Annotated in this window: 45 protein-coding genes (1 of these 45 cut by a window edge); 17 read left to right on the plus strand and 28 right to left on the minus strand. The window is 73.2% G+C overall.

Going from position 1 to position 57,671, the window contains the following annotated elements:
- Positions 1-538: 538 nt before the first annotated feature.
- The gene (locus ACGFRB_RS18950; protein ID WP_393244318.1) at positions 539-1,318 is read left to right on the plus strand and encodes a DUF6227 family protein; all 780 of its coding nucleotides are present in this window, start codon (positions 539-541) and stop codon (positions 1,316-1,318) included.
- A 244-nt stretch (positions 1,319-1,562) separates the two neighbouring features.
- Here the strand turns inward: ACGFRB_RS18950 and ACGFRB_RS18955 are convergent, their stop codons facing one another.
- A complete protein-coding gene (locus ACGFRB_RS18955) occupies positions 1,563-3,233 on the minus strand; it encodes an MFS transporter (RefSeq protein ID WP_393244320.1) in 1,671 nt (556 codons plus the stop codon).
- Positions 3,234-3,295: 62 nt separating this feature from the next.
- Here ACGFRB_RS18955 and ACGFRB_RS18960 point away from each other — a divergent pair, with 62 nt between their 5' ends.
- Complete coding sequence (locus ACGFRB_RS18960) at positions 3,296-4,252, plus strand: helix-turn-helix transcriptional regulator (protein ID WP_393244322.1); 957 nt, start codon at positions 3,296-3,298, stop codon at positions 4,250-4,252.
- Between the two features lie 128 nt (positions 4,253-4,380).
- On the opposite strand, the gene ACGFRB_RS18965 is transcribed toward ACGFRB_RS18960, so the two are convergent.
- Positions 4,381-5,382 (minus strand): sigma-70 family RNA polymerase sigma factor, encoded by a 1,002-nt coding sequence (locus ACGFRB_RS18965; protein WP_363002945.1) that lies wholly within the window; start codon positions 5,380-5,382, stop codon positions 4,381-4,383.
- 164 nt (positions 5,383-5,546) lie between these two features.
- Between ACGFRB_RS18965 and ACGFRB_RS18970 the strand changes: the two genes are divergently transcribed.
- The gene (locus ACGFRB_RS18970) at positions 5,547-6,071 is read left to right on the plus strand and encodes a GNAT family N-acetyltransferase (protein WP_393244324.1); all 525 of its coding nucleotides are present in this window, start codon (positions 5,547-5,549) and stop codon (positions 6,069-6,071) included.
- 79 nt (positions 6,072-6,150) lie between these two features.
- Here the strand turns inward: ACGFRB_RS18970 and ACGFRB_RS18975 are convergent, their stop codons facing one another.
- Complete coding sequence (locus tag ACGFRB_RS18975) at positions 6,151-6,912, minus strand: dioxygenase (protein WP_393244623.1); 762 nt, start codon at positions 6,910-6,912, stop codon at positions 6,151-6,153.
- Positions 6,913-7,152: 240 nt separating this feature from the next.
- Here ACGFRB_RS18975 and ACGFRB_RS18980 point away from each other — a divergent pair, with 240 nt between their 5' ends.
- Both ACGFRB_RS18980 and ACGFRB_RS18985 read left to right on the plus strand, forming a co-directional pair.
- Entirely contained in the window at positions 7,153-7,641 is a 489-nt protein-coding gene (locus ACGFRB_RS18980) for a MarR family transcriptional regulator (protein ID WP_363002941.1), read from the plus strand.
- 312 nt (positions 7,642-7,953) lie between these two features.
- Complete coding sequence (locus ACGFRB_RS18985) at positions 7,954-9,228, plus strand: M6 family metalloprotease domain-containing protein (RefSeq protein ID WP_393244326.1); 1,275 nt, start codon at positions 7,954-7,956, stop codon at positions 9,226-9,228.
- A gap of 73 nt (positions 9,229-9,301) precedes the next feature.
- Here the strand turns inward: ACGFRB_RS18985 and ACGFRB_RS18990 are convergent, their stop codons facing one another.
- The 6 genes from ACGFRB_RS18990 to ACGFRB_RS19015 form a co-directional block, all read right to left on the minus strand.
- Complete coding sequence (locus ACGFRB_RS18990) at positions 9,302-10,171, minus strand: TetR family transcriptional regulator (protein WP_393244328.1); 870 nt, start codon at positions 10,169-10,171, stop codon at positions 9,302-9,304.
- A gap of 123 nt (positions 10,172-10,294) precedes the next feature.
- Complete coding sequence (locus tag ACGFRB_RS18995; RefSeq protein ID WP_393244330.1) at positions 10,295-10,960, minus strand: ScbR family autoregulator-binding transcription factor; 666 nt, start codon at positions 10,958-10,960, stop codon at positions 10,295-10,297.
- 98 nt (positions 10,961-11,058) lie between these two features.
- Complete coding sequence (locus ACGFRB_RS19000; RefSeq protein ID WP_393244332.1) at positions 11,059-16,422, minus strand: DNA repair ATPase; 5,364 nt, start codon at positions 16,420-16,422, stop codon at positions 11,059-11,061.
- Positions 16,423-16,588: 166 nt separating this feature from the next.
- Positions 16,589-18,760 (minus strand): flotillin family protein, encoded by a 2,172-nt coding sequence (locus ACGFRB_RS19005; protein ID WP_393244334.1) that lies wholly within the window; start codon positions 18,758-18,760, stop codon positions 16,589-16,591.
- 450 nt (positions 18,761-19,210) lie between these two features.
- Complete coding sequence (locus tag ACGFRB_RS19010) at positions 19,211-20,275, minus strand: PucR family transcriptional regulator (protein WP_393244336.1); 1,065 nt, start codon at positions 20,273-20,275, stop codon at positions 19,211-19,213.
- Between the two features lie 234 nt (positions 20,276-20,509).
- Positions 20,510-20,719, minus strand: coding sequence for a DUF397 domain-containing protein (locus ACGFRB_RS19015; protein WP_393244338.1), 210 nt, complete (start codon positions 20,717-20,719; stop codon positions 20,510-20,512).
- Between the two features lie 245 nt (positions 20,720-20,964).
- On the opposite strand from ACGFRB_RS19015, the gene ACGFRB_RS19020 reads away from it, so the two are divergent.
- Positions 20,965-21,501, plus strand: a complete 537-nt coding sequence (locus ACGFRB_RS19020) for a GNAT family N-acetyltransferase (protein WP_393244340.1) — start codon at positions 20,965-20,967, stop codon at positions 21,499-21,501.
- Between the two features lie 298 nt (positions 21,502-21,799).
- Positions 21,800-22,390, plus strand: a complete 591-nt coding sequence (locus ACGFRB_RS19025) for a TetR/AcrR family transcriptional regulator (protein WP_393244625.1) — start codon at positions 21,800-21,802, stop codon at positions 22,388-22,390.
- A 169-nt stretch (positions 22,391-22,559) separates the two neighbouring features.
- Here the strand turns inward: ACGFRB_RS19025 and ACGFRB_RS19030 are convergent, their stop codons facing one another.
- On the minus strand, positions 22,560-23,159 hold the full coding sequence (locus tag ACGFRB_RS19030; RefSeq protein WP_393244342.1) for a hypothetical protein: 600 nt from the start codon (positions 23,157-23,159) through the stop codon (positions 22,560-22,562).
- Between the two features lie 133 nt (positions 23,160-23,292).
- On the minus strand, positions 23,293-24,129 hold the full coding sequence (locus ACGFRB_RS19035) for an alpha/beta fold hydrolase (protein WP_393244344.1): 837 nt from the start codon (positions 24,127-24,129) through the stop codon (positions 23,293-23,295).
- Between the two features lie 407 nt (positions 24,130-24,536).
- Between ACGFRB_RS19035 and ACGFRB_RS19040 the strand changes: the two genes are divergently transcribed.
- The 5 genes from ACGFRB_RS19040 to ACGFRB_RS19060 all read left to right on the plus strand — a co-directional run bounded on the left by ACGFRB_RS19040 (position 24,537) and on the right by ACGFRB_RS19060 (position 32,077).
- Positions 24,537-27,605 carry an AAA family ATPase gene (locus ACGFRB_RS19040; RefSeq protein ID WP_393244346.1) on the plus strand — a complete coding sequence of 1,023 codons (3,069 nt, stop codon included), beginning with the start codon at positions 24,537-24,539 and terminating at the stop codon, positions 27,603-27,605.
- Between the two features lie 142 nt (positions 27,606-27,747).
- On the plus strand, positions 27,748-29,115 hold the full coding sequence (locus tag ACGFRB_RS19045) for an extracellular solute-binding protein (protein ID WP_393244348.1): 1,368 nt from the start codon (positions 27,748-27,750) through the stop codon (positions 29,113-29,115).
- Positions 29,102-30,091, plus strand: a complete 990-nt coding sequence (locus ACGFRB_RS19050; RefSeq protein ID WP_393244350.1) for a carbohydrate ABC transporter permease — start codon at positions 29,102-29,104, stop codon at positions 30,089-30,091. Before ACGFRB_RS19045 ends, ACGFRB_RS19050 begins: the two co-directional genes overlap by 14 nt.
- 38 nt (positions 30,092-30,129) lie before the next feature.
- Complete coding sequence (locus ACGFRB_RS19055) at positions 30,130-30,918, plus strand: carbohydrate ABC transporter permease (RefSeq protein WP_393244352.1); 789 nt, start codon at positions 30,130-30,132, stop codon at positions 30,916-30,918.
- A 148-nt stretch (positions 30,919-31,066) separates the two neighbouring features.
- Positions 31,067-32,077 carry a helix-turn-helix domain-containing protein gene (locus ACGFRB_RS19060; RefSeq protein ID WP_393244354.1) on the plus strand — a complete coding sequence of 337 codons (1,011 nt, stop codon included), beginning with the start codon at positions 31,067-31,069 and terminating at the stop codon, positions 32,075-32,077.
- On the opposite strand, the gene ACGFRB_RS19065 is transcribed toward ACGFRB_RS19060, so the two are convergent.
- The 12 genes from ACGFRB_RS19065 to ACGFRB_RS19120 all read right to left on the minus strand — a co-directional run bounded on the left by ACGFRB_RS19065 (position 32,074) and on the right by ACGFRB_RS19120 (position 44,960).
- Positions 32,074-33,714 (minus strand): MFS transporter, encoded by a 1,641-nt coding sequence (locus tag ACGFRB_RS19065; RefSeq protein WP_393244355.1) that lies wholly within the window; start codon positions 33,712-33,714, stop codon positions 32,074-32,076. The genes ACGFRB_RS19060 and ACGFRB_RS19065 overlap by 4 nt on opposite strands.
- Positions 33,715-33,767: 53 nt before the next feature.
- On the minus strand, positions 33,768-34,550 hold the full coding sequence (locus ACGFRB_RS19070; RefSeq protein WP_393244357.1) for a YoaK family protein: 783 nt from the start codon (positions 34,548-34,550) through the stop codon (positions 33,768-33,770).
- A complete protein-coding gene (locus tag ACGFRB_RS19075) occupies positions 34,531-35,118 on the minus strand; it encodes a DoxX family protein (protein WP_393244627.1) in 588 nt (195 codons plus the stop codon). The genes ACGFRB_RS19070 and ACGFRB_RS19075 overlap by 20 nt, the downstream gene beginning before the upstream one ends.
- A 196-nt stretch (positions 35,119-35,314) precedes the next feature.
- Positions 35,315-35,977 (minus strand): hydrolase, encoded by a 663-nt coding sequence (locus ACGFRB_RS19080; RefSeq protein WP_361229803.1) that lies wholly within the window; start codon positions 35,975-35,977, stop codon positions 35,315-35,317.
- Positions 35,978-36,430: 453 nt separating this feature from the next.
- Positions 36,431-37,606, minus strand: a complete 1,176-nt coding sequence (locus ACGFRB_RS19085; RefSeq protein WP_393244359.1) for a transaldolase family protein — start codon at positions 37,604-37,606, stop codon at positions 36,431-36,433.
- 3 nt (positions 37,607-37,609) lie between these two features.
- Positions 37,610-38,620: a ketoacyl-ACP synthase III family protein gene (locus ACGFRB_RS19090; RefSeq protein ID WP_363002904.1), complete on the minus strand. Its 1,011-nt coding sequence runs from the start codon at positions 38,618-38,620 to the stop codon at positions 37,610-37,612.
- A 127-nt stretch (positions 38,621-38,747) separates the two neighbouring features.
- Positions 38,748-39,839 (minus strand): VOC family protein, encoded by a 1,092-nt coding sequence (locus tag ACGFRB_RS19095; RefSeq protein ID WP_393244361.1) that lies wholly within the window; start codon positions 39,837-39,839, stop codon positions 38,748-38,750.
- A 163-nt stretch (positions 39,840-40,002) separates the two neighbouring features.
- Positions 40,003-40,788: an SDR family oxidoreductase gene (locus ACGFRB_RS19100; protein WP_393244363.1), complete on the minus strand. Its 786-nt coding sequence runs from the start codon at positions 40,786-40,788 to the stop codon at positions 40,003-40,005.
- Between the two features lie 314 nt (positions 40,789-41,102).
- Positions 41,103-42,200, minus strand: a complete 1,098-nt coding sequence (locus ACGFRB_RS19105) for an alcohol dehydrogenase catalytic domain-containing protein (protein WP_363002898.1) — start codon at positions 42,198-42,200, stop codon at positions 41,103-41,105.
- Positions 42,201-42,212: 12 nt separating this feature from the next.
- Entirely contained in the window at positions 42,213-42,635 is a 423-nt protein-coding gene (locus ACGFRB_RS19110) for a hypothetical protein (RefSeq protein WP_393244364.1), read from the minus strand.
- Positions 42,636-42,751: 116 nt separating this feature from the next.
- The gene (locus ACGFRB_RS19115) at positions 42,752-43,708 is read right to left on the minus strand and encodes a cupin domain-containing protein (RefSeq protein WP_393244366.1); all 957 of its coding nucleotides are present in this window, start codon (positions 43,706-43,708) and stop codon (positions 42,752-42,754) included.
- Entirely contained in the window at positions 43,701-44,960 is a 1,260-nt protein-coding gene (locus ACGFRB_RS19120; protein ID WP_393244368.1) for a sedoheptulose 7-phosphate cyclase, read from the minus strand. The genes ACGFRB_RS19115 and ACGFRB_RS19120 overlap by 8 nt, the downstream gene beginning before the upstream one ends.
- Positions 44,961-45,164: 204 nt before the next feature.
- Between ACGFRB_RS19120 and ACGFRB_RS19125 the strand changes: the two genes are divergently transcribed.
- The 4 genes from ACGFRB_RS19125 (at position 45,165) to ACGFRB_RS19140 (ending at position 50,222) form a co-directional block, all read left to right on the plus strand.
- The gene (locus ACGFRB_RS19125) at positions 45,165-46,076 is read left to right on the plus strand and encodes an NADP-dependent oxidoreductase (RefSeq protein WP_393244370.1); all 912 of its coding nucleotides are present in this window, start codon (positions 45,165-45,167) and stop codon (positions 46,074-46,076) included.
- 239 nt (positions 46,077-46,315) lie between these two features.
- A complete protein-coding gene (locus ACGFRB_RS19130) occupies positions 46,316-47,596 on the plus strand; it encodes an MFS transporter (RefSeq protein WP_393244372.1) in 1,281 nt (426 codons plus the stop codon).
- Positions 47,597-47,620: 24 nt separating this feature from the next.
- Positions 47,621-49,270, plus strand: coding sequence for an FAD-binding oxidoreductase (locus ACGFRB_RS19135; RefSeq protein ID WP_393244374.1), 1,650 nt, complete (start codon positions 47,621-47,623; stop codon positions 49,268-49,270).
- Positions 49,271-49,439: 169 nt separating this feature from the next.
- A complete protein-coding gene (locus tag ACGFRB_RS19140) occupies positions 49,440-50,222 on the plus strand; it encodes an alpha/beta fold hydrolase (protein ID WP_393244376.1) in 783 nt (260 codons plus the stop codon).
- A 154-nt stretch (positions 50,223-50,376) separates the two neighbouring features.
- Here ACGFRB_RS19140 and ACGFRB_RS19145 read toward each other — a convergent pair whose 3' ends face one another.
- The 5 genes from ACGFRB_RS19145 to ACGFRB_RS19165 form a co-directional block, all read right to left on the minus strand.
- A complete protein-coding gene (locus tag ACGFRB_RS19145; protein ID WP_363002882.1) occupies positions 50,377-50,826 on the minus strand; it encodes a MarR family transcriptional regulator in 450 nt (149 codons plus the stop codon).
- A gap of 234 nt (positions 50,827-51,060) precedes the next feature.
- The gene (locus ACGFRB_RS19150) at positions 51,061-52,275 is read right to left on the minus strand and encodes an acyltransferase (protein ID WP_363002880.1); all 1,215 of its coding nucleotides are present in this window, start codon (positions 52,273-52,275) and stop codon (positions 51,061-51,063) included.
- A gap of 124 nt (positions 52,276-52,399) precedes the next feature.
- Complete coding sequence (locus ACGFRB_RS19155) at positions 52,400-53,797, minus strand: sugar porter family MFS transporter (RefSeq protein WP_393244629.1); 1,398 nt, start codon at positions 53,795-53,797, stop codon at positions 52,400-52,402.
- 273 nt (positions 53,798-54,070) lie between these two features.
- On the minus strand, positions 54,071-55,279 hold the full coding sequence (locus ACGFRB_RS19160) for a sulfotransferase family protein (RefSeq protein ID WP_393244378.1): 1,209 nt from the start codon (positions 55,277-55,279) through the stop codon (positions 54,071-54,073).
- Positions 55,280-55,587: 308 nt separating this feature from the next.
- Positions 55,588-56,220, minus strand: coding sequence for a TetR family transcriptional regulator (locus tag ACGFRB_RS19165; protein WP_393244380.1), 633 nt, complete (start codon positions 56,218-56,220; stop codon positions 55,588-55,590).
- A gap of 215 nt (positions 56,221-56,435) precedes the next feature.
- Between ACGFRB_RS19165 and ACGFRB_RS19170 the strand changes: the two genes are divergently transcribed.
- Positions 56,436-57,671: the 5' portion of an IS701 family transposase gene (locus ACGFRB_RS19170; protein WP_393244382.1), read on the plus strand. Its footprint extends 138 nt past the window's final position; only the first 1,236 of its 1,374 coding nucleotides appear in the window; the start codon lies at positions 56,436-56,438; its stop codon lies beyond the right edge, outside the window.

Here is a 57,671-nt window from a genome sequence, read left to right on the forward strand (position 1 = left end):
GGTCGCAGGGACGGCGCACGACGGCATCACACGCGCCGTGCGCGCCCTCCCGACCCCCTCCACGGAGGGGCGCGGCTTCACCCACACGGCCCGACACACCTGAACTGCCCGTGATACGGCGGCAGTCGGCGCACTGCGAGGGTCTCGCGGCGGGCGCGCACAGGGCCGTTCGCGCTCTTCTCCGCGCCCCGCCCGCCCTCGCCACCAGGGAGTGGGCGCGAGCGGTGCCCCGCACCGCGTATCGCGAGCTGGGCGGTGATGCGGCGGCCGGTTCCCGGGCCGGGGCCGGATCGCGCGAGACGGCGGAACGATGGGTTCCGTCCGGGCGACACGCCGTCGACACGCGCGGCACGCTGTCCGGCGACTAGCCGCGGAAGCCGACTGGGGGTATACCAAGGGAAGTTGAAGAAGACGCACGGGGGGCGCGGGAACTCATCGTGTGCCCCCCTCGTTTTTCCGAACGCCGGACACGATGTCAGCCCCAAGGGCTACGTTGAGCAAGCACCAAGTGACATGCGGCGACGGCCTGGAGACCCTCTTGAACGATCCGAAGGATCCTTCCCCCGATCCGTACGAGACGACCGAGACCCAGCTTGAGCGACTCCTCGGCCGGGCGCTCAACTCCTTCGATCTGCCCGACTCCGTGATCGAGCGCCTGGAGACGGCCCTGGCCCACTCCAGCGCGCTGTACTCCTCGCACCACAGCGCGACGCTGCACCGCACGACGTACCGCCACACCTACCTGCTCCCCGACGGCTCGGCGCTCGGACTGTGGGAGCTGGTGCACAACTGCGGCCGGGACGGCGCCGAGCAGCACGAGCTGTACACGGAGGAGGCCGAGGTGCGGCTCGCCGCGTCCCGGCTTCCGGACGGCCCGTCGCCGCACTGGTCGGTGGAGCACTCCGACGGCGCGCCGGCGGACGAGGACGACGATCTCGAGTCGCTGAACTCGCTGTTCACCCACCCGATACAGGCTCAGCCGCGCATGTACGTGCCGGACAACTCCGACGACCACGCCCGCCGGGTGCTGCGTCGCGCGGAGAACGCGGACCGGCCGGGCGAGGCGACCGCGCGCCGGCTGCGGCTCGCGTTCGCGCACCACATCACCCAGGCTCTCGGGCGCCAGTGTCCCGTGGAGGGCGGCCGGGACGCCGGCTTCACCCTCTACGAGCACCAGTTCCTGCTGCTCGACGGCAGCGAGGTCAGCCTGTGGGAGGTCGAGCACACGGCGACCCCCGACGGCCGGCACATGTGCGAGGTGTACGAGAGCGAGCGCGCCGCCCGCGAGGCCATGGAGTCCCGCGCCCGGGTCCGCTGACACCCCGCACTCCGGCTCGTCCCGCCCCCGCCCCACGTGGCGCGGGGGCGGGGCGGGCCGGAGTGGGCGTCCGGGGCGCAGGGTGCCCGCGGTGCAGGGGGTGCCCGGGGCACGTGGGGCGCATGGGGCGCACAAGAGGCCCGGGAACGAGTGAGGGGCGGCGCGCCCTTGATGGCAACACCGTCCCTCGACTTCCCCTGGGCCTCTCAGCCGTTCCCGGCCAGGACGCCGGACCCGCTCCCGCTCAGGAGACCAGCACCGGCGCCTTCGGCTCCTCGGCGCTCGCCGCACCCGGCTCCGTGCCCGGCTCCGCACCCGGCTCGTCCTCGCCGCCCTCCAGGTGCTGCTGCGGCTTGGCCGGCAGCGCGAACATCACCAGGAAGATGGCGGCGAGCACCGCCACCGTCCAGCCCAGCGAGTTCCGAAACGCCCCGACGAACGCGTCGCCCGTCTCCGCCGGCACCGCCGCCAGCCGCTTCTCGTCGATCGACCCGAAGAACACCACCGACACCAGACCGAGGCCGAGCGCGTTGCCCATCTGCCCGGTGGTGTTGATCAGGCCGGAGGCCGAACCGGCGTGCTCGCGCGGCACCCCCGACAGCACCGCGTCCGTCAGCGGAGCCACGATCAGGCCCATGCCGAGACCCATCACCACCAGCGGCGGGATCATCTGCCAGGGCTGGATGCCGGTGCCGTAGCGGCCCGCCTCGAACAGGTAGAGCAGGATGCCCGCCGCCATGGTCAGCGCACCCGTCTGCAGCACCTTGCGGCCGAAGCGCGGCACCAGCTGCTGCACCGACAGACCCGCCGCCGTGGACACGGCCACCGAGAACGGCACCCCGGTCAGGCCCGCCTTCAGCGGGCTCCAGCCCAGACCGATCTGCATGTAGAGGGTCCACACCAGGAAGAAGATGCCCATCACGACACCGAACGTCAGCTGCACCGCGATGCCCGCCGCGAACGACGGGACCCGGAACAGCGACAGCTCGACGAGCGGCGAGCCGTCCTTGCGCGCCTTGTACTTCTCGTACGCGACCAGCACACCGAACACGACCAGGCTGCCCGCCATCATCAGATGACCCCACAGCGGCCAGCCCAGCTCGCGGCCGCGGGTCAGCGGGTAGATCAGCATCAGCAGCGCGCCCGTCACCAGGACCACGCCCACCAGGTCCAGGCGGAGCGCCTTCGGGGCCTTGGACTCGGCGATGAAACGGCGGCCCAGGATCAGGGCCGCGACGCCGACCGGCAGGTTGATGAGGAAGATCGGACGCCACTCCAGGCCCGCGATGTTCCACTGGGTCAGCAGCGCGCCGAGCAGCGGACCGGACACCGCGCCCAGGCCGATGATCGCGCCGAACAGGCCGAAGACCTTGCCGCGCTCGTGCGCCGGGAACGTGACGTGCACGATCGACAGCACCTGCGGCACCATCATCGCCGCTGCCGCGCCCTGGAGCAGGCGCGAGCCGACCAGCATCTCCTGGTTCGCGGCGACACCGCACAGCGCGGACGCCAGGGTGAAGCCGGCGGTGCCGGCGAGGAAGAGCCGCTTGCGGCCGTAGATATCGCCGAGTCGGCCGCCGGTGATCAGGCCCGCGGCGAACGCGAGCGCGTAACCGGCGGTGATCCACTGAATCGCGCCGAAGGTCGCGCCCAGGTCGCGCTCGATGCTCGGGATCGCGATGTTGACGATCGTGGCGTCGACCAGGTCCATGAACGCGGCCGTCATGACGATCGCGAGGGCTATCCAGCGGCGGCGATCGGCGGGATCGACCGGATCGGCAGGATCGGCAGGGCCAACGGAGCCGGCCAGGTCGACGGGAGCGGTGGCAGAAGCGGTGGCAGGTGCGGGAGCGCCGCCAGGGGCGGTGGCGGTGGTCGCGGGGTCCGGCGCCTGAACGGCGGCGTGTGAACTCATACGAAGAAACCTAGAGGCCATATAGGTCAGCTCGTGTCCTCGTTCGACCGCATCCTGGACCCATGACGGACACTCCGGCACGACTCCTCAACCTGCTGTCCCTCCTCCAGACCCCGCGCGAGTGGCCCGGCAGCGAACTGGCCGACCGGCTCGACGTCTCCCCGCGCACCATCCGGCGGGACATCGACCGGCTCCGCGACCTCGGCTACCCGGTCGAAGCGACCAAAGGCGCACTCGGCGGATACCGGCTCGTCGCCGGCACCGCCCTGCCCCCGCTCCTCCTCGACGACGAGGAAGCCGTCGCCATCGCCGTCGGACTGCGCGCGGGCGCCGGACACGCCATCGAAGGCGTCGAAGAGGCGTCCGTCCGCGCCCTCGCCAAGCTGGAACAGGTCCTCCCGTCCCGGCTCCGGCACCGCGTCTCCACCCTCCAGAACGCCACGATCCCGCTCACCCGCGGCGACGGCGCCACCGTCGCGCCCCAGACCCTCACCACCCTCGCCGGCGCCGTGACCGGTCAGGAACGGCTGCGGTTCGGCTACCAGGCGGGCGACGGCGCCGAGACGAAACGGCTCGTGGAACCGTCCCGGCTGGTGTCCACCGGATACCGCTGGTACCTCGTCGCCTACGACCTCGGGCGCGAGGACTGGCGGACCTTCCGCGTCGACCGGATCAGCGACCCCTTCGCCACGGGCGCGCGCTTCACGCCGCGCGAGCTGCCCGCGGGGGACGCGGCGGCGTACATGACGCGCTCCATGTCCCGGGCCAAGCCGGAACTGGACCTGGACGTCACCTTCGACGCGCCGGTGGAGGTGGTGGCGGGGCGGCTGCCGTCGCATCTGGCGCCGGTGGCCGAGGGCGAAGGACGGTGCAGGGTGCGGGTGCGGACCGTGGACTCGGCGGAGTGGCTGGTGGTGCGGTTGGCGCTGGTGGGGGTGGGGTTCCGGGTGCATGGGCCGGAGTCGTTGGTGGCGCATGCGAGGGATGTGGCGGGGCGGCTGGGGGCGGCGGTGGGGTAGCGGTGCGCTGCGCGGGCGCGTGGCACGGGGGCGCGGTTGCGCGGGGCTGCGGGGATACGGGGATACGGGGATACGGGGCTGAAGTAAAGGGCTCCGCCCCTCTCCCGAGGGATGGAGCCCTTTCCGACTCAGGCCACCGCGTCGAAGCCCGTGTCCGTCGCCATCTTCTTCAGTTCCAGCAGCGCGTGCTTCTCGATCTGGCGGATGCGCTCACGGGTCAGACCGTGTTCCTTGCCGACCTCCGTGAGGGTGCGCTCGCGGCCGTCCTCGATGCCGTAACGCATCCGGATGATGGAGGCGGTGCGGTGGTCGAGCTTGCCGATGAGGTCCTCCAGTTCCTCGCTGCGGAGCAGCGTGAGGACGGACTGCTCCGGCGAGACCGCCGAGGTGTCCTCCAGGAGGTCGCCGAACTGCGTCTCGCCCTCGTCGTCCACGGACATGTTGAGGGAGACCGGGTCGCGCGCCCAGTCGAGGACGTCGATGACCCGCTCCGGGGTGGAATCCAGCTCGGCGGCGATCTCGGCGGGCTCGGGCTCGCGGCCGTGCTCGCGGTTGAACTCGCGCTGGACACGGCGGATCCGGCCCAGCTCCTCCACCAGGTGGACGGGCAGCCGGATGGTGCGGGACTGGTCGGCTATGGAGCGGGTGATGGCCTGGCGGATCCACCAGGTGGCGTAAGTGGAGAACTTGAAGCCCTTGGCGTAGTCGAACTTCTCGACCGCGCGCACCAGGCCCGCGTTCCCCTCCTGGATCAGGTCGAGCAGCGGCAGGCCGCTGCGCGGGTAGCGGCGGGCGACGGCGACGACCAGCCGGAGGTTGGACTTGATGAAGAGATCCTTGGCGCGCTCACCCTCGGCGACCAGGGCTTCCAGTTCCTCCCGGGAGGCTCCACCCGCCTTGGTCTCGGCCTCGCCGTCGAGGATCTGCCGGGCGTAGACGCCCGCCTCGATGGCCTGGGAGAGGTCGACCTCCTTGGCGGCGTCGAGCAGGGGCGTACGCGCGATCTCGTCGAGGTACATGCCGACCAGGTCGCGGTCGGCGATCTCCCCGCCCACGACGCGAACGCTGCTGGCCCGGCTTGCTCCGCTCTTGGCGGAGGTCTGGCGACGGGCGACGGCACGGGTTGCCATGCGTGCTCCCTTGCTGAGTAGGTCGCGACACCCTTTCGGGTGCCCTGCATCCGACGGAAACAACGACTGGAATCAGGACAGAATTCCCACGCGGCACAGGATTTTCGTGATCATGCAGTATCCTGCGCGGCCATCGCGTCGCCGAACGGCTGGAGGAGCGGGTCATGCGGTCGAAGGATGTGCAGGTCAGAGCAGGCGCAGAGGATGATCTCGGCGCTCTGACGGATCTCTACAACCACTATGTGCGTGAGACCGCGGTCACATTCGACACGGAGCCCTTCACTCCGGAGCAGCGGCTTCCTTGGCTCCGCTCCCGTCTCGAAGACGGCCCGCACCACCTTCTGGTTGCCCAGGACCGCCAGACCGGCGAGATCCTGGGCTACGCGACCAGCGGCCCCTTCCGAGCGAAGGCGGCGTACGACACCTCGGTGGAGGTGAGCGTGTATCTCTCCCCCACCGCGAGCGGACGTGGCGTCGGGACACTTCTGTACGAGGAGCTGTTCACCGCCCTGGCCACACAGGACGTGCATCGGGCGTACGCGGGGATCACCCGGCCGAACGAGGCCTCGGACCGTCTGCACGCGCGCTTCGGTTTCCGCCTCGTCGGCACGTTCGGGGAGGCGGGTCGGAAATTCGGCCGCTACTGGGATGTGGCCTGGTACGAGAAGCGACTCGACGAGAAACGCTGAGGGGCGCCGAGAAGCACAGAGAAGCACTGAGGAGCGCCGACCGGGCGCCCGGGAGCGCCGGGGACCGCCACCGGGGCCGTCAGCCGAACTGCACCGAGCGCTTCGCCAGGCCCATCCAGAAGCCGTCGATGACACTGCGCTGCGCGTCGAGATCGCCCGCCGCGTCGGCCGCGCCCAGGGTGACGAAGAGCGGGGCGAAGTGTTCGGTGCGCGGGTGGGCGAGGCGGCCGGACGGGGACTTGTGCTCGAAGTCGAGCAGGGCGTCGACATCGCGCGCGGCGAGCGCCTCGCGCCCCCACGCGTCGAACTCGGCCGACCAGCCGGGCACCCCCTGGTGCCGCAGGGCGGCCAGGTTGTGGGTGAAGAAGCCGCTGCCGACGATCAGGACGCCCTCGTCGCGCAGCGGGGCGAGCTTGCGGCCGATGTCCATGAGCCGGCGCGGGTCGAGGGTGGGGAGGGAGATCTGGAGGACGGGGATGTCGGCGTCCGGGTACATCTCGACGAGCGGGACGTACGCACCGTGGTCGAGCCCCCGGTCGGGAGTGTCCTGGACCGGCGCACCGGGGGCGCGCAGCAGCTTGCGGACGGATTCGGCGAGCGCGGGCGCGCCGGGGGCCGCGTACTGGACCTGGTAGTAGTGCTCGGGGAAGCCCCAGAAGTCGTACACGAGCGGCACGGTCTCGGTGGCGCCGAGGGCCAGCGGGGCCTCCTCCCAGTGCGCGGAGACCATGAGGACGGCGGTGGGGCGGGGCAGCCCGGCCGACCAGGCGGCCAGTTCGCCGGGCCAGACGGGGTCGTCGGCGAGCGGCGGGGCGCCGTGCGAGAGGTAAAGGGCCGGCATCCGGGCCGGGGCCGGGGCGGGGGTGAGCGTCCCGGCGGGGGCCGGGACGGGCTGGTCGAGCGTGGCGCCGGTTGCTGCGTCCATGGCGGGCGTCCGCCTCCTTGGGCTTCGACTCGGGCGTGATCCGCGAGGGCTTGCTCCGCCGCCTGATCCGCGAGATTTTCTTGAAAGTTCAAGCTTTGCGTTACACCTTAAACCGGATCTAGTTCAACATTCAAGGAACGGTTGTACGGTGGGATCATGACGGAACTCCGCTGGCTCAGCGACGGGGAACAGCGCACCTGGCGCGCCTACCTGCACGCCACCACCCTCCTGGAGGACCATCTCGACCGCCAGCTGCAGCGCGACGCCGGGATGCCCCACCTCTACTACGGGCTGCTCGTCCAGCTCTCCCAGGCGCCGGAGCGCCGGATGCGCATGACGGAGCTGGCCAAGGACGCGAAGATCACCCGGTCCCGGCTCTCGCACGCCGTCGCCCGCCTGGAGCAGCACGGCTGGGTCCACCGCGAGGACTGCCCCTCCGACAAACGCGGGCAGCTCGCCGTGCTCACCGCCGAGGGCGAGGAGGTGCTGCGCCGTACCGCGCCCGGGCACGTCGACGCCGTACGGCAGGCCCTCTTCGACCGGCTCACGCCCGAACAGGCCGAGCAGCTCGGCGCGATCATGCGGACGGTCGCCGAGGGGCTCCAGCCGCAGGGGCCGGACGCCGACCTGCCCTGGCTGCGCTGACCCGGAGCACCGGACTTCGCACCGGCGGTCCCGGGGCCGGGCCGAATCGCACGGTCGGCCCGTACCACCCGGCCGGCCCGTACCGCCCGCATCACCCGCATCACCCGCACCGCCCCGCCCCGCCCGTAACGCCCCCACCGCCCGTATCACCTGCTCGGCCCACCCCGCGCGCGTACCCGGCCCCCTCGTCACAGGCTGATCGAAGCGCCGCGTCCCGCGCGGCACCCGCGGCACGCGCGTACCGCTCACCCCGCACCTCCCGCACGCGCTGCACGCGGTCGACCGGCTGTGTGACAGGCGAGAGGCGACCGGATGCAGGACAGCCCCCGGCGGATACGCAGGCCCGTCGTCCTGGCCTCGGCCGCTACGCTCCTGCTCGCCGCCCTCGCGACGGCCGACGGCGCGCTGACCGGCCCGGCGCCCGCCTCGTCGGGGCCGGTGGCCGCCGGGCACGGGAAGCAGTCCCTCGTGCCGTGCCGGATCGCCACGACGATGGGTGTGCAAATGTCGGAGGGGGTGCCCACGGCGCCCGGGTACGTACATTCCACCGGACCTGTCCGGGCCCTCAACCTGATGGTCGACTTCCCCGACGCGCCAGGTCAGGGCACGGCCATGAGCCGCTACCGCGAGTTCTTCCCGCAGACCGCCGAGTGGTTCAAGGCCAGCTCCTACGGTCGGCTCGTCTACCGGCCCGAGGCCCCGATACCCGACTGGCTGCGGATGCCCCACCCCTTCAGCTCGTACGCGGTCGGGCGCGGCTCCCCCTACGAGCCGGGCTACCGCTCGCTCGTCGAGGACATCGTCAAGGCGGCCGACTCACGGGTGGACTTCAGCTCGTACGACCTGGTCAACGTCCTCATGACACCGAACGCCGGCCCGTCCGCCCTGGACACCGTCCTGTCCGTGACCTTCTCCGGCAACGACGAGGCGCCCTACGCCGACGGCGTCGCGCTGTCCAACACATCCTTCGTCTACAGCCGTCAGGACGACGGCTCCGGCGCCTACGACGAGACCGGCTACCGCGTGCTCCCGCACGAGAACGGCCATGTCTTCGGACTGCCCGACCTCTACACGGCGGACGGCGGCGGCACCGTCGGGCACTGGGACATCATGTCGGAGGACTGGGGGGCCAACAACGACATGCTGGGCTGGCACAAGTGGAAGCTGGGCTGGCTCGACAACGAGCAGGTCGGCTGCGCCGCCCGGACCGGCGAATTCGAGTACACGCTCACCCCGCTGGCCGTCGCGGGCGGCCCCAAACTGGTCTTCGTACCGCTCTCCGCCACCTCCGGCTACGCGATCGAGGTCCGCACCCGCGGGGGCAACGACGAGGCGGTCTGCAAGCCGGGCGTCCTCGTCTACCGCGTCGACACGGACGTGGACACCGGACATGGGCCGGTCACCGTCACCGACAGCACCCGCGGCAGCAACGGCTGCACCCGACGGCCCAACGTCCACTCGGAGTTGTCGGACGCCCCTTACGGGCCGGGCGAATCCTTCACCGACCGCGCCGCGGGCATCCGGGTCACCGTCGCCGACAAGGACGAGACCTCGGGCGGCTACCGGGTCCGGGTCTCCCGGCGTTGAGTTCCCACCTTCTCAACTCGGATCTGACGCAGCGGACTTGGCACCTCAGGCCTGGCGCGACGGTCCCGGCAGGTCAGACCTCGCCGCCCACCGTCACCGGCACCCCGCGTCCACCGCAGCGCCAGGGCGCCTCCGGCTCAGGCCCCCGTTCCCATCCGGGCTCCGGATCCGGCTCCGGCTCCGGCTCCAGTTCCCGCTCTCGCCGGCCCGAGGCCACGAAGAGCCCGGCCCGCCCCGTGCCCACCACGCGCGGCAGCAGGAGCGCCCAGAAGCGGGTCAGCGGGGCGGTCTCCAGCCAGCGCGGGTCGTGGTGGGCGAGGACCGTGTGCCCGGTGGCGACCGTGACGACCGTCTCGGCGACCTCCTCGGCCGTCACGTCCGGCGCGAGCTGGCCTTCGCGTTCGGCCCGGGCCACGACCGACTCGACCCAGCCGCACCACAGCCGCCGCAGATCCGTGCCGGGACCGGAGTCGGCGGCGGGGGCGGGGGCGGGGACAGGGGCGGGCCCGGAGTAGGCGGCGGGGTCGGGATCGGGAGAGGCGCCGGGGCCGTGACCGGCTGCGGTACGAGGCCCGTCGGCCGGCTCCGGCGCGCAGGCGCGGCGGCGGGCCCGGCGGCAGCCGCTCAGCGCGAAGCCCGCGCGCAGGACGGCGTCGGCGCGAAGGCCCCGGACAAGTTCGTGGCTGGCGTCGATCACGGTCTGGAGGGAGGGCACTTCGCGGTCCCGCATGATCCGTACGAGCCGTTCGGCGGCGGCCTCGACGACCGCCTCGGCCAGCTCCACCTTGCTCGGGAAGTGGAAGTTCAGGGCGCCGCTGCTGACTCCGGCGCGGGCGCTGATCGTCGCGAGCGAAGCGATGTCGAAGCCGTCCCTGTCGAAGAGCGCGGCAGCCGACTCGACCAGGGCCTCACGCGTCCGGATCGCCCGCATCTGCCTGGCCAAGAGGACTCCGTCGCTGCGCCGTTGGGATGGCCACGCCTGTTCACGCGGACATTGCGCGAACTGTAACAAACCACCCCAGTCGGCTCCGACCCGGAAGGGTCCGAGAAAATTGATACTCCGTCACTACGCCGGGATATCCGGGGACATCGGCCAGACACCGACGGCCCACAGGGCCTCCTCGTGCGCGGGCCGGGCGCGGGACGGGGAGAAGTCGAGCCGGACGAGGACGCCCGGCACGGCGACGGAACCCATCGTCGTCCGCAGCAGATCGGATACCCGCTCCACCATGTCGGCGTGCCCCGTCATGACCTTGGAGAACACCTGCACGCCGGTGAACGAGGCCGCGAGCAGATGGGCCGTGGCGGGCACGTCCACATGGGGCAGCAGCTCACCGGCCGTCCGGGCGCGGGTGAACAGATCCGCGACGCGGTCGATCCAGGCGCGCATCGGGGCCCGGCGGTCGAGGCCGTCGTGAGGCGAGCCCTGGTCGACGACGAGCCGCACGCTGCCGCAGGTCAACGGGTCGCCGGTGCCGAGGAGATGGGCCAGTACCAGCGCCTCGTCGATCAGCGTCTGGAGCAGCAGCGGACGCGGCGGCACCGAGGGGAACAGGGCGGCCTGCCAGGCGAGGACCTCCTGGGCCAGCTCCTCCTTGGAGGAGAAGTGGAAGTACAGGGCACCCTTGGTGACCCCGCACCGCCGCAGCACCTCCGCGATCGTCGCCGCCTCGTAGCCGACCTCGTCGAACAGTCCGGCCGCGGCGAGCAGGATCTTCCGCCGTGTGCGCACGGCCCGTTCCTGTCGTGCCACGGCGACCCCTCCCCCTCGTGTGCCCGCGTGCCCCTCCGCACCTCACGATCCGAAGCCACGATAAGGCCACCGCCAGGTCAGGCCGCGCCGCCCACCTCCCCCGCCCCGGGGCCCGCCACGGGGTGCGTCCCAGGGTGCGTCCCGTGGTCCGCCCCGCCCGTCTCCGCCGGGCCCCGCGCGTGCCGTGCGGGCGACGCGGGCCGCGCGAGGAGGTGGCGCGGGTCGGCCGCGCGGGTGATCGCGGTCTCGACGGCCGCGACGCGGTCGGCGAGCAGACCGAGGGCGGCGACCGCGCGTCCCAGCGGGTCGTCGGGCGCGCCGCCGAGCGCGCGGCCGCGGGCGTCCGCGGCGACGATGTCCCGCCAGCGGGCGTCCTGTTCGGGGGTGCGCGTGCCGCGCAGCGCGGCCAGCCGGAGCAGGTTGGCCTCGGCGCCGCCGGTGAGGGTCTGGGCCTCCGCGGTGTAGTGGTCGTCGACGACGGCGGCGAGTTCGGCGTCGTTCATGGCCGGGGAGATCCGGGCCACGATCTTGTTCATGTTGCGGTACGAGCCCTGGAGCCGGAACGGCGGTTCGGTGCGCGCCTCGTCGGCCTGGGCGGCGGAGGCGATGTACGCCTCGTTGACGGCGAGCACCGTGGAGCGGGCCGTGAGCAGATGCCGCAGGACGGCCAGCAGGCGGTCCAACTCGACGGGCGCGTAAGGGTGCTGGAGCCGGGTCCGGTCGGCGAGCGGGTCACCGGCGGCGAGCCGGGCCAGGAGCGCGATGTCGGCGCGGTCGCGGCCCGCGAGCGGAGCGAGGTCGGGGTGGGAGGTGAGGGCGTTCTCGACGAAGCTGAACGCGAACGCGTCCTCCTTGCCGGTCAGGACGTCGCCGAGGTTCCACACGTCGGCGCGGTTGGCGAGCATGTCGGGGACGCGGAAGCGGCCGCCGGACTCGGTGTAGGGGTTGCCGGCCATGCAGACGGCGAAGCGCTTGCCGCGCAGGTCGTGCCCGGCGAGGGTGCGGGTGGCGTCGCACAGCGGGATGAACTTTTGCAGGAAGTCCGGCGAGCAGTGCTGGATGTCGTCCACGTACAGCATCACGTTGTTGCCCGCCGCCAGCGCGAAGGCGATCTTCTCCAGCTCGCGCCGGGCCGCCGAGTCGGGCGCCTCGGCCGGGTCCAGGGAGGTGGTGGCGCGGCCGAGGGCCGGGCCGTCGACCTTCACCAGGAGCAGGCCGAGGCGGTCGGCGACGTACTCGACCAGGGTCGTCTTGCCGTAGCCGGGCGGCGACAGCAGCATCAGCAGGCCGTGGGTGTCGGAACGCTTGGCGTCGCCTGCCGCGCCGAGCTGCTTGGCGAGGTTGTCGCCGATCAGCGGCAGGTAGACCTCGTCGACGAGCCTGCCCCGAACGAAGGACGACATGACGCGCGGCTTGTGCTCGTCCAGTCGCAGCCGGGCGCGGGTGGCGGTGACGAGTTCGGCGCGGCGGCGCTGGTAGGCGCGGAAGGCCGGGACGTCGTGGGCGGTGAACTCGGCGGTGCGGTGCAGGAATTCGGCGAGATCGAGGTCCAGCGTCCGCCCGTTCAGGCGCGGGTGGGCGCCGAGCAGACCGGTGACGGTCGTCGTGGTCGTGCTCTCGACGTCGTAGTGGCCGAGTTCCGGGCAGAGTTCGACGGCGGCCGCTTCGGCGAGGACGCCGTTCGCGGTGTCCCCGGCCGCCTCGCCGGACGCGGTCGCGTAGGCGTGCAGCCAGCCCTCGACGAGCCGGCGGCGGGCGGCGGGGTCCGCCAGAGCGCGGACGTCCTCGTCGTACGCGGTGGTGCCGACCGCCCGGCGGAACTTCTCCAGGAGGGTACGGGCCTCGGCCGAGACCGCGAACCCTTCCCGCGGCGCGGCCAGCTCTTCCACCAGGTACGCGGCGGCGGCAGGGTCGCCGATCTCCTCGGCGAGTTCGGCGCGCAGCGCGTCGAGCGCCGGGGCCGCGCCGAACAGGTCACGGGCCCGGGTCAGCGAGACGGCGCTGCGCTGCCAGCGGGCGCGGGAGTCCTTATCGGCCGTGTGCGCCCAGAAGAACTGGGCGGTGGCGCGGGCCGCCGCCGGGTGGCGCAGCACTCCGGCGCCCTCGCCGAGCCGCAGCACGGCGCGCAGGACGGCCGTCGCGTCGTGGTCGTGGACCCCGCGCTCGTACCCCTCGTCGTACGCGGCTTCGGCGGCCCGCCGGACGAGCGCCGCGAGACCGTCGCCCGACGTACCGCCCGCCTTGCCGTCCGCCCCGCCGCCTTCCTTGGCACCCGGCTCGCCGGCCGGCGCACCTCCCTCGGCGTCCGCCAGGGCCAGGGCGGCCAGGGTGTCGGCGCCGTGCTCGGCGAGCAGCCGGGCCGCCAGGTACTCGGCGCGGTAGACGTCCGGCGACTCCGACGGCAGGGACCGGCTCCAGTACGGGCGGGCCGCCGTCAGCTCCGGGTCGTCGACGGGCACGCGGTAGTCGGTGCCGGTCAGCGCGAAGGCGAGGGCGTCGCCCTGCGGGACCAGGGTGAGTTCGGGCGTCTGGCGCTGGACGGCGAAGCGGTGCCGGCCGAGCCGGATGGTGTCGCCGCCGCCGTCGTACAGATCGGCCCGGTCGCGCAGCGCCCGCCCGGCCTCCTGCCGGGCGGCGGCGAGCCGGCCCGCGAGTTCCTCGGCCCTTACCTGGTCGCCGAGTTCGCGCAGCTCGTCGGCGGTCCGGCGGACCTTGGCGACCATCGGGTCGGAGGCGAAGTAGGTGTGGACGTCCTCGTCGCTGCCGAGCTGCGCGGCCCGCCGGGTCACGGACGCGAGGACCCGGACGGCCGATTCGGCGAGACGCTCGGCGCGGCGGGCGCGGGCGTCGGTGAGGGTCTGCCGGCGGGCGGCGAACGCGTCGTGGATCTCGACGCGCTTGTCGCCGAGTTCACCGAGGAAGCCGTCGTGCTCGGCGAAGCGGGACTCCAGGTTCTCCAGCTGGAGCAGCAGTCCGCCGAGCCGGGTGTCGCAGTCCTCGGGGGTGGCGGCGTCGGCGAGCGCGCCGGTGACGGACTCCGCGAGCAGCGCGAACTCGGCGGTGAACTCGGCCCGCCCCTCCTGGTCCAGGAGTTCCGCGCGGCGCGAAGCGAGCGTGGCCCGGGCCCGGTTGACCCCGCCGAGGACGTCCGCGATCCGCTCCAGGATCCCGGTGCGGACGGTGGCGTCGGCGATGTCGAGGCCCGCGACGACCTCGCTGAGGGTGCGCAGCCCGGCGGTGTGCTCGTCGACGCGCTCGCCGAGCGCGCGGGTCTCGGCGACGGTTCCCGTCCCGGCCGCGGCGTCGGTGAGCCGGTCCGCCTCGGCGGCCTGCTCGGTGAAGGCGTCGTCGCGGCGGAGGAAGGCGACGGCCCGCTGGGCGGCCGAGGCGAGGTCGTCGTCGGTGCGGCGGGCCAGGGCGTCGACGGCGTCGGTGTCGGCGTAGCGCAGTTCGCGGACGGTGAGCAGCCGGCCCTGGGCGCGGCGCAGGGCGGTGAGCCGGGAGATCCACTCCCCGGCCGTGGCCGGAGACTCGCCGCGGACCTGCCGGACGAGCCGAGTGAGGTCGCGCTCGGCCTCGGCGAGGGCGTCGGCGGCCCGGCCCGCGAGGGCGGTCACCGTCTCGAACTCGGCGAGCACCTGGGCGGCGGTGACGCGCACCGCGTCGAGCGGAGCGGCGAGATCGCCGGTGCCGGGGTCGCCGAGCCAGTGGTGGAGGTCGGCGGCGCGGGCGCAGGCGGCGGCCAGCGCCTCGTACGCCTGCCCGGACCCCGCACCCGCAGCGCCCGACGGACCCGTGGCCTCGGCCGGGTCGGCGGCGGCGGAGGCGGGCGCCGCCGGGGTGGTCTCCGTGGCCAGGCGGGCGATGGCGAGACAGTCGGAGATGCCCCGGACCAGGTCGGCGTTGCCGATCCGGACGAGCGGCCCGTCGGCCTCGGCGCCGGCCTCGGTGCCGGCCTCGGTGCCGGCCTCGGCGCCGGCCGGGTGGGCCGCGTACGTGTCGGCCGTGAACGGGGTCCGCCACACCTGCGCGGTGTGCACCCGGCCCGCCTCGGTACCGCCCGCGCGCAGCACCACCATGGTGCCGTCGTCGAGCAGCGCGTGCCCGCGCCCGGTGACCGGGCGGGGGGACGTCTCGCGGACCCTGTTGTACGGGAGCAGCAGGCCGCGCCCGTCGTCCGGCGAGCGGAAGGTGTACAGGACGTCCTCGCCGTGCGGGGAGGCGACCGAGCCGTCGTACACGAGCCCGGTGGTGTCCGTGTCGAAGGTCCGCACGGTACCGTCGGCCAGGCAGTAGCCGCCCGGAAACACCACGCCCCGGTCGTCGGGCAGCCGCAGACACGCCTGGCCGAGCCCGTCGAGCCGGACCGTCTCGCCGGTGAGGGTGTGGAAGACCAGGTGGCGGACGGTCTCCTCCTTGTACGGGCGGACCCGCACCAGGAGCAGCGGGCCCACGGCGGCGTACGCGACCTCGGCGTCGGCGAGCGCCTGGAGCGGCTCGTCGACCGGCTCGGCGTACACGCCCTCGCGGGTCTCGGTGTCGTCCACCGTCTTGAGGGTGAGCGTGCCGCCGACGGTGGAGACGAACAGCCGTCCGCCGAGGGAGACATGAGGGTGCCGGCCGGGCACCTGGTCGTCGCGGCCGGTGCGCCGCCACTCGACGTCCTGGGCGGGCGGGGTGAGGGCGGCGAGATCACGCTCGCCCCGGGCGTCGAGGAAGCGGTACGTACCGGACGGGCCGGCCTCCCAGCGCAGCACCCGCAGATCCTCGGCGCCCTCACCGGAGCCGAGTCCGGAGCCGGAGCCCGAGCCGGATGCGGAAGTGGAGGTGGACCCGGCCGCCGGCGCAGAACCGCCCTTCGCGGTACGGAAGACGGCGAGCAGCCGCCCCTCGGCGCGGCGCAGCCGGACCAGCCGGGCGCCCTGGAAGTAGCGGTGCAGCGCGGTGAACTCGCGGACGAAGGCCGGGTCGTCGAGCAGGCCGGGCACGGCGTCCTCGGGCAGGACCTCGAACTCCCGGTCGTACAGGGCGAAGACATCGCAGACGCGCGGCTCGCCGCCACTCGGGGCAGCGGCGGGGCGGGTACGGCCGGCCAGCAGCAGACCGGCCGCGGGGTCGACGGTCACCAGGTCCGTCAGGACGCACGGGTCGGCGGTCCGCAGCTGCCCGGTGCCGATGAGTTCGAGCTCTCCGGAGCCGAAGGTCCGGGTCCTGGCCTCGTTCAACGCCTCGGCGCGGGCCGCGAGTTCGGCCGCCTGGGCGACGAGCCGGTCGCGGAGCACCGCGTACGCGTCCTCGTCGACGCCGGGCGCCTGGGCGCGCGCGCCGTTCCGGTCCCGCTGCCCGGTGTCCCGCTGCCCGGTGTCCCGGTGGCGGGCGTCCTGCTGTCGGGTGTCCTGCTGTCGGATGTCCCGCGCCTGGGTGGCGGTGGTGGTGTCCATCTGGCCGTACCTCTCTCGTTCCCTCCGCGAGGGGCCGGCGCCGGGACCCCCGTACCCGGCACCGGCCCCTCACGGCCCCCATCCCCCGATTCCCCCGATTCCCCTCGATTTCCCCCGGGGGGTGTCCGCTCCCCTTGATCCCCCCTCGGGCCAAGGGGAGCGGCGATCAATTGGCCGCGGCGGCCGTCGCGTTCACCTCGACCGCCGGGGCGGCGGAGGCGGCCGGGGTGACGCCGGCCGGGACGGCCGGGGCGAGCGCTCCCGCGTCCAGGACGCCGGACCGCATGACCTTCGACAGCAGCGCCGAGACGCTGAGGTTCTGGACATCGGCGGTGGACAGCGAGCCGAGCACCTTCGTCAGATCCTCGGTGAACGGCCGGTCCCCGTTCAGCCACGGCCCCGCGAGGCTCTGGGCCGTCTGCGAGCTGTCGACGAACCCGTCGACCGCCTTGCCCATCGAGACGGACTGCACCAGCCGGTCGAGGAAGACCGACTCGCCGCCCACGATGTTGATGTCGGCGTGCTCCAGACCGGTGGCGAGGACCGTGGCCTGCGCCTCGGCGACCTGTCGCTGGACGTCGAGCCCGGCGAGCCGGATGTCCTTCTCGGCCTCCAGGCGGAGCCGGAACTCCTCGTGGGTGCGCGAGGCCTCGTCGAGGGCGGCCATGGCGGCGGCCTTCTCGGTGAGACCGGCGGCCTCCGACTTCAGCTTCTCGCCGATCGCCTCGGCCTCGGCGAGCGACTTCGCCCGCAGCCCCTCGGCCTCGGCACGCAGCCGGGCCTCGGTCGCCCCGGCCTCGGCGCGGCCGGTCTTCTCCAGGGCGGCGGCCTTCTCCGTGAGGCCCTCGGCCTCGGCGAGCGCCATGACCCGCAGTCCCTCGGCCTCGGCGCGCAGCCGGGCCTCGGTGGCCTCGGCCTCCGCGCGGCCGGTCTTCTCGATCGCGGCGGCCTCCTGCTCGCGCACCCGGGCGGCGGCGAGACCCTCGGCGGCGGCCTCGGCCTGGATGCCCTCGGCGAGACGGATCTTGGCGCGGGCGTCCAGCTCGGCGGCCTGGTTGCGGGCCTCGGCGAGCGTCAGCTCCTCGGCCGCGCGGTGGACGGCGGCCTGCTCGGCAGCCTCGGCCGCCTTGATGTCCTTGACCAGCCTCTCCTGCGCCTCGGCCTCGGCGGCGATGACGAGGGCGGCCCGGTCGCGCTCGGCCTCCTCGACCGCGCGCAGCCGCTTGATCGACTCCTCCTGCTCGGCGACCGTACGGTCCACCGCGACCCGCTCGCGGATGACCTCGGCGATCTCCCGGCGCTCGGCCTCCAGCTCCTTCTCGGCGGCGATCCGGGTCAGTTCGGTCTCCCGGTCGCGGGCGATGACCTCAAGGACGCGGTCCTTCTCGATCCGCTCGTTCTCGACGGCGATGACGCGCTCGCGGTTCTTCTGCGCGACGGCGACCTCTCGGGCCTGGTTCTCGCGCTGGACGCCCAGCTGCTCCTCGGTCCGCAGGAAGGCGCTCTGCGCGCGCAGCCGCTCCTCCTCCATCACCCGGGCCGTCTCGGCCTCCTCGCGGGCCCGGACGGTGTCGATCTCGCGCTTCTGCTTGATCTCGGCGTCGGCCTGGCGGCGTTCCAGCTCCAGGATGGCCTCCCGGGCGTCGACGTTCTGCCGGGTGATCTCCTTCTCCTCGGTGCGCCGGAACTCGTTGGTCCGCACGTGCTCGACCGAGGTCAGCTCGGTGATCTTCCGGATGCCCTGCGCGTCGAGGACGTTGTCGGGGTCGAGCTGGGTCAGCGGCGTCTGCTCCAGGTAGTCGATCGCCGCGTCCTCCAGGCTGTAGCCGTTGAGGTCGACGCCGATGATCTCGATGATCCGGAAGCGCAGTTCCTCGCGCATCGTGTACAGGTCGGTGAAGTCCATCTGCTTGCCGACGGTCTTCAGGGCCTCGGAGAACTTGGCGTTGAACAGTTCCTGGAGGGTGTGCTGGTCGCTGGCCCGCGCCGTGCCGATCGCCTGGGCGACCTTGACGACGTCCTGGACGGTCTTGTTGACCCGGACGAAGAACGAGATCCGGATGTCGGCCCGGATGTTGTCCTTGCAGATCAGGCCGTCGCGGCCGGTGCGGGAGATCTCGATGGTCTTCACCGAGATGTCCATGACCTCGGCCTTGTGCAGGACCGGTAGGACGACCTGTCCGGTGAAGGTGACATCGACCTTGCGCATCTTGGACACGATCAGCGCCTTGCCCTGTTCCACCTTGCGGAACAGCCTGCTGATCGCGAACAGGACGACGAGGGCGAGGATCAGGACCACGGCGATGACGACACCGATACCTGAGGTGATGGCATCCATAGGAAACCCCCCTAGCGAGCTGACGAGCCGACGAGCGAAGAGGACGGGTGTCCCGGCGCCGTCCCCGCGCCCCGCGCGGGAGAGCGCGGGGCGCGGGGAAGACGGCGGGAACCGAAGCCGGGGCGGGAACGGAAGCGTGCGTGCCGGCGTCACAGCTGACGACACGGCGAGGGCGCGAGGACGGACGGACGCGGCGCGAAGGCGGCGACCGGCCCGTCGTCGGCGTGTTGCCCTCTTCCCCCCACACGCTTCCGGAGCCCGGCAGCGAGGAAACTTCCGTACCCCCGCTGTCACCATCCTGACGTGCCGACAGCCTCCGCCGCATTGCCGGAGCCCGGCAGTTTTTACCGCTCCTTTATGCCGACCTCGCACCCCTGGGGTTCTTTCCAGGCAGCCCAGTGGGGTGCGGGGCGGGGCCGCGCGGGTCCGAGCCCGGACCCGGCTCCCGGCTCAGATCTCCTTCGCGGGCCAGCCCAGGAAGCGCGCGCCGATCACGGCGGTCTGAAGCGTGTAGCGGCTCGTCGGGTCGGCCGGATCGGCGCCGGTGAGCCGGTGGATCCGGTCGAGCCGGTAGGTGACCGCCCGGACCGACAGATTGAGCCGCTGGGCGGTCTGGGTGGTGACGCAGCCGCTGTCGAAGAAGGCCGTCAGCGTGTCGAGCAGCGGCTCGGCCCCGCCGCGCGCCGTCCGCAGCGGGCCGAGGACGCTGAGCACCAGGTCCTCCATGGCCTGCCGGTCCCGGGTGAGGACCGGATAGACGAGCAGGTCGGCCGCGTACAGGACGGGCGCGTCGAGTTCGAGCCGGTCGGCGAGTTCGAGGGCGCGCAGGGCTTCCTCGTACGAGTGGACGACGCCGCCGGCCCCGGACTGGGACCGGCCGATCGCCGCCTGGCCGCCGCCCGTGGCGGCGAACGCCTGCTTGGCGAAGTACGCGAGGACGTCACGCTGGTCGCCCGGCGCGACGCACACCATCCGGCCGTCCTTGGTGGTCAGCAGGATGTTCCGGTCGCCGAACCGCCCGAACATCGCCCGTTCCACCTGCTGTGTCACGGGGTCGGCCTCGCCGTACGGCTGCGGGCCGCGGGCCACGGCGACGGCGTGGGCGTGCGAGAGCCACAGGCCGAAGCGCTCGGCCCGGGCGGCTATCCGTCCCAGGTCGCTGCGTCCGTGCAGCAGGTCGTCGATGAACTCCCGCCGCTCCGCTTCCTCTTGGCGCACCGCGAGCCGCTGGGCGCGCTCGAAGCCGCCGGACAGGGCGTCGATGGACTGCTCGACGACCGCGAGCAGATCGAGCGTGGTCCGGCGCGACAGCGCACGCTCGGGCCACGCGGTGCGCACCTCGGCCAGATGCCGGCCGATCAGCGCCCGCAGCGCCTCGCCGTCCCCGGCGGCCCGCTCCCCGGAGTCGCGCAGCCGCTGCAACTCGTCCCGGTTCAACCGGCGCCCGCTCCCCGCGACGTCCGCCAGCAGCGGCCCGTAGTCGTGGTCGTACGCGCCCTTCGTCTCGTCAGCCATGTCCCCGCCCGTCTCCCCGCCCATGTCCCGGCCCGCCTTCTCCCCGCCGTTGTCCACGCGGTTCGCTGTACGGGACCGCTCAGCAGTCGTAATGGATGCACGCGGCCGGGGGCAAACCGGGAGGGGGTGGGGCGAGGCCATCGGCGTGGATATGCCTATCCCACGTTCCCCGGCCTCATCGGGTAGAGGAACGTGGGATGCGACCCTGATCAGGCGAAGAGATCAGTCACGAGATCAGCCCTTGAGCAGGTGATCGAACTCGCCCGCCTTGACGCCCTTGACGAAGGCGGCGAAGTTCTCGCGGGTCGTGGCCATGACCGTCTCGGGCGACTCGCTCTCGACGAGCTCGATCTCGCCACTCGCGGCCAGGCGGACGTGTACACAGTTCTGGTTGTCTTCCGGTCCCGAGAACGAGGACTTCTGCCATGCGGTTGGAGCGATCATCTCTCTCGCCTCTTCTGTGCGATCCGATGGGTGAACGTGCCAGTGACGGCCTGCCGTCCGGCACCGAATGGGCAGCCCGTACTCGTCCAGCTTGCACATGCCGACCCGAGTCGGTAGCCAAGCCCCTTGCGAAGTAACTCCCTTCAGACCCTCCGTGGCGCGACGAAGACTCGTTCGCGCGCGGCACCTGGCCGAGGCCGAATCCGGCTGACATGGGCGAAGGGGCTCTGCGAAGATCGCTCGCCATGGACTTCACCCTGCACCGTGTACGCCCCGAGGACTGGCCCGCGTACCGGGAGATACGGCTGGCGATGCTGCGGGACACCCCGCTCGCCTATCTGGAGACCGTCGAGGACGCGCTCGGCCACCCGGAGTCCGAGTGGCGGTTCCGTACGACTCGGGCCGCGAGCCCCGGCAACATCGGGGTCGCGGCCGTCGCCGCAGACGGCACCTGGATCGGTGTCATGAACGGCTTCCTGCCCGCGCCGGACACCGCCAAGCTGGTCGGCGTCTGGCTGCGTCCGGACCACCGGGGGCCGGGCGCGGCACCGGCGGGGGCGGCCGGCGGGCCCGGGCCCGCCGCGCTCATGCTGGGCGAGATCGTGCGCTGGGCCCGCGAGGAGACCGGGGCGGAGCGGCTGACGCTGCTCGTCCACGAGGACAACCACCGCGCCCTCGCCTTCTACCGCCGCAGCGGCTTCGTCCCGACCGGCCACGAGGAGCCGTACCCGCTCAACGAGGCCCAGAAGGAAGTGGAGATGGACCTCCCACTGCGCGGCTGAATGGCCGGGCGACTGAGCGGACCGTTCAGGCACCGGCCGGGCGGAGGGCCGGGACGAGCGGAACCCGGAGATTCCCTAACAGGGCTTGAGTTCCGTTACAGCCGTGAAGGTGGCACCCTGCGCATGCAATAGGAACCCCAGTTCCGATAAGCTGATCACAGTGCCCCACCCGAGCCGCCCGATCCGTCTCAGCCGCCCCAAGGAGTTCCTCGTGCCCACGCCCTCCACTCCCCCGCCGGCCGACGAGCGCACCACCGCCCCCACCGCCACCACGGGCGCCACGGCTCCCGCCGGCACCGTGCGGCCCGGCGGCCGGACCGCCCGCGTCCGCGAAGCCGTGCTCAAGGCGGCGGGCGACACCCTCGCCGCCGAGGGCTTCGCCGCCCTCGACCTCGCCGAGATCGCGCGCCGCGCCGACGTCGGCAAGACGACCGTCTACCGCCGCTGGGGCACCCCCGGCGCGCTCGCCGCCGACCTCCTCACCGAGATGGCGGAGACCTCGCTGCCCCGCGCGGACACCGGCACCCTCGACGGCGACCTCCTCGCGAACGCCCGGCTCGTCGTCAAGACCCTCACCGACCCGCGCCAGGGGCCCCTGTTCACCTCCCTGATCGCCGCTTCCCTCTGCGACGAGCAAGCGGCCCAGGCTCTCCACCGGTTCTACGAGGTACGCATCGCCGAGTGGTCCGACTGCGTCACCGACGCGATCGCACGGGGCGAGATCCCGGCCGGCACCGACCCGCACGCCGTCATCGCCGCCGTCTCCGCGCCGCTCTACTACGCCCTGCTCAACACCGGCCGCACCCCGGACGACCGGGACGCGCGGGCGGCGGCCCGGGGCGCCGCCGAAGCGGCCCGCGCCGGAGTCTGGGGCCCCGAATCCGGCTGAACCCCACGTGGAGTAGAGGGATGTGGAGACCTCTCCTGCGGGAGATGGCCTCGGAGCGCAAGGGCCCGGATCTGTTCACCGGCCGCTCCACCGGCAGGCCGGGGCCCACGGCCGTCTGTCCTCCCGGGCAGGGGCCGATGCCCCCGACCTCGAAAGTCCAGGACCTGTCCTACGCCTTGCAGCCGTACAGCTCGGCGAGTCGTGTCACGGCCTCGCGCAGCACGGCCCGGTTGTTGCGGATCGCGATCTCCGGCTTCACCAGTTTTTCCTTCTCCTCCTGGGAGCGGGCGCTGACGCTCACCACGATGTACGGCGCCGTCGACCCCATCACCGCCGCGCACCCGTCCGGCAGCGCGGCCTCGGCCTCGTCCGGGCGGATCCAGCCGGTGATCCCGCCCCCGACGGGCACCGTGTCCTTCGTACGGATCGCGGCGGCCTTGGTGTCCTGGACGACCAGCGCGGAGACGGCGCGGGGCGCACCGGCCGACGCGGCCCGCTCGATGTGGCACGACTGGAACACGGCGTAGTCGCCCTTGCCCCGGCGCTCCCACTGCCCCGCGGTGACCATGCCGCTTCCCGCCCCGCTCCCGCCACTGGGGTCGCCGAGGAGAGCCGCCGTCTTCGCGGTCAGGGCGCCGAAGCAGATCACCTGCGGAGGACGTACGTCGCGGTGCGCGAACGAGGGCGGGAGCGCCGCCAGGAGAACCCCGACCGCGGCGACGCCGAGCACGGCGCCCAGCGGGATCCACTTCCGGTTCTCGTCCTTCATCGCGCTCCCTCGTCGTCACCGTCCCGCCCGCGGGCGCCCCTTCGGCCGCGCCTCGATCATGTCAGGCGGGGCAGCGCGAAACGCCGCGCGGGCCCGTCGGGGCGGAGCTTCCCCAACGGGCCCGCGAGCGGGGTCACTTCGCCAGGAAGGCGAGCAGCGCCTCGTTCACCTCGGCCGCGTGCGTCCACAGCAGACCGTGCGGGGCGCCCTCGATCTCGACGTAGTCGGCGGACGGCAGCGCCTTGTGGAACGGGCGCGCGGTGCCCTCGACCGGCAGGATGCGGTCGGCCGTGCCGTGCAGGATCAGCGCGGGCACGTCGACGGCCGGGATGTCGGCCCGGAAGTCGGTGTACCAGGTGGTCGGCGCGGCGGCCGCGGCGAAGAAGCCGCCGCCCGCGGCGACGTTCCAGCTGTTGCGCACGGCCTCCTCGCTGATGCGGGAGCCGAGGGTCTCGTCCAGGTTGTAGAAGTCCTGGTAGAAGGCGGTGTAGTAGGCGTAGCGGTCGGCCTTGACGGCCGCTACGACACCGTCGAAGAACTCCTTCGGCGCGACACCCTCGGGGTTGTCGTCCGTCTGGAGCAGGTACGGCTCCAGGGAGGCCAGGAAGGCGACCTTGGCGACGCGGGCCGAGCCGTACGTGGACACGTAACGGGCGACCTCGCCGGTGCCCATGGAGAAGCCGACCAGAACGGCGTCGTTCAGGTCGAGGGTCTCCATCACGGTGTTGAGGTCGGCCGCGAAGGTGTCGTAGTCGTAGCCGGTCGTCGGCTGGCTCGACTGGCCGAAGCCGCGGCGGTCGTAGGTGATCACGCGGTAGCCGGCGTCGAGCAGCGCGGCGCTCTGACGCTCCCAGGAGTGGCCGTCGAGCGGGAAGCCGTGGATGAGGACGACCGGCTGGCCGGCGCCGTGGTCCTCGTAATAGAGGTCGATGGAGGTGGTGTTCTCCTGGCCCACGGTGATGTACGGCATGGTCTCTTCCTTCGTTTCGTGGTGCGGCGGTTCGGTGGTTCGGTGGGAGGTGCGCGTACGTACGCGGGGCGGCGTTCCGGTCCGGCGGGCCGGGCACCGTGGGAACGGGGCGGGCTCGCCGATGGTCGGGGTCCGGACAAGCGCGGCATTCACGGCACGGACGGCACCCGGTGGCTCACGCTAGGGCCGTTGGTCCACCCCGGGTTGCTCGCACGCGCACGCTTCTTGCCTGGCAGCGCGACAGCGGGCTCGCGAGCCTCCCACGGACTCCCTGAGCTGGGACGACCACCCGCCGAGTGCATGGAGGGAACAGTTAGAGTGCACGGACAGACAAGTCCGGACCGGCCCCACCCCCTCAGGCCCCGGCTTCGGCGCAGCAGGGCGGAACGGAACGGAACGGGTCGGGCATGGTGGGAGCGGACGGTGCCCTGTCCCGTAGAGGTCTGCGCGGCCGGGAAGCCGAACTCCGCGCGCTCGACGAGCTGATCACCGCCGTCGCCCGTACCGGAAGCGGCGCGCTCGCCCTGATCCAGGGCGAACCGGGCATCGGCAAGACCACCCTCCTCGCGGAGACGGCCGCCAGGGCGGAGGCGGCGGGGTTCGCCGTCTGCTCCGGCCGGGCCGACGAACTGCACCACCTGGTGCCGCTCTCCTCTCTGGGATCCTGCGTCCTGCGCGGCGACGGCCCGAGTGCGGGCGCGGATGCGGGTACGGGCACGGGCTCCGGCGCGGGCACGGGCGCGGGCGCGGGCGCGGATTCCCGGCCGCTGATGTCGCTCGCCGCGTTCGCGGAGCCGGCCCGGGTGCACGACCAGGGCATCGGGCTGGTCGAGCGGCTGGCGGAGGCGGTCGAGAGCCGGACCGGCGACCGACCGGTGCTGTTCGGCCTGGACGACGTCCAGTGGGCCGACCCGCTGAGCCGGTTCGTCCTCCAGCAACTTCCCACCCGTCTGGGCACCTCCCCGGTGCTGTGGATCCTGACCAGCCGGCGGGAGCCCGCGGGCCCGGCGGCGGAGATCGCCGCCGCGGCGGCGGACCACCTTCCGACGGTCACCCTCCCCCTGGGCCCCCTCCCCTGCCCGGCCGTCGACCAACTCACCCGAGACGTCTACGGCGAGGAAGCCCACGGTGGCGAAGTCGACCCGCGTGTACGGGAACTGCTCGACGGAGCGGGCGGAAACCCCTTCCTGGCCGTCGAGTTGCTCACGGGCCTGCGGACCGCCGGCACCTCGGACGACTTCGCCCGCGCGGACACCGGCACGACGGGCAGCGGCGGGACAGCGGGCAGTGGGACAGGGGCGGGCGGGACAGGGGCGGGCGGGTCGGCCGGGACGATCCGCCCGGGCGAGACGGGCCATGAAGCCGTGTCCCCCGGGCTCGTCGCGGGCGTACGCGCCAGACTCCGCCCCCTGCGCCCCGAGACCCTGCGCCTCCTCCAGATGGGAGCGGTGCTGGGCCGCCGGTTCGGCTTCCACGAGGCCGCCGCACTCTGCGGCCGGCCGGCCGCGGAACTGATCGGGGCGCTCGACGAGGCCATACGCACCGGTCTGCTGGACGACGACGGCGACCGGCTGGCCTTCCGGCACGATCTGCTGCGCCAGGCGGTCTACGCCGACATCCCGCCGTCGGCGCGCAAGGCCCTGCACCGGGAGGCCGCCCGGAGCCTGGTCGCCGCCGGACACCCGCCGATCGACGCCACCTCGCACCTGCTGCGGGGCGCCCTGCCCGGCGACGAGGAGGCCGTGGCGCTGCTGCGGAGCGCCGCCGACGACGTCCTGCCGGTCACCCCGGACCTCGCCGCCGATCTGGCGACCCGTGCCCTGGAACTCGTCCCCCCGGCGCGCCCGTCCCGGTTCGCGGTGGGCGAGCAGGCGATCCTCTGCCTGACCCGGGCGGGCCGGAACCAGGAGGCCCTGGCCACCGGCGACCGGCTGCTCGCCGCACGGCCGCCGCTGGCGACCTTCGGCCGGCTCCAGTCGGCCCTCGGCGAGACCCTGTGGAGCATGGACCTCGCCGGCGAACTGCGCCGCCGGACCGAGGCCGCCCTCGCCACGGGCAGCGCGTCACCCGAGATCGCCGCGCGGCTGACCGCCCTGCGCGCGCTCGCCCTGTCCCGGGAACAGGATCTGGTCCTCGCGCGCGAGACGGGCGAGAGCGCGCTCGCCGCCGCCGTCGCCACCGGCGACCGGGAGGCGCACGTCCTCGCGCTGTCCGGGCTCGGCGAGATCGCGCAGAACGCGGGCGAAAGCACCGCGGCGCTCGGCCGTTTCACCGCCCTGAGCACCCTCGACTCCGTCTTCCTCCCCGAGGCGGTCGTCGCGCATCTGCACCTGGACGACTTCGACTCCGGCGCGCGGCTGCTGCGGCGCGCGATGGACGCCGCTGACGCCACGGCGACCCGTCAGGCGATGCTCCTGTGGGCCCAGGGTCAGCACGACCTCGGGCTGGGCCGGCTCGACGACGCCGACGCCGTCCTCGCGACCATGGAACGCCTGGAGAACGAAGTACGGGTCGTTGTGCAGCAGTTGAACGCACGCGTGCTGCGCTCCCGGATCGCGCTGCTGCGCGGCGACCGGGACGCGGCAAAGGAGCATCTGGACGTGGCGCGCACCCGGCTCGCGGCCAAGCCGAACCCGGGCAACACCGCCGCCGTACGCCATCTCGAAGCGGTCCACGCCGAGGCCGACGGGGACCTCGACCGTGCCGTCGAGCGGATCCGGCAGGCGGAGCGGGACGGTGCGTTCATGCGCTGGCGGCTGCTGCGCGACAGCGTGGCCGCCGCCGTGGCGACGGCCCTGCGCGGCGGGGAACGGGCGCTCGCGGAGGATCTGGCCACACAAGCCGCGGCGTACGCGGACCGCAACCCGGCCGTACCGACCGCCACCGGGCTCGCCGCGCAGGCCCTCGGGCTCGTACGCAACGACCCCGCCCTCCTCGAACGTGCCGTGGAGCTGCTCGGCGCGGGCCCGCGCCCGCTGCTGGGGGCCGCCGCCCGCACCGATCTGGGCGAGACACTGCTGACCTCCGGCTCTGGCTCTGGCTCTGGCTCTGGCTCTGGCTCCGGATCGGGATCGGGAGAGAAACGGCGGGCGGCGGAGGAACTGGCCCGGGCTCGCGACGCGTTCGCCGAGGCCGGGGCCCATGCCGCCGCGGCCCGGGCCCAGCGCGCCCTGGACGGTGCGGGGCGCGGGGCCGCCGGGCCGCGCGGCGGGCGCGGGACGGCGGCGGCCGTCCACCAGGCCGTCCAGACCATTCAGGCCGTCCAGCGCCCTGTTCAGGGCTGGGAGGCACTCACGGCCTCGGAGAAGAAAATCGCGCGGCTGATCGCCCAGGGGCACACCAACCGGTCGGCCGCCGAGCTGCTCGTCCTCTCCCCGCACACCGTCAACACCCACCTGACCTCGGCGTTCCGCAAGCTGTCGATCAACTCCCGGGTGCAGCTGGCCAATCTGGTCGCGGCCCTGCCCGACGGCTGAGGCAGAACCGCCGTCGGCGTCAACTCATCCCCGGGGCACTCGCCCCCGGGGCGGCCCGGCGGCCGTGTCCAAGATGCGTCCGGCCCCGGGCCGCCACCCCCCGCCCCGTACTCCGTCACTCTCCCTCGACAAAGGCACCAGCATGAATGCACCGGCCCGCAGGCCGGCGCGGCGCCCCGCCGCCCGCCCGACCACGGCCACGGCCACGACCGCCCCCCTGGCCATGGCCATGGCCCTGTTGCTGGCCACCGTCACCGGATGCGCCGGCGGTACGGGCGCGGGCACCGGTAACGGCTCCGGCTCCAGTTCCGACGACAAGGCCGCCGTCTCGTCCCTCACCGTGCTCGACTACTACACCGACGCTCCCGAGCACCAGCAGTGGGAGGAGGCCCTCGCCTCCTGCGGCAAGGCGGCGGGCGTCGGAATCGAGCACACCAGCGTGCCGCCCGCTTCGCTCGTCCCCCGGGTCCTGCGGCAGGCCTCCTCGCGGACTCTCCCCGACCTGCTGATGCTGGACAACCCCGACCTCCAGCAGATCGCCGGGGCCGGGGCGCTGGCTCCATTGGACGAGTTCGGCGTCGACACCCAAGGCGTCACCGAGGGCATCCTGTCGGCGGGCACGTACGACGGGAAGGTGTACGGGCTCGCGCCGTACGTCAGCACCGTCGCCCTGTTCTACAACAAGGACATGCTCGCCGAGGCCGGGGTGGCCGTGCCGAGGACGTGGGACGAGCTGCGGACGGCGGCGGCCCGGCTGACCCGGCCCGGGCGCTACGGCATGGCCGTCGACGCGAACGCGACCTTCGAGGGCACCTGGCAGTTCCTGCCCTTCCTGTGGTCGAACGGCGGGGACGAGACGAAGCTCGACACCTCCGAGGCGGCCGGGGCCCTGCGGCTGTGGACCGACCTCGTCACGAGCGGGTCCATGTCGAAGTCGGTGCTCACCTGGGACCAGGGCGATGTCCACGACCAGTTCGCCGCCGGCCGGACGGCCATGATGATCAACGGCCCCTGGCGTATCCCGGCCCTCGACAAGCTCGACCAGCTCGACAAGGACGACAAGAACGGGAAGAGCGGGAAGAACGGGAAGCTGAAGTGGGGCGTGGCCCCCGTCCCCGTACCCCGGGCCGGACAGCGGCCGGTCACCCCGCTCGGCGGCGAGGTGTGGACCGTGCCCCGGAGCGATTCCCCGGCCCGGCAGCGAAAGGCCGCCGAGGTTCTGGGCTGCCTGAACGATTCCTCGCACTCCCTCGCCCTCGCCACCCAGCACCACACGGTGCCCTCGCGCACGGCGGTCGCCGCGCGGTACGCGGAGCGGAACCCGTCGATGGGCGTGTTCGTCGACAGCGTCGGGGACGCGCGCGTACGGACCGCGCGGCTCGGCGTCCGCTGGCCCAAGGCGGCCACCGGGATCTACACCGCGATCCAGTCGGCGCTGGCGGGACGGCAGACGCCGGAGGAGGCCCTGAGGGACGCGCAGCGGATCGCGACCGACGATGACGGGGCCTGAGGGCGAGCGCGGGCCGGGGGCCGACGGACCCGGCGGAGTCCGGAAGACAGGCCTCCAGGGCGCCGGGCGACGGCTGACCGGGTGGCTGTTCGTACTGCCCGCCGCCGCGTATCTGCTGCTCTTCTTCGGCTACCCGCTCGCCGCGAACGTCTCGATGAGCCTGCGCCGGTACACGGCCGCGACGTTCTTCACGGGCGACGCGCCGTTCACCGGCCTGCGCAACCACACGAAGGTGCTGTCCTCCGGCATGTTCCGGGAGGCGGTGGTGAACACGGTGCTGTTCACCACCGGATCGGTCCTCGGCCAGTTCGCGATCGGACTCGCCCTCGCCCTGTTCTTCCAGCGCCGCTTCCCCCTCGGCGGGCTGCTGCGCTCCCTCCTGACGCTGCCCTGGATGCTGCCGCTCGTCGTCTCCGGAACGGTCTGGCGGTGGATGCTCGACCCCGACACCGGACCGGTCGACGCGGTGCTGCGCGCCCTCCACCTCACCTCGTCCGGCGTCCCCTGGCTCACCGGCACCAGCCACGCGCTGGTGTCCGTCGTGCTCGTCGACATCTGGGTGGGGGTCCCCTTCACCACCGCCGTCCTGTACGGCGGACTCCAGGACATACCGCCGTGTCTGTACGAGGCGGCACGACTCGACGGCGCCGGTGCCGTACGGACGTTCCGCCATCTCACCTGGCCCCTGCTGCGGCCGGTGACGGGCGTCGTCCTGCTGCTGAGCGTCGTCTACACCCTCAAGTCGGTGGACCTGATCCTCGTCCTGACGGGCGGGGGCCCGGCGGGTGCCACACAGACGCTCGCCACGCGCGCGTACGAGCTGTCCTTCCAGCAGTACGAGTTCGGGCGCGGCGCGGTGCTCGGCAACGTCCTCGTCGCCGCCTCGACCGTGTTCGCCCTCGTCCATCTGCGGGCGGGGCGGCGGCGCGCGGAGCCCGTACGGCACAGGGAGCCCGTACGGGAGGTGCCGGCGTGACGCGCGTACAGAGACGCCACGGCAGGCGCCGGGGACCGTTGTCCACAGTCGTCGGGATCGTCCTGCTCGCCGTGCTGCTGTTCCCCGTGTACTGGATGGTGAACGCCTCGTTCCAGCCCGCCGGCGGCATCGTGCGCGGCGACTGGTTCCCCTCCTCCCCCGATCTCGGCGGGTACGGAGTCGCGCTGCGCGACCAGGGACGGAACCTCCTCACCAGCCTTGTCATATGCCTCGGCAGCGTGGTGCTCAGCCTCGGACTCGCCGCACCGGCCGCGTACGGACTGGCGCTGCTCGGCCTGCGCGGCACCCGGCCCGTCCTGCTCGGGGTGCTGGTCACCCAGATGGTGCCGGGGATCGTCCTCGCGAACGCGCTCTACGGGGCATATGCCGAACTGGGGCTGCTGAACTCGTACCTCGGACTCGTCCTCGCCGACGCCACCGCCGGAGTGCCCTTCGCGATCGTCATCCTGCACACGTCCATGCGGACCGTCCCCCGGGAGATCGTCGAGGCGGCCCGACTGGACGGCGCGGGCCGGCTGCGCGTCCTGTGGTCCGTGGTGCTCCCCCTGAACGTCAACGCGCTGGTCACCGCGGCGGTCTTCACCTTCCTCTTCGCCTGGGGAGACTTCCTCTTCGCGCTCGCCCTGACCACGACGGACACCGTCCGGCCGATCACCCTGGGCTTGTACGACTACCTAGGCGCCCACACCAGTCAGTGGAACGCCGTCATGGCGACCGCCGTCCTCGCGTCCCTGCCGGCCGCCCTGCTGCTCGTCCTCGCCCAGCGCCGTGTCACCTCCGGAGCGACCGGCGGCGCCCTCGACTGAAGACCCCGTCCGCGCGCCGGAACCGGCCCTCCGGCAGGCGGGCGCCGGCCCGGAACAATCGGCCGATCTAGCGGGTTCACGCGATGTGCCGGCCCGGCCCGGCTGGCACGGTGGGGTGCGGAAGGCACCCGAGTCGAAAGGCACGAGCATGGCCTCGGACATTCCGGAGCGCGCCGCCCCCGACCACATCGACATCACCGACGCCCCGCCCGGCCCGGCCGAGCGGGCGTTCCGGCGCGCGGTCCTGCCCCAGACCCGCGGTGCCGTACGCTTCCCGGTCCCCGCGCGGGCGTCGCGCACCACGGACCCGGGCGCGGGACCGGGCCCGGGCGGTACGCCCCCGCGCGACCCGCTCGGCCCGCTCGCGTCCGCGACCCAGGCCGTCACCCTGCCCGGCGACTTCCCGCACGCCCCGCGCGCCCGCCGTCTCATCCGGCCGGACGGGCAGCCCCGGTACGTCGTCTTCACCATGCTGGAACGGGGCGTCGCCCAGCTGGAACACGACGACCGGGAGGTCCTTCTCGGGCCGGGGGACGTCGTCGTCTACGACCTCGCGCGCACAGGCCGGGCCGACCGGGCGGCCTCCGCCAAGGAGCCCGCACCCGCGCCCCTGCCGGACATCGCGACGAACATCGCGACCGGCACGGCCGTGGACACGCCCGTGGACCCGTCCGCCGGCAACCGGGCGCTGCGCGCGCGGATCCACGCGTACATCGACCGTCATCTGCCCGACGCCGGGCTGACCCCGCGGACCATCGCCCGGGCCCATCACATATCCCTGCGCTACCTGCACAAGCTCTTCGAGGGCGAGGACGCCACCGTCAGCCGGTGGATCCAGCGGCGCCGCCTCGAACGGTCCCGGCGCGACCTGGCGCGCTATCCGCACGTGACGATCGCGGCGGTGGCGCACCGCTGGGGATTCGCGAGCGCCGCGCACTTCAGCCGGGTGTTCCGGACGGCGTACGGGATGTCCCCGAGGCAGTGGCGTACGGGCGAGGAGGCGGCGACGCTGGGCGCGGCCCTGTCCGTACGGTCCGCCGGGGCGACCGAGGCGACGCCCGGCAGCCGGACGACGACCGGCCCGACCGAGGCGACCGGGGCAACCGGACCGACCGAGGCGACCAGCCGACGGGTGCCGTCCCCGCGAGGCCGCGTTTAAGCCGAGTCCGGTCCACTCAAGCCGGCATCGGCCCGTACCCCCACCACCGGACCGGCGGTGACGTCGAAGGCGTGCGTGACGCTCGGTGCGGTGCCGGGCATCAGCAGGCCGCGGGCGCGTTCCTCGTGGACCCGGTCGGTGACGGTGAGCCTGCGGTGATGCTGGGCGAGATGTTCCGCCCACGAGCCGACCAGGTAGGTCTCGACGAACTCCGCCGGGTCGTTGCCGTCCTGGAAGAGTCCCCAGTCGAGGGCTCCGGTACGCCGCCGGGACCGGGCCACGTGCGCCATGTGCCCGATGAACGCGGCGCGGTGCTCCGGCGCGACCCGGTAGGAGACGGAGATACGCACGGGTCCGTCGGCCGGGCCCGGTTCGAACACCAGCGGTGGTTCGGGCCAGTGGCCGGACGGCCTCGGGTCGATGGCGTCCCCGTCGTACAGCGGCCACCAGCGCACACTCACCGCGCCGGCCACGAGCAGCCCGCCCGCCGCCAGGAGGGAGACGGCCGGCCCCCAGCCGGCCGCCAGCGCGCCCCACACGGGGGCCGCGAGGGCCTGCCCGCCCTGGAAGAACAGCAGGTACACGGCGAGCCCGCGGGCCCGTACCCAGCCGGGCAGCCGGGTCTGAAGGGTGGCGTTGAGGGTCGACAGGACGCCGATCCACGCCAGTCCGGCGGGCAGCAGCACGAGCACCGCGAGCCACGGGGCGGGGGCCGTCGCCAGGACCGCGAGGACGCCCGCGTAGAGGACACCGCCCGCGGCGAGGGTGCCGTTGGCGCCGAGCGCGCGCTGGACGGCGGGCAGGACGAAGGCGCCGGCGACGGCACCGACGCCGACCGCGCCGAGCAGCAGGCCGTACCCGCCCGGCCCCAGGTGCAGGGAGCGGCTCGCGACCAGCGGGAGCAGCGCCCACAGGGCCGCGCCGCCGGGGATGAACAGCATCGTGCGCAGCAGGACCCGGCGGACCCCGGGCGCGTTCCGGACGTAGCGGCGGCCGGTGCGCAGCGCCGTCAGCAGCTTCTCGCCGCCGTCCACGGGGACTTCGGGCCGCTTCCACAGGATGAGGACGGCCGCGATGCCGAGGTAGGACACGGCGTTGAAGGCGAAGACCCAGCCGACGCCCGCCGCCGCGACCACCACGCCACCGAGGGCCGGGCCGGCCGCCCGGGCCAGGTTCATGTTGACCGCGCCGAGCGCGGCGGCCTGCCCCAGCTGGCTCCGTTCCACCAGCTCCGGCTGGATCGCCTGCCACGCCGGGCCCATCAGGGCGGTGCCACAGCCCATGAGGAAGGTGAGGCCGAGCAGCAGTCCGGGCGTCAGCCGGCCGGTGAACGCGAGGACGGTCAGCACGGTGGACACCCCGAGCATCGCGAACTGGGCGGCCAGCAGCACCCCCCGGCGGTCGAAGCGGTCCGCCAGGACGCCGGAGGGGAGGGCGAGGAGCATGACGGGGAGGCTGGACGCGGTCTGGACGAGGGTGACCAGCGTGGCGCTCTCGCCGACGAGCAGCCACTGCGCGCCCACGGTCTGCATCCAGCTGCCGACGTTGGAGGCGAGCTGCGCGATCCACAGCGCGCGGAAGACGCGCGCCGCGAGCGGGGCCCAGGCGGAAGGAGAGGCGGATGCCGCGGTGGGCATCGTGGGCGTCTTGGACGGAGTGGTCTTGGACGGCGTGGGGCGCGGGTGCATGTTCAGGCCGGGGTACGGGTCCAGGCCGGGTCGCCGGCCGAGAGGCGGTGGGTGATCAGGGAGGTGGCGGCGAGCAGTGCCAGAACCAGGCTCAGCGTGAGGACGAGATGGCCGCGCAGCACCAACTGCGCTCCGCCGTAAGCCCCGAGGAACATCGCCGTCACCGAGAGCAGTCGGCGGCCGGGCCTCGGCGCCTGACCGCCCGCCGAGCCGCCCGCCGAGCCGCCCGCCGGGGCGGAGTCGGCGGCGAGGCCGGTCAGCGTCAGGGTCAGCACGGTCGTGGTGAGGTCGGGGACGGCGAGGCGACGGGCGACCGCGTTCTGGAGGCCCATCGCGAGTCCGAGGGCGACGACGAGGGTGTAGCGGACCGCCGGGGTGATACGGCCGCCGGTGTCGCCGGTACCACTGGAGATCGCGGCGGCCGTCACCGCGACGGCGACCAGCGCCGTCTGCGCGGTGGTGGACCTGGCGAGCAGCCGGCCCCGGTGCGCCGCGAACCGGGCGGACGCCAGGCGGCCCCCGCCGAACGCGCCGGCCAGGAAGGCGACGAGCGCGACGACGGAGGCGAGGAGGGACAGGCCCGGCGCGTGAGCCAGGGCGAAACCGAGAAAGACCACGTTGCCCGTCATGTTGGCGACGAAGACCTGCCCGAGCGCCAGATAACTCACCGCGTCGACCAGGCCGGTGACCACCGTCAGCGTCAACAGGAGGGGAGGCAGCGGACCGTGGCGGTCCCCCGGCGGCGGTACGAGAGTGCGTCGCAGGTCATTCAGCGGCCCGCGCATCCCGCGCCCCTTCCGGCTGCCCGGCGACACCGCCCGCCGCCCCCGGCCCGCTCACCGCTTCCGAGCCGGCCGCCGCACCGGTGGCCGCAGAGCGGTGGAGTACGGCCCGGGTGAGCAGACCGCTCACCGGCCCGGCCGCGATCGCGGGCAGCACCACCCACAACGGCCAGGAGCCAAGACCCAGTTGATGGTCGACCGACCACCGGCCGGGCCCGGTGAGGGCGAGCGCGGCGGAGACGACGACGAGGACCAGCGGGTACTCGTACCCGTCGTTCTGCACCCACAGTCCCTTGCGCCACTTCACGGTGGCCGCGACCGTCATCACACCCATCGCGGCCATCGCCGCGAGGGGGGTGAGCAGGCCGGCGGCCAGGAACAGACCGGCACCGATCTGGCTGGCTCCGGCGACGACCGCGGTCAGTCGCCCCCCTCGGAAGCCGTCATGACGGAACTCCTCGGTCCCGCCCGCCAGTCCGTGGCCCCCGAGGTGGAAACTCACCTTCTGGACCCCGTGCCCGGCGACGAGCAGTCCCACCACCGCGCGGAGGACCAGCAGTCCCGCGTCCATCATCCGATTGCCCGCCTGTTCCCGACTCGTCTGTCCGTTGTCCGTCGTCCGCGACCCGCTCCCTGAGGAACGTGAACCGCGAACCGTCACGCCCCCGCGCGATCCGCCCTGCCCGTGCGCGGCCCTCGACCGGTTCGCGCGCGGTCCGCACGCGGTCCGCCAACGAACCGCGCGCGAACCGCTGTCGAGCGGTGGATCAGCCGGCGGCGTGCGCGCCGATGACGGCCTGCGCGTAGACCACACCGAGGCCGTAGGCGCCGGCGTGCTCCTTCACGACGTCCATGACCGACATGTAGGTCTCGCCGCGGGCCCAGTCACGCTGGAGCTCCAGGAGCACCTGCACCCAGGTGACGGGGACGACGCCGGCCTGGACCATGCGCTGGATGGCGTGCTCGTGGGCCTGCGGGCTGACGCCACCGGAGGCGTCGGTGACGACGTAGACCTCGTAGTCCTGGGCGAGCGCGGAGAGCGCGGGCAGGACGACGCAGACCTCGGTCCACAGACCGGCGATGACCAGCTTCTTGCGGCCGGTGGCCTTGACGGCCTCGACGAAGGCCTCGTCCTCCCAGGCGTTCATCGTCGTACGGTCGACGATCTCCTGGCCGGGGAAGACCTCGGCGAGCTGCGGCATGATCGGGCCGGAGAACGACTCGGCGGCGACGGTGCTGAGCACGGTCGGGACGCCGAACGCCTTGGCCGACTTCGCCAGGCCGACCGTCGCGTTGATGATCGCGGTGCGGTCGCCGCTGCCGGTGCCGAAGAACATCTGCGGCTGGTGGTCGACGAAGAGCACCGCGCAGTTGTCGGGGGTGAGCAGGTCGGGGCTCGGGGACGCGGTGACCTCGGAGATGTTGACCATGGTGGTGCCTTTCCGAAAACGGGGACGAACGCGGCCGCGCGATGGCGGGGCGAACTGCGGTGGTGTCCCGGGAAGGGCGACACGAAGGCCGGGCCCTTCCCGGGAGTTCGAGAGGCGCGGGGGCCGGAAGGAACGCGATACGCGACGGGAATCGGCTCGGCCGCTCCTTGGCGGCCCGCACGATTCACCTCACGGATCGCGTTCCTTCCGGCGTCTCCTCGCCCTCGGCTCCGCCACGCTATTTCCGGCCCGGATTCCCAGGTGGCCCTGAGGCGCACAGCGAACGGTCCCCCTGTGCACTGCCTTTCCACCCGGTTCCGTGCGCGGTGCGCGAGCCGCCCGCCGCCCGCCGCCCGCGCCGGGAACGGCCGCGTCCCCGGACCGCGGCGAGGGCGGTCCGGGGACGGGGGGCGGGGCGGGGGCCGTGCGGGGCAGGGACGGTGGACGGACCGGCTACGGCACCATCGCGGGGGCCGCGGCGGGGGCCGGGACCGCGAGGGTGACCGGAGGTGCCGGCCAGGCGGCCCGCGGGGACGGGAGCACCGTGCCGCCACGCGCCGTCGCCCCTTCGGCGGCCACGGCCTCGACCGAGATGTCGAACCAGTCGAGGAACTTCAGCGTCCGCTCCGCGTCGGCGTACTGCCGCCACACCCGGTCACCGGCCACCACGCCGGCGTCCGCGAGCGCGTGCGCCGCCGCCGGGGTCATGGCCGTGGCCGTGCCCTCGGTGACCAGTTCCTGTACGTAGTGCGCGGAGCGGCGCGGGGTCGGGGCGTCGGCCACCCAGAGCTGCTTCGGCTCGGGGGCGCCGGCCGCCGCGAGCGCTCCCCAGCGCGCGGAGGAGAACGTCATCTCGTGCACCCGGTGCGCGAGCCGGGCGGCCGCGAGTCCGGCCCGGCCGCGCAGCGCCTTGGCCTCGTCGGAGCCGATGAGGTCGAGCCGGGCGTCGACCCGCTGGTCGAGACCGGTGAGGTCGAAGGAGATGAACGAGACCAGGGTGACCGGAGCGACCGGGGTGCCGGACGGGTCACCGGGGACGGGACGGGGCCGGTCCAGGGCCGCCACGAGGGCGGTGGCCGCCTGCCCGTACTGGCGCGGCGAGCGCACCCGGCACACCTCCACCGGGATCCCCAGGGCGAACAGGGCCCGCAGGGTCGCCGGGTCGGCCGCCTGGACGGGGATCCGTACGACCAGGTTGGGCCGCCCGATCTCCTCGCGCAGGGCACGGGCCCGCGCGACCCAGCTCCCGGGCCCGGCCCCCGGCGCGGCGCCGGGCGTCCCCTCGGCACCGGGCGCGCCCCCGGCACCGGATTCGGACGGCTCCGCGCCCTTCGCCGTCAGCTCGGCCGGCTGTACCGAGACCAGGCCCTGGCTGCCCCCGCTGCGCCGGTACAGCGGGAGCAGGCTGTCGCAGGCCTGCCGGATCGCGTCGGCGGACCGGCCGCGCGGCGCGCCCATGCGCGCACCCGCCACCTCGCCCTGGGCGAGCGCGCGGCGCACCTCGTGCGCCGCTCCCCCGCCGAGGGCCGTGACGTCGATCCACACGTCGACGCCCTCGCGTTCCAGGAGCCGCCAGGCCTGGCTCATCCGGTCGGCCTCTTTGGCCGTCACACCTCGTGTCGGGGCCATCGGTCAGCTCCTCTCCAGGACCGCGCACGTCCAGCTGAAGCCCGCGCCGACGCCCACGAGGAGCACCCGGTCGCCGCTCTTCAGCGTGTCGTCCTCCAGGAGCTTGGCGACGCCCGCCGCCTGGTCTCCGGCTCCCAAGTGGCCGACGGTCAGGCCGAATTCCTGGAGGGTGACCTCGGGCTGTATGCCGAGCGGGCCGAGGCACTGGAGCTGGGAGAGCCGGGCCCCGAAGAAGGGCACGATCACGACGGCCATCTCCTGGATGTCGCTGCCGGCCTCCGCGAGACAGTTCTTGACCGCGGACATCATGCCTTCCTCGTTGCGCGTGGTGACCTCCTCCGGGGAATACCCGCGCATGAAGCCCTTCTTGCGCGCCACGAGGTCGAGCACCCCGGACTCGGATCCGCTCGCCAGGAACGGCTCGTCGCCCCGGTGCAGCCCCTCCAGCATCGGCTGCGAGTAGGCCGCGGTGGCGATCAGCCGCAGCGGGCCCGGGGTGCGGGACAGCACGACGGCCGTTCCCGCGTCGCCGAACGCCAGGCCCCGGTCGGTGCTCCAGCGGGGGAAGGCCGGGGCGGCGAACCGGTCGCCGGTGGTGACCAGGGCCGCCTTGGTGGAGGGGATCGCGGTGAGCCGGGCCGCCGCGTTCTCCAGGGCGCTCATGCCGCCGTTGGACATCTGGCGCAGCTCGTACGACACGCAGTCGTCGTGACCGAGGATCCGGTCCTGGAGGTACGCGGCCGTGTTCCAGAACTCCAGCCCCTGGTACCAGCAGTCGGCGTGGATCAGCAGCCCGACGTCCCTGGGGTCCCGCCCGCCGCGGGCGAGGGCCGTGCGCCCCGCGGCGACGGCGAGTTCGGGCGCGCTGCGCGTGGTGCTCACCGACACGGAGCGCTGGCGGCTCTTCTCCCATTCCTCGACCGGCAACAGCCCTTCCGTGACGGCCTCTTCACCGGTCTGCGACTCCCCGAACTCGGCGGCCGCGCTCTCCACGTAGATCTCGTCCCAGCGCACGCGCGCTCCCCTTCCTGATCCTGATCCTGGTCCTGGTCCCGTTCCTGTCCGCGCGCCGGCGCGTCCGGTGCTTCCGGGCCCGGTGCTTCCGGGCCCGGTCGGCGCTCGCCCAACACGGGGGATGTGTCTAGCGGTTGGTCCACTCGGGACTCGGGCCGAACCGGCGGGAGTCGGTGTGCGCCTCGTACGGCATGCCGGGCGGCATGTTCAGCACCTCCAGCTGGAAGCCGCCGACGCCGCGGAAGTAGACCCAGCGGTCGCCGTGGATCGGTCCGCCGTCCACGATCAGCTGGGGCTCGCCGAGGACTTCGGCGCCGTCGAGGTCCGCGAGCCAGGCGGCGGCGCGCTCGACGTCCTCGACGAAGAACGCGAAGTGGTGGCCGCCCACGTCGCTGTTGCGGGGGCGCTCCGTGCGGCCGCCCTCGATCGCGATGGCGCTGAGCTCCACGGTGGTGACGGGGCCGAGCCGGATCGCCGCGGTGTCCTTGCGGAAGGCGCCGGAGGCCGCGTACTGGACGCGCGCCGTCTCCTCGTCCACCGACTCGCCGATGCGGTAGACGAGTTCGCCGCCCATCGGACCGGTGAAGAAGGCGACGGCCTCGTCCAGGTCGGCGACGGTGTAGCCGACGTGGCCGATGCCGAGGGCGCCGGGCAGGCCGCCCCGCCAGTCGCCGACGGGCCGGTAGACCCGCGCGTCCGTGTCCGCCTCGTACGGCAACCACGGGGCGAGCTGGCGCAGTTCGACGCGCATGCCCCAGTCCGTGAGGAGGTGGATCCAGCGGTTGCCCTTCGTCGGGCCGTCCTCGTCCGTGCGGGGCTCGCCGAGCACGCGGACCCGGCCGGAGCGGCGGGCCGCGTCGAGCGCCTCGTCCAGGTCGCACACGTGGACGCCGATGAGGTGGCCGCCGACATCGGTGAACTCCGGTGCCTTGGTGTTCTGTTCGGGCGCGGTGTACTGGAACAGCTCCAGGTTGGCGTCCGGTCCGAAGCGCAGCATCGCGATCCGCGCGCTGGCGCGCGGGTGGACGCCGAGCTGGCGGGTCATCCAGTCGCTGCCCGGCTCCTCGACGGGGCCGAGCCGGTAGAGGACCTCGGCGCCGAGCACCGTGGTGCAGAAGTCCACCGCCGTCTCCAGGTCCGCGACGGTGTAGGCGTAGTGGTCGACGTTGCGGGCGGTGGGGATGGCGACGGCCGTGCCGGTCGCGGTGGTGCGGGACATGCTCAGCTCCAAGGTCGGGGCACGCGGGTGCGGAAGCGGGCTGCCGGACGCGGACGGCCGGGGCGGGGCGGGGCGGGCGGAGCGGACGGCCCGACGGGGCCGAGGTGCGGGGCCGTCCGGCGGTGCCGGTGGTTCCCCGGACCCGGGCCGGGGCCGGGCGGCCTCAGACGGTGCCGGCCCGCGCGGCGTTGGCGACGGCCGCGCTCAGCGCCATGCCGCCGTCGATCAGGATCGAGGTGCCGGTGGTGTACGCGGCGGCGGGCGAGGCCAGGTACGCGACGAGGGCGGCGACCTCGTCCGGGCGGCCGGGGCGGCCGGCGGGGATGGCCGGGCGGGCGATCTCGGCGGCGTCCACGCCCACGGGGACGTTGTTCATCGGGGTGGCGGTCTCGCCGGGGGCCACGGCGTTCACCGTGATGCCGTGCGGGGCGAGGTCGAGCGCCATCGCCTTGGTCAGCGCGCCCAGGCCGCCCTTGGCGGCGCAGTAGGTGCTGCCCTCCCCGATCGGGATGTGCTCGTGGATGCTGGTGATGTTGACGATCCGGCCGCCTCGGCCCTGCTCCAGCATGCGCGCGACGGCGATCTGGCTCAGCCGGAACGGGCTGGTCAGGTTGACGTCGAGGATGCGCTGCCAGTCCTCCAGGGTCTCCTCGACGACGCTCGCACGCCGATTCAGGCCCGCGTTGTTGACCAGGACGTCGATGCCGCCGAACGCGTCGACGCAGGCGCGCAGGGCCTCGCCGGCGCCCGCCGGGTCGGTCAGGTCGAGCCCGAGGGTCTCGGCCCGTACGCCGTGGCGCGCGGCGATCTTGTCGGCGACCTCCTTCGCGGCGGCGGCCTGCCGCCCGTAACCCACGACGAGGTCGAAGCCGGCCGCGGCGAGCGCCTCGGCCACGGCCACGCCGATGCCCGAGCTGGCGCCGGTGACGACGGCGATGGGGCGATTCATGGGTGTGCCCTTTCTGATGGGGACCGGGAAGGCCGGGACGGCCGGAAGGACCGGGAGGACCGGGAGGAGCGTGGGGAACCGAGGAAGTGCCGGGAGAAACCGGGAAGTTCGTGAAGTGGGGGGTGGGGGTGGGGGGTTGGTTGGTGCCGGGGGGTGTTGCGGTGTGGGGGATGGTGCGGTGTGGGGGATGGTGCGGTGTGGGGGGTGTTGCGGGGCGGTTTCCGTACGGGGGCGGGCCCCGGACGGGCCCCGCGGGTGCCCCTGACGCCCGGGGCAAGGCGTCAGGGGCGTCGGCCCGCGACGTCCGACCCCCTTCAGGGACGGGGGGTCAGCGACAGGGCCACCTTGGGGGCGGCCCGGCGTCCTCTCTCCAGCAGTTCGAACGCCTTGTCGACGTCCGACGGCTCGAAGACGTCGGCGATCATGCCCTTCGCCGTCAGGACGCCGTCCGAGAACAGCCGCAGCGCGCGCTCGTAGTAGTCGAGCCCGTGCCGTACGCCGGTCATGGTGACCCCGCGCAGGACCAGTTCGGAGGCGTCGACGGCCGGCAGCGGATCGCTCGGCACGCCGACCGCCGCGATCCGTCCGCCGATGTCGGCGACCCGCAGCGCCTCCAGCAGAGCCGGAACCGCCCCGGACGCCTCGATGACGACGTCGTAGTCTCCGTCGGGCGCCTCGCCGGGCAGGAAGGCGTGTTCCGCCCCCATGCGCAGCGCGGCCCCGATGCCGGCGTCGTCGATCCCCACGACGTCGACCGTGCCCGCCACCCGGCGGGCCATCTGCACGGCCAGCAGACCCATGGTGCCGGTGCCGAAGACGAGGACGCGCTCGCCGGGGAAGACCCCGACCTTGTCCATCGCCGCGAGCACCGTGACCGCGGGTTCCGCGAGAGCCGCCGCGAAATCGTCGACGCCCGGCGGAACCTTGGTCAGGGACTGGGCCGGCAGCCGGATGAACTCCGCCGCCGCGCCCTGCTGACCGTAGAGACCGACCTCCTTGAGTTCGGAGCACTCGTTGCGGTGACCCCGCTGACACGCGCGGCAGCCCCCGCAGGAGAGCATGGTCTGCCCGACGACACGGTCACCGATCTTCAACTGCCGGGAGTACTGGCAGTTTCCGGCGATCGCCACCACGCGTCCGACCCACTCGTGGCCGAACACATGGGGCAATGTGGCCCGCCCGTCCTGCACGTAACTGGCTGTCCCGTGCAGGAGTTCGAGGTCGGTGCCGCAGATGCCGACCGTCGTGGGAGCCACCAGGACGTACCCCAGCTCGGGTCCCGGTATCTCCAGCTCCACCTGGCCGACCTTGCCCTTGTCCAGGATCGCCGCGGCGCTCATGGACCCGTTCGGCCAGCGGCCGCACAGCAGGTCGTCCGTGGGTGGCAGCACTCTTTCGTGGTGTTCAGCCAAAACATCCCCTCCTCAATCGGCGCCCGCCGTGGTCGCCGGGCGGAAAATCGGGGCCTGCAGGTGCGACGGCAGCTCCGGTACGCGCGAAGGCAGTTGGGAGATGACATCGGCCGGCAGGAGCCGCACCGCGAGAAGGTCGAGTCCCTCGGATCCGGCGGTGACCCGGACGGCGGCGCGGGCCGCGACGAGCAGCGCGCCACCGGCGCCGAGCGCCCGCGCACCTGCGCCGTCGCCACTGCCGTGGCCGTCCGCGTCACCCGCGTCGCCGGGGCCGTCACCGTGATCACCGGCAAGGGCGTCGGCGTCCGTGAACACCGACGCCGACCCGGCGACGGCGTACAGGGCCGCCTCGGTGCCGTGCGACGGGGCGTGCGCCCAGGTGGCGCCGGGACCCAGCCGGATCTGTTCGAAGGACTCGCACTCGCTGTGCAGCATGCCGCGGCGGGAGAGGCACCGCCAGGTGCCTCCGGGGGCACTCTGGCCGCCGGGGGTGCCGGCGTCCGGGGTGCCCGACCGCAGTCGGAGGGAAGGGGAAGCGGGTTCGCTGACGATCACCGGACCGGCTCCGGTTCCGGCAGCGCGGTCGCGGGCGCCGGCGCTACCGCGACCTCGGCGTGGAAGAACTCCAGGCCCCGCTCGCGGTCCGCGCCGATCCGGGCCCGGGTGCCCAGGGGCAGCGTCACGGCCGTGCCCGGGTGGAGCTCCGCCGTACCGCTGCCGCCCTCGACCCAGCCCGTGCCGGAGAGCACGAACACCATGTGCTCGCACCCCTCGGCCGCCAGCTCGGCGGTGCCCGCGGCATCGACCGTCCGCAGCGCGATCGAGCGCAGCGGGCCGGTGAAGACCCCGGTCGGGGAGACGGAACGCTCGGCTCGCAGATCGTGCAGGCGCGCGGATGACACCGGGGGCTCCTCCGTGGCGGGGGCAGGGGCGAAAGCGGGGGCGGAAGCATGGGCCGGGGCGGGGACACCGGCGGGGACGCGGGCGGCGAGCGCCCGGTCGAAGCGGGGCGAGCGCATCTCGATGACGAGCCAGTCCAGATCGGTGTCGCCGGTGTTGCGCAGACCGTGCACGGTGCCGAGCCCGGTGAGGATCAGCGTGCCGGGTGCGACCGGGTGGCCCTCGCCGTTCAGATAGATCTCGCCGGTGCCGGAGAGGATGAAGTAGACCTCCTCGGTCCGGGTGTGCAGGTGCTCCCCGCTGACCCCGCCCGGCGGGACGCTCGCCCACTCGACGGCCTCCCAGCCCCCGCGCAGATCCGCGCCGGACGCGAGGGCCTTCCAGCGGGTGAGCCCGGTGGTGCCGTGCACCCCGTGGATGTGGGCGGGGCCGCTGACGTCACCGACGATCACTTCGGCGCCGTACGCCGGCGCCAAGGCCATCGGGTCCACCGGGGCCACCGGGGCCACCGGGGCCACCGGGGCCACCGGGGCCATGGCCGCGCCCATGGACTCCGGCGCCTGCTCCGATGTCCGCGCCGGGGCGGGGGCGTAGGCCGTCTCAGACATGCTCGGGGCTCCCGGCGCGCCGTCCGACGACCTTCAACTCCAAGACCGCGTCGAGCAGTTCCTGCTCGCCGAGGTCGTTGACGAAGGTGACGTCGCCGATACCGACCGGGAGCGGGAGGTGCTGCATGCCGTCGCGGTGGCGGACGGTGTCGCGCAGCGCCGCCGTGAGGAGTTCCGGCTGATCGAGCAGGTCGTCCCAGGCGGGCAGTTCGAGCGAGCGCATCACGTCGTACACCCGCTGGGCGTCGATGTCGTTGATCAGACCGCGGCGCCGGGCGATGGCCGTGGTCAGCGCCATGTCGACGCAGACCGCCTCGCCGTGCAGCAGGGCCGGCAGGGCGCTCATCTCCACGGTCGGGCTGAAGGTGTGCCCGTAGTCGACCGAGCGCTCCAGCTTGGCCTCCCAGAGGTTGGGCTGGAGTTCCTCCAGCATGCCCTGGATGGCGCGGCGGACGACCTCGCGCGCGGCTGCCTCGCCGCCGCCGGTCTCGCCCTGGAACTTCTCGTCGAGGAGCAGCGGTCCGTGGCTCTCCAGGAGGTCGAACAGCCGCGCGTCCTTGATCAGGGCGATCTTCAGGATCTCGGCCATGCCGTTGCCGATGTGGCGGCGGCCGACCGTGGCGAGGAAGCTGCGGTCCAGGAGGGTGAGATCGGCCGGGAAGTAGGTGCCGAGCCGGTTCTTGTGCCCGTTGAAGTTGACCCCGGTCTTGGCGCCCACACCCGCGTCGACCAGGCCGATCAGGGTGGTGGGGACGCGGATGAAGGGGGTGCCGCGGCGGTAGAGGCTGCTCGCCAGGCCGACGATGTCCATCAGGACCCCGCCGCCGATGACGATGAGGGGCTCCCGGCGCCGGTCGACGCCGAACGCGTCGAGATCCTCGACGATCCGCGCGGCGGTCTCGAAGCTCTTGACCGTCTCGTCGGCGGGGACGACGCAGAGGGTGTAGTCCACGTCGTGGTAGTCGAAGTAGGCGCGGATCCGGCTGCCGTGCAGCAGGTCCACGTCCGAGTCGATCACCACGAACCGGCGCAGCCGGGTGCCGGGAGCCGCGGCCGGCTCCAGCAGGTCCGTGCGGCCGAAGTCGAACAGGCCGTCGGCGACGCGCACTTCGTAGCTGACGGGCTTGGCGGTACGGACCACCCAGGCGTCGATGCGCTCGCTGTAGGCGTACAGACCCGCGCCGGGCTGTGCCGCGACGGTCTGGGTGCGCTCGCTGGGTCGGCCCAGAAGTGCCGAATTGTTCCCGGACACAGATCACCTCAACTGGTTCGGAGAGAGCCTCTCGGGTGCGGAGAGCGGTCTTAATCTATGCATTCTCAAGCAATCAACAGCAAGCCTCGATGGACCATTTTCTGGACTTGGCGAAGTAGAACTCCCGTGTACGCGCAGGCCGGAGACGAGAACCGAACGACTGCTACGTTCTGCCGTAATCACATATCTGTAGGAGGCACCTGCGTGCGCGCCAGCACTCTGCCCCGGTACGGGGGCCCCGAAGAGCTCACCGTGGCCGAACTTCCCCGCCCCGCCGCCGGCCCCGGACAGATCCTGGTCAAGGTGGCCGCGGCGGCCGTGAACCCGGTCGACCTCCAGGTCCGTTCGGGTTCCAAGGCCGATCACGTCCGCCTCGACTTCCCGATGACCCTCGGCTGGGACCTCTCCGGCACCGTGGAGGAGTGCGGCCCCGGGGTCGACCGCTTCGCCGCCGGGGACCGGGTCGTCGCCATGTCCGCCCAGATGGCCACCGGCGTCGGGACGTACGCGCAGTACGTCGCCCTCGACGCCGGCCTGGCCGCGCCGGCCCCCCGGGAGGCCGAGCTCGCCCACGCGGCGGCGCTGCCGCTCGGCGGGCTCACCGCCCACCAGGCGCTGGAGGTCCTCGACCCGCCGGCCGGCGGCCCGCTGCTGGTCACCGGCGCGACCGGCTCGGTGGGCGGGTTCGCCGTCCAGCTGGCCGTCCACCGGGGCCTGCGCGTGCTCGCCTACGGCCGTCCCGGCGACGCCGAGCGGCTGCGCGCGCTGGGCGCCCACGAGGTGTACTCCAGCGAGCACCCCGTCCCGGCGGGGGCCGCCGCCTCGCTCCTGGAGACCGCCGGCCTGCCCGCGGCGATCGCCGGGGTGCGCGACGGCGGACGCGCCGTCTCGATCGTGCCGACGGCCCCGCCCGTGGCGGAGCGCGGCATCGAGGTGCGCATGTCGTACGTCGAGCAGGACGGGCGGCGTCTCGAAGAGCTGTCCGGCCTGGTCGACAAGGGCGTACTCACCCTGCGCGTCGCCGAGACGTTCCCGCTGGCCGAGGCCGGCGAAGCGCACCGGCGGCTCGCGGCGGGCGGCGCGCGCGGAAAGCTGCTGATCGATCCCTGGGCCTGACCGGCCTGGGGCTTGACCGGTCCCGACGGGCCCTGATCGGCCTCGGTCACCCCCGGCCGACCCCGGCCGGCCCTGATCGGCCTCGCGATCACCGCGCCCCGCCTCACCGCCGCGCGGTGATCGCGAACCGACCGCTCCGGAACGGCCCACGCCCCGCCCCGCGACCCGACTCGTGACGCGCCTCGCCGCACCCCCTCCGCGACGCGGCGCGTGACCCGACCCGTGACTTGGAAACAGCCATGCCGTTTGCCCTCTTCCCCTTGATGCTCTGCGTCTTCAGCGTCGGCAGCGCGGAACTGGTCGTGGCCGGCGTCCTGCCCGCCATCGCCGGCGACCTGGACGTCTCCCTGTCCGACGCGGGTCTGCTCGTCACCGCGTACGCGCTCGGCGTCGTGGTCCTCGGCCCGATCGTCACCCTCCTCAGCAGCCGGACCCCCCGCAAGCCGCTGCTGCTCGGCCTGATGGGCCTGTTCACGGCGAGCAACGTGCTCGCCGCGGTGGCGCCGAACTACGGGGTCCTGATGACCGCCCGCGTCCTGTCGGCGATCACCCACTGCACCCTGTTCGCGGTCTGCATCGTCGTGGCCGGCTCGCTGGCGCCGAAGGGCAAGGAGGCCTCGGCGGTCTCCCGGGTCGCCGTCGGCCTCAATCTCGCCACCGTGCTCGGTGTGCCGCTCGGCGTCCTCCTGGAGGAGCACTTCGGGTGGCGGTCGGCGTTTTGGAGCATCGCCGCCCTGAGCCTGATCGCGCTCGCCCTGGTGGCCTGGCTACAGCCCGCCAGTCCCGTGCCGAGCGACGCAGGAGCGGCCGACGAGCTGCGGGTGCTGCGCAACCGCCGGGTGCAACTCGCCATCGTCATCACCGCGCTGGCGATGGCGGGCGTCTTCACCGCGTACACCTTCGTGAACCCGATCCTCACCGACATCGGCGGCTTCGATCCCAAGGCCGTCAGCTGGCTGCTGCTGCTCGTCGGTTGCGGCTCGCTCGTCGGCAACCTCGTCGGCGGCCGGCTGGCCGACCGGGCGCTGATGCCGTCCCTCGTCGGTGTCCTCGCGGTGCTGGGCGCCGTCCTCGCCCTGATGGCGATCGGCGGCCGGATCGGCTGGCTCCTCGTCGTCCTCCTCGTCGCCTTCGGCGCCGCGTACTTCGCCGTGATGCCGGGCCTCCAGGCGCGGATCCTCACGGCGGCCGGCGACGGAGCCCCCACGCTCGCCGTCGCCATCAACATCGGCGCCTTCAACATCGGCATCGCCTTCGGCGCCTGGTTCGGCGGCCAACTCCTGGGCCTGGACTTCGGGTTGCGGACGGTCATCGCCGCTTCCGCAGTCCTTTCCTGGCTCGCGATGACCGTCGCGGCCAGTGAGCTGCGCAAGGACCGGCGCACCGCCCGTACCGCCCTCGTCGCCGCCGGTGCGTCCACCCCCGCCGGCGCCGGTGCCTCCGCCCCTGCCCCCGCCTCCGCTCCGACTCCCGTCCCCGCCACGGCCGTTCCCGCCGCGGCCGACGTCTCCCGCGACTGACGAACCCACTGAAGGAGTAGCACGATGAGTGAGCTCACCCGGCGCAAGGTCCTGCGGCGTTCCGCCGTGGCGGGCGGTCTGGCCCTCGGCGCCTCGGTCCCGGCCATGGGCCTCGCCCAGGCCGCGCCCGCCCGCCCCCGGCCCACCATGCCGGGCGGGGCCCCCGATCTCCCGGCGGTCACCATAAGACCCGCGGACGCCCGCTACCCGGAGCTGATACGCGGCACCAACCAGCGCTGGGTCGGCACCCCCGACTACGTCCGGCTCGTCTCCTCCGCCGACCAGGTCGTCGACGCCGTGCGGGAGGCCGTCGCCGCCGGCAAGCGGATCGCGGTGCGCAGCGGCGGCCACTGCTACGAGGACTTCACCACCAACTCCGACGTCAAGGTCCTCATCGACCTGTCGCAGCTGACGGACGTGAGCTACGACGCCGACCAGCGGGTCTTCGTGGTGGAGCCCGGCGCCTGGCTGTCCAATGTCTACAGCGTTCTGTTCAAGCGCTGGGGCGTCACCCTGCCCGGCGGCTCCTGCCCGTCGGTCGCGGCCGGCGGTCACATCGTCGGCGGCGGATACGGCGCGCTGTCCCGGCTGTTCGGACTCACCGTCGACCACCTGCACGGCGTCGAGGTCGTGACCGTCGCCCAGGACGGCACCGTCAGCAAGGTCGTCGCCACCCGGGACGCAACCGACGCGAGCCTGCGCGACCTGTGGTGGGCGCACACCGGCGGGGGCGGCGGCAACTTCGGCATCGTCACCAAGTACCTGCTGCGCACGCCCGGCGCCATCGGCACCGACCCGTCGACGCTACTCCCCCGCCCGCCGTCGGAGCTGCTCACCAGCACCGTCACCTGGTCCTGGGACGGCCTGACGCAGGCCGGCTTCAAGCGGCTGGTGCAGAACTACGGCGACTGGTTCGTCGCCCACGGCGGGCCGGACGCCTCCTGCCTCGACCTGTTCAGTCAGCTCAAGGTCTCCCACAAGTCGGCCGGCGCGATCACCATGGTCACCCAGATCGACGCCACCCGGCCCGGCGCGCAGGCCGACCTCGACGCGTTCATCGCGGCGGTCGGCGCGGGCGTGGCCGTCACCCCGCAGGGCATCACCCAGCGGCTCCCGTTCCTGCACGCCACCAAGTGGCCGGGCTTCGCGGGCGGCGACCCGACGCTGCGGTTCGAGGACAAGTCCGCCTACATGCGGGCCAGTTTCCCCGACGACCAGCTGACCGCGGCGTACCACCACCTGACCCGCACCGACTACACCAACCCGGCGGCGCTGCTGCTGATCGCCGGCTACGGCGGCCGGATCAACGCCGTCGCGCCGAGCGCCACCGCCGTGGCCCAGCGCGACTCGGTGCTGAAGCTCCAGTACCTCGCGTTCTGGCAGGACCCCGCCGAGGACGCCCGACACCTCGGCTGGGTACGGGAGTTCTACCGGGACGTCTACGCCGCGTCCGGCGGCGTGCCGGCGCCGAGCCGCGTCAACGACGGCTGCTTCGTCAACTACGCGGACGTCGACCTCGGCGACCCGGCGCTCAACACCTCGACGACGCCCTGGTACGCGCTCTACTACAAGGACAACTACCCGCGTCTGCAGCGGGTGAAGTCCGCCTGGGACCCGCGCGGCATCCTGCGCCACGCCCAGTCCGTCGAGCCGGCCACCCGCCGGACCTCCTGACGTCCGCGGCCCGCCGGGCCCGTGGCGTCCACATACCGGCGGACCCGCGATCCCGCGCGGTCCGCCGGGCCCCCTGACATCCGCGGCCCGTCCGGCGGGCCGCGGCGCCGCACCGGTCTCCCCCGGCGCGGCATCCCCCACCTGCACGACAGCAAGCTAGGAGAGAGCCATGCCTTTCGCTTCCACGAACGGCTCCAAGGTGGAGTACTTCGAGACCGGCACCGGCCCCGGTCTCGTCCTGGTCCACGGCACGGGCGGCGACGCCGGTACGTACGACCACCTGCGCGACACCTTCAGTGACCGCCGTACCGTCGTCGTCCCCAACTACTCGGGCAGCGGCGCCACCGAGGACGAGGGCGGCCCGCTGACCCTGGACCTGCTCGTCGAGCAGATCGGTGCCGCGATCGAGGACAGCAGCGCCGAGGGCCCGGTCGACCTGCTCGGCTGGTCGCAGGGCGCACTCGCCGTCGCCGCCTTCGCCGCCAAGCACCCAGAGAAGGTGCGCCGCCTTGTGCTGCTCGCCGGCTGGATCAAGAACGACGCCCGCCAGGAGCTGTTCTTCGACCTGTGGGACCGGCTCGACAAGCTCGACCACGAGACCTTCGGCCGCTTCCTCCAGCTGAACGGCTGGACCACCACCCAGGTGAACGCCCTCGGTGTCGCGGGCGTCGAGGAGATGGTCTCGGGCGGCATCCCGGCGGGCATCGGCCGGCAGATCGCGCTCAACCTGGAGCTCGACCTCACTGACCACCTGCCCCGGATCACCGCGCCCACCCTGGTGATCGGTGCCACGCACGACCGGATGATCCCGGTCGCGCACTCCCGTGAGCTGCACGCGGCGATCAAGGGCAGCCGGTACGCCGAGCTGGACGCGGGTCACTTCGCGGTCTTCGAGAAGCCGGCCGAACTGGCCGCGCTGGTCGAGGAGTTCCTGGAGGAGGACGCGGCCTGACGCGTCGGGTCGGGTCGGGTCACGCCGGGCGTACGTCGTACGCGTGCCGTACGCAGGGCGCGACACCCGTACGAGGCCCCGCCGGGGGTGGCGAAAGCCGCCCCCGCCGGGGCTTTCGCGTGGCCGGGTACGGGAAACTCAAGGGAGCGGCGGTTCAGCGCGCCGGGGTCGCGGGGACGTGCCGCAGCCGGTTGACCAGCGACGCCGTCTCCGGTTCAAAGGCGGCCAGGTCGAGCGCGAGCGACAGTTCACGGGCGAAGGTGTCCTGCGCCTGCGCGACCAGCTTGCGGCCGTCCGCGGTGAGATGCGCGAACATCACCCGGCGGTCCTCCTCGCCGACCGTACGGGCGACCAGGCCCTCGTTCTCCAGGCGGCCGACCAACCGGCTCATCGTGGACTGGCTCGACCCCACCGAGTCGGCGAGCTCCTGCATCCGCAGCGCTCCGCGCCCGAGAACGGACAGGGCGGTGAACTCGGAGGCCGTCACGCCGTGTTGGCGCTGGAGCTTCTTGTCGAGCTTCATACTGACCCCGTTCACCAGGAGCAGGAGCTGCCTCCACAGTTCGAGTTCACCACTGAGTCGCCCGCGCGCGGCCGTCGCCATGCCGTCTTCACCGTCCTGTCCTCACCTGCGCCCGGCCCCCGGCCTCGCCGAGGCGGCCCCCACGCCTCGCCCTTCCGTACCGGCACAGCAGTGAATACTTGCCTTTGCAAGCATAGGTCAGCACGCGTCCCGTGAACAGAGTGTGACGGCCGGAGAAGAGCCGGTGCACCCTCGGTACGGACGCACCGGCTCGTTCTCGGCTCCCGTCCGGGGCCCGGCCCCGGACCTGGGGGATCAGCCGTTGCCCGCCGTCACGGGCTGCTTGGCCCCCTTGACTCCCTTGGCCGCGGCGGGCCGCCGCTCGGACCGGGGCTTGGCGAAGTGCCGCATCATCGGCATCTCGACGCCCTTGTGCAGCAGCCACGCGGCCCCGAGGCACACCGCGAAGTACAGGGCCATGACGCCGAGTCCGCCGGCGAAGCCGAAGTGGCGGGTCTCGCCGATCAGCGAACGCACGTACACCAGCAGCACGTTGTGCACGATGTAGAAGGCGAACGACACCTCGCCGAGCCACACCATCACCCGGCCCCGGAACGGCGAGCGCTCCCCGCGCAGGTCGGTAGTGGCGACGGCCGGGATGAGCAGCGCGAACGGGACGAGCGCCGCCGCGTTGAGCCCGAAGAGCCAGGGGGTGGTGTTGGCGATCGCGTAGCCGACGACGACCAGGCCGCACGCGGGCAGCATCCCCAGGTTGATCCAGCGGCCGGTCATCAGGATGCGGGCCATCACGATGCCCAGGACGAAGTCGAGGGTGCGCACCGGCGGCAGCATGTAGACGGCCCAGTACTGGATCTCGGAGACCGGGAAGCCGTTGGACATGGTGCCGTTCGGCAGCAGGAGGTAGCCGAGGGCCGGGATCGCGGTGATCACGACGGCGAGCCCGGCGGCCCAGGCCCACAGCCGCTCGGGCCGTATCCGCGCGATCCAGCGGTGCAGCAGCGGGAAGCAGAGGTAGAAGAAGACCTCGCAGGACAGCGACCAGCTGGGCGGGTTGATGCTCAGGTACGTGTGGTACTTCGGGATCCATGTCTGCAGCAGGAGCAGGTTGGGGAGCCACTGCTGCCAGGTCGCGGTGGCCGCCGCGAACAGCACCATCGCACCGATCCAGCCGGCCACGTGGCTCGGGTAGAGCTTGACGAGACGGCGGCGCCAGAACCGGCGGGGGGTGTCGTTCGGGCGGGCCGAGTACGTCAGCACGAAGCCGCTGAGCAGGAAGAAGAAGGTGACGCCCATCCACCCCGTCTTGCTCGCGGCGGCGTGGAAGAAGTCCGAGACGCCGCCGCTGAAGGGGTTGAGGGGCGGCTCGGTCGTCAGGGACGCGTGGAAGAGGAAGACCATGACCGCGGCGATGAAACGCAGTCCGGTCAGCGAGGGGAGGCGGGTGAAGCCCTCGGGTCTGGCCGCGGGGGCGTGGATCTCGGTACGGGGTGGGGCGACGTTCGCCGCCATGGGGACCTCCGGTGGGTCGGGTCGGTGAGTGAGGGGTGCGCCAGTGCGTGAGCGGGTGGTGGTGGGGGGAAGGTGGGGATCTCGGCGGCGACTCACCGCCTGTACTTGCATCCCGATGCAAGAGTCAGTCGTGCGCCACGGGGAGAGGTCCGGGCGCGTGCGCCTGCGCCGGTACGGACGCGGCGCGGCGTTTCCTGCGGGCCGCCGCCGTCCCCGCCTCCAGGTCCCGCTGGATCGCGTCGAACGAGCGGTTCTTCGTCTCGGGGACCACCCGCAGCACGAACACCAAAGCCGCAACGCAGACCGCCGCGAAGAACCAGAAGACGGCGGCCTCGCCGAGCGCGTCGGCCGCGGGCAGGAAGAGCTGTCCGACGACGAAATTGGCCGCCCAGTTGACGAGGGCGCACAGCGCGGCCCCCCGGGCCCGTACGGCGGGCGGGAAGACCTCCGCCGACAGGATCCAGAACACCGGGCCGATGCCGACCGCGAACGCGGACACGTACAACCCCATGGAGACCAGGCTGACCAGGTGCGAGGCCCCGCCGAACACCCCGTTCAGGGCGAAGCCGAGCGGGACGAGCGCCACCGCCATGCCCACCAGCGAGCCCACCAGCAGCGGCTTGCGGCCCGCCCGGTCGACCAGCGGGATCGCGGCGACGGTCATCAGCAGGTTGGCCACGCCGATGGCGACGGAGTACATGATCGAGTTGGTGGCCGGCAGGCCCGCCCGGCTCATGATGCTGGGGGCGTAGTAGATGATCGTGTTGATCCCGGCGAACTGCTGCACCGCGCCGATCGTCAGACCGATCAACAGGGCGCGCCGTACGACGGGTTCGGAGAGCATCCCGCGCGGAGCGGCGAACCTGCCCGGCTCGCCGGCCCGGCCGCCTCCCGGCACCCCGTTCCCGCTCCCGCTCCCGCTCCCGCTCCCGCTCCCGTTCCCGTCCGCCCGCTCGCGCTGCCGCCGGGCCGCCCACACCGGGCTCTCGGGTACGAAGAAGAGGCCGATCAGCATCACGACGGACGGGACCAGGCCCGCACCGAACATCGCGCGCCAGTCGGCGTCCCCGGCGAACCAGAGGTTGATCAGGTACGAGACCAGGATGCCCGCGGTGAGCATGATCTGGTTCACGGTGATGAGCCGCCCGCGCAGCCGCGCCGGCGCCACCTCGGCCAGGTAGAGCGGGACGAGCGAGGACGCCGAGCCCACGGCGAGCCCGAGGACCACCCGCGCGGCCACCAGGGTCCAAAAGCCGGCCGACACCGTGGCGAGCAGCAGCCCGAGGGTGAAGGTGGCGGCGACGGCGATCAGCGTCCGCCGCCTCCCCCACCGGTCGGCGAGCCTCCCGCTCCACAGCGCGCCGGCCGCCGCGCCGAGGAGCAGCGAGGAGATCACCGCGCCTTCCTGGAAGGAGGTCAGCTGGAAGTCGTCCTTGAGGAACAGCAGGGCGCCGGAGACGACGCCCGTGTCGAAGCCGAAGAGCAGCCCGCCGAGGACGACGACGCCCACGGTGAGCGCCAACCGCCAGGCGGGCAGCCGGAATTCGGGCGGGGCGGGCGGCTCGCTCCCGCCGGATGACGCGGGTGGTGCGGGTGGCCGCCCGGGCGGCCCTGTCGTCTCGTCGATGTGCACGGTCACCGGTGTCACTCGCTTTCCGAGTACGTGTGGTTCGCCTCTGTCTCGTTCGCTGCCTGTGTCTCTGCGTGTGTCTCTACTTGCGTCTCTGCTTGCCGTTCTTCGTACGAAGAGATCCGGGTGCCCCGAGTGCTCATGTCTCGGGGCACCCGGTCGTACTCACACCCCGTATCTCGCCCGGTAGAGGGCGAATCGGGTGGTCAACTCCCGCCGCGAAAGGCCGAATTCGGACGGCTGGAAGAGCCGTGCGCGGCGTGCCTCGCGGGCCGTCCCGTCGACGAAGGTCGACACGACGCGGTCGAACATCGGTGTCGCGGTGACCCCCGCGAAGGCCAGGGCGGTCCGCACCTGTCCGGCCGGATCCGCGAGCAGGTCGGCGAAGCGGACATCGAGCAGCCGGCCCCGGGGTACGTCGGCCCGGGCCCGTTCGGCCGCCACGACATGGCGCTCCACCCGGTCCGCCCACTCCGGCCCGGCCGGCCGCACCCGGTGGGCCGTGCGCGCGCGCAGGGCCGTGGCGATCCCGGCGCACGCGGCGACGATGTCCGCCGGGTCGCGGTGCACCTGGATCACCTTGGCGTCGGGATAGACGCGGAGCAGCTGCTTCAGATAGCGGGCGTGGAAGGAGTCGCGCAGCACCAGCCGGGGGGCCGCGATGCGCCAGGTGACCGCCTGGATCTGGGCCCGGTGGAAGGCGTACGCCTCGGTCGTGTCCGCCGTCTCCAGCCACGCGGCGTAGCCGGGCACCCGCCAGGAGAGCGTCGCCGCCATGCCGTGGAAGGCGTTGCCGAGCAGCCGGTGGCAGCCGCCGGGGCGGGTGGGGCCGAGGAGCAGCCCGGAGCCCCGGCCGGCGGTGGCGCGCGCCGGGTCCCGTACGACGCCCGCGGCGCGGTCCAGCGCGGCGCGGCGCTGCCGCAGACCCGCGGGCCGGCCCGCGGGGTCGTGCAGCTCGGCCAGGGTCGGCGCGTCGAGCCCGGGGTGTTCGGCGAGGGCGTTGTGGAGGATGGCGGCGCCGCTGCCGGGCAGTCCGGTGACGAAGAGCGGGGCCCGGATGTCGTTGAGGGCGATCTCGGGCCGGTCGCGTAACAGCCGGATCATCTGCTGCTGCTTCATCAGGGCGGACACCAGTTCGATACGGGCCGACCCGCGCCCTTCCGGGTGCAGATCGGCCTCGGTGTCCAGGGAGTGCAACAGCCGGTCCAGCGCGGGCAGGAAGCGCAGCCCGACGCCGTCCGCGTCGCCGGCGTCGCCGTCGCCCCGCACCCGCTCCAGCAGGTCGTCCACGGCGAGGACGTCGCGCCCGCGCCCGCCCGCGCGGCCGGGCGACCGGACCGTTCCGACGGCCCCCGCCGCGCGCGGCGTTCCCACCGGGCCCATCGGGCCGGCTGTCGCCGCCGGGCCCGCCGGACCCGTCGGCCCCTCGGTACGGACGGTCCGCACAGTCGTGCCGGGAGCCCGCGACGGGGCCGTGCCGCCCCTGCCCCACGCGGGGCCGCCCCCGGATCCGCCCCAGGGAACAGCCGACTCGCGTGCGAGGACAGGAGGTTCGCTCCGTGTGCTCACCGATCCACCTTCCAGATACGTGCGGGACTTCCCTTGGATCCGTACGCGCGCCCTGCCCCCGCCCTGCCCCCCGCCCTGCCTTCGTTCCCGCTTTGGGGCCACCCCTCAGGGGATCACTCCGCCTCGGGCGGCCCGGTCAGACTGGGGAGGACGAGCGCCCAGAGACGGGAGAGGTGCTGTTCCACGCCGTCGCCGTCGCCGTCGCCGTCCCTGGCCGGCAGACCGGGCAGCGGCCCGCCGAGGCGGGACTCGGCGCCCGCCACGAGGTACTCGGCGAGGAGCACCACATCGTGCTCGCTGACGGCCGGATCGAGCCCGTCCCGGCCCACGCGGGCGAGGGTCTCCGTCACGGCCGGCAGCCAGAGCGTGGTCCAGGTGCCGTCCCCGTCGGGCAGTTCGCGCCACAGCCGGACGGCCGCCCGCGCCACCTCGTCGTCCTCGAGCAGCCGCGCGAGGTCCAGGGTCAGGGCGACCACGGTGTCCAGCGGCGGCGTCGCGGCGGCGGCCGCCTCCGCCACGCGGGCGCGTACGGCGGCGTCGCCGCGCGCCCGCACGGCCTGGGCCAGGTTCGCCTTGGCAGGGAAGTGGAAGGTGAGGGCGCCGATCGAGATCCCGGCGGCTCTGGCCACCCGACTCAAGGACGTGCCCTCGTACCCCGCACGCGCGAACTCGTGGGCCGCCGCGCGGACCAGGGACTCGCGGGTCCTCTCGGCCCGCTCCTGCTTCACCATCTGGTTCTTCTCCATCCCCCGGTCCCACACCGACCGGCCTGTCGCCCCAACAGCCACTTTGGGGACCGGTCGCGTGCCGGACAACGCCGACTTCCGAAAGTCGGCCCTCGCGTCCGCCCGCGTAGGCGGGACTTGGCCAAGTAGCGATTGGACCGTCCGCGGGCTACAAAAGAAAACGAACGTTCTCTATTCTTTTTGGAGTCAGGCACGCATCACGGGGAGGGAACGCCATGCCACAGCCCCAGGAACACCGGCTGCCCGGACTCCAGGGCCGCGGACTGGCCGGGGTGCGGGAACACCGGCTGCCCGAGCTGGTCGAGGACGCCTCGATCACCTCGTACACCGAGACCGTCTTCGGCCATCTGCGCCGCGCGGACCAGCGGCGCTGGGCCGCCGCCTTCGTGGCGGGGGTACTCGCGACGCCCGGCCGCAAGTCGGTGAAGCGGCTCGCCGCCCAGCTGCAGGCCGGCCCGACGGCCGCGCAGTCGCTGCACCAGTTCGTCAACGCCAGTCCATGGGACTGGAATCCGGCCCGCCACGAGCTGCTGCGCCTGGCCGAACGTCGCTCCCGCGTCCGCGCCTGGACCATCGGCGTCGCGGTGCTGCCCAAGCGCGGCAACCACTCCTGCGGCGTGCACCAGCGCTTCGAACGAGCCACCGGCCGGACCGTCAACTGCCAGGTCGGAATAGGCTTGTTCCTTTCCTCGGACAGCGCACACATACCCGTCGACTGGCGGCTGCTGCTCACCAAGGAGTGGCAGGAGGACCCGGAGCTGCGGGCCCGGACCCGCATCCCCGACACCGAGCCGCACCGCTCCCCCACGGAGCAGATACTCGACCTGGTCGACACGCTCACCCCGCTCACCGGCCGCGACCCGGTCCCAGTGGTCGCCGACATGAGCAACCACCCGACGGCCGGTTCCCACCTCGCTGCCGAACTGACCGCACGGGGACGGGACTTCGTCATAGCCGTGCCGCATGGACTGCCCGTCGCCCCGGAGGGTCAGCGGGCCGCCTCGCCCGGGTCACCGGACGGCGTTCTCTCCGCCGGGCAGCTCCTCCAGCTGCTCTCCCCCAAGGGAACGCCGTCCACCGCGATCGACTTCACGCACGGACCGCAGCACCAGCGCGGCGCGGCCGGATCGCCCGGAGTCCCCAGGGCGCTGGGAGCCCCCGGGACGCCCGGGACGCTCGGATCGCCGGGCACGCTCGGATCGCCCGGCGGGCTCGGCTCGCTCGGGTCGCCGCGCGCCGATCGGCTCGTCTCCGCGCTGGTGCGACTTCCCGGACGGCACGGCAACTCGCTGGGTCTGTACCGGGTGTTCGCGCGCTGGCGGCCCGGGATCCCCGGCGTCGGAAGAATCTGGCTCACCACGCTGGTGAACCCGCGCCTGCACGATCTGCTGCCCTTGGTGCAGTCGCAGTCCGGCACCATCGCCGCGCTCACGGACCTCACCGAGCACTAC

Source organism: Streptomyces sp. NPDC048718 (assembly GCF_043198875.1).
Classification (GTDB): domain Bacteria; phylum Actinomycetota; class Actinomycetes; order Streptomycetales; family Streptomycetaceae; genus Streptomyces.

Excerpts from the sequence above, each read along its gene's own strand:
- ACGFRB_RS18955 (WP_393244320.1), bottom strand. The coding sequence starts at position 3,233 with ATGAGTTCACACGCCGCCGTTCAGGCGCCGGACCCCGCGACCACCGCC.
- ACGFRB_RS18960 (WP_393244322.1), top strand. The coding sequence starts at position 3,296 with ATGACGGACACTCCGGCACGACTCCTCAACCTGCTGTCCCTCCTCCAG.
- ACGFRB_RS18965 (WP_363002945.1), bottom strand. The coding sequence starts at position 5,382 with ATGGCAACCCGTGCCGTCGCCCGTCGCCAGACCTCCGCCAAGAGCGGA.
- ACGFRB_RS18970 (WP_393244324.1), top strand. The coding sequence starts at position 5,547 with ATGCGGTCGAAGGATGTGCAGGTCAGAGCAGGCGCAGAGGATGATCTC.
- ACGFRB_RS18975 (WP_393244623.1), bottom strand. The coding sequence starts at position 6,912 with ATGCCGGCCCTTTACCTCTCGCACGGCGCCCCGCCGCTCGCCGACGAC.
- ACGFRB_RS18980 (WP_363002941.1), top strand. The coding sequence starts at position 7,153 with ATGACGGAACTCCGCTGGCTCAGCGACGGGGAACAGCGCACCTGGCGC.
- ACGFRB_RS18985 (WP_393244326.1), top strand. The coding sequence starts at position 7,954 with ATGCAGGACAGCCCCCGGCGGATACGCAGGCCCGTCGTCCTGGCCTCG.
- ACGFRB_RS19000 (WP_393244332.1), bottom strand. The coding sequence starts at position 16,422 with ATGGACACCACCACCGCCACCCAGGCGCGGGACATCCGACAGCAGGAC.
- ACGFRB_RS19005 (WP_393244334.1), bottom strand. The coding sequence starts at position 18,760 with ATGGATGCCATCACCTCAGGTATCGGTGTCGTCATCGCCGTGGTCCTG.
- ACGFRB_RS19010 (WP_393244336.1), bottom strand. The coding sequence starts at position 20,275 with ATGGCTGACGAGACGAAGGGCGCGTACGACCACGACTACGGGCCGCTG.
- ACGFRB_RS19015 (WP_393244338.1), bottom strand. The coding sequence starts at position 20,719 with ATGATCGCTCCAACCGCATGGCAGAAGTCCTCGTTCTCGGGACCGGAA.
- ACGFRB_RS19020 (WP_393244340.1), top strand. The coding sequence starts at position 20,965 with ATGGACTTCACCCTGCACCGTGTACGCCCCGAGGACTGGCCCGCGTAC.
- ACGFRB_RS19030 (WP_393244342.1), bottom strand. The coding sequence starts at position 23,159 with ATGAAGGACGAGAACCGGAAGTGGATCCCGCTGGGCGCCGTGCTCGGC.
- ACGFRB_RS19035 (WP_393244344.1), bottom strand. The coding sequence starts at position 24,129 with ATGCCGTACATCACCGTGGGCCAGGAGAACACCACCTCCATCGACCTC.
- ACGFRB_RS19040 (WP_393244346.1), top strand. The coding sequence starts at position 24,537 with ATGGTGGGAGCGGACGGTGCCCTGTCCCGTAGAGGTCTGCGCGGCCGG.
- ACGFRB_RS19045 (WP_393244348.1), top strand. The coding sequence starts at position 27,748 with ATGAATGCACCGGCCCGCAGGCCGGCGCGGCGCCCCGCCGCCCGCCCG.
- ACGFRB_RS19050 (WP_393244350.1), top strand. The coding sequence starts at position 29,102 with ATGACGGGGCCTGAGGGCGAGCGCGGGCCGGGGGCCGACGGACCCGGC.
- ACGFRB_RS19060 (WP_393244354.1), top strand. The coding sequence starts at position 31,067 with ATGGCCTCGGACATTCCGGAGCGCGCCGCCCCCGACCACATCGACATC.
- ACGFRB_RS19065 (WP_393244355.1), bottom strand. The coding sequence starts at position 33,714 with ATGCCCACCGCGGCATCCGCCTCTCCTTCCGCCTGGGCCCCGCTCGCG.
- ACGFRB_RS19070 (WP_393244357.1), bottom strand. The coding sequence starts at position 34,550 with ATGCGCGGGCCGCTGAATGACCTGCGACGCACTCTCGTACCGCCGCCG.
- ACGFRB_RS19075 (WP_393244627.1), bottom strand. The coding sequence starts at position 35,118 with ATGGACGCGGGACTGCTGGTCCTCCGCGCGGTGGTGGGACTGCTCGTC.
- ACGFRB_RS19080 (WP_361229803.1), bottom strand. The coding sequence starts at position 35,977 with ATGGTCAACATCTCCGAGGTCACCGCGTCCCCGAGCCCCGACCTGCTC.
- ACGFRB_RS19085 (WP_393244359.1), bottom strand. The coding sequence starts at position 37,606 with ATGGCCCCGACACGAGGTGTGACGGCCAAAGAGGCCGACCGGATGAGC.
- ACGFRB_RS19095 (WP_393244361.1), bottom strand. The coding sequence starts at position 39,839 with ATGTCCCGCACCACCGCGACCGGCACGGCCGTCGCCATCCCCACCGCC.
- ACGFRB_RS19100 (WP_393244363.1), bottom strand. The coding sequence starts at position 40,788 with ATGAATCGCCCCATCGCCGTCGTCACCGGCGCCAGCTCGGGCATCGGC.
- ACGFRB_RS19110 (WP_393244364.1), bottom strand. The coding sequence starts at position 42,635 with ATGCTGCACAGCGAGTGCGAGTCCTTCGAACAGATCCGGCTGGGTCCC.
- ACGFRB_RS19115 (WP_393244366.1), bottom strand. The coding sequence starts at position 43,708 with ATGTCTGAGACGGCCTACGCCCCCGCCCCGGCGCGGACATCGGAGCAG.
- ACGFRB_RS19130 (WP_393244372.1), top strand. The coding sequence starts at position 46,316 with ATGCCGTTTGCCCTCTTCCCCTTGATGCTCTGCGTCTTCAGCGTCGGC.
- ACGFRB_RS19135 (WP_393244374.1), top strand. The coding sequence starts at position 47,621 with ATGAGTGAGCTCACCCGGCGCAAGGTCCTGCGGCGTTCCGCCGTGGCG.
- ACGFRB_RS19140 (WP_393244376.1), top strand. The coding sequence starts at position 49,440 with ATGCCTTTCGCTTCCACGAACGGCTCCAAGGTGGAGTACTTCGAGACC.
- ACGFRB_RS19145 (WP_363002882.1), bottom strand. The coding sequence starts at position 50,826 with ATGGCGACGGCCGCGCGCGGGCGACTCAGTGGTGAACTCGAACTGTGG.
- ACGFRB_RS19150 (WP_363002880.1), bottom strand. The coding sequence starts at position 52,275 with ATGGCGGCGAACGTCGCCCCACCCCGTACCGAGATCCACGCCCCCGCG.
- ACGFRB_RS19165 (WP_393244380.1), bottom strand. The coding sequence starts at position 56,220 with ATGGAGAAGAACCAGATGGTGAAGCAGGAGCGGGCCGAGAGGACCCGC.